Source organism: Prosthecobacter sp. (assembly GCF_046154365.1).
Lineage (GTDB): Bacteria > Verrucomicrobiota > Verrucomicrobiia > Verrucomicrobiales > Verrucomicrobiaceae > Prosthecobacter.
The window spans coordinates 1-57,229 of the sequence record NZ_JBJXFV010000239.1 but is presented as its reverse complement, the minus strand read 5'-3'; the positions used below and the strand labels follow the sequence as shown (position 1 = coordinate 57,229).

Below are 57,229 nucleotides of genomic sequence, written 5' to 3'. Positions count from 1 at the left end.
TCGTCCATGAGGTCACCAGCCCGCAGGCCTTCGGCATGCTGCGTGATTTGAACCTGAAAGTGGCCTATCCGCACCGCACCTTCGCCACCGTCGATCACATCGTCCCGACCGATAGCCAGGTCTCGCCGTTTTCCGATCCGCTCGCCGAGGCGATGATCCAGGAGCTCAACAAGAACGCCAAGGACTTCGGCATCACCTATTTCAGCCTCGCCAGCGGCAAGCAGGGCATCGTCCACGTCGTCGGACCTGAGCAAGGCATAACGCAGCCAGGCACCACGATTGCTTGTGGCGACAGCCACACCGCCACGCATGGCGCCTTCGGTGCGATCGCCCTTGGCATTGGCACCACGCAGGTGCGCGACATCCTCGCCACGCAGACCATGGCGCTGGGCAAGATGAAAGTCCGCCGCATCAACGTGGACGGCCAACTTCGCCCCGGCGTTTACTCGAAGGACGTCATCCTCCACATCATCCGCCTGCTCGGCGCGAACGGCGGCATCGGCTACGCTTACGAATACGGCGGCAGTTTGTTCGACGCCATGTCGATGGAAGAGCGCATGACCGTCTGCAACATGAGCATCGAGGGCGGTGCGCGCTGCGGTTACGTCAATCCCGACGAAAAGACCTTCGAATACCTCAAAGGCCGCCCCTACTCGCCGAAAGGCGATGCCTGGGAGACCACCGTCGCCCAATGGCGTGCCGTCGCCACCGACGCAGACGCCGTGTATGACGACATCGTGAACATCAAGGCCGAAGACGTGCCGCCGACCGTCACCTGGGGCACCAGCCCGGATCAGGCCATCGCCGTCACTGAAAACGTGCCGACTCCAGAAAGCGCCACCACCGAGCCTGCGCGCATCTCCATTCAGGACGCGCTCGATTACATGAAGCTGCCCGCCGGCCAGCCGATCAAGGGTACCAAGATCGACGTCGCCTTCATCGGCTCCTGCACCAACGGTCGTCTCAGCGACTTCCGCGAAGTGGCGAAGTTCATCAAAGGCCGCAAAGTCGCCGCTGGGGTCAAAGCCATAGCCGTTCCCGGCTCCCAGATCGTCGATGTCCTCGCGAAACAAGAAGGCCTCGACCAAATCTTCAACGACGCCGGTTTCGAATGGCGTGCCGCCGGTTGCTCCATGTGCCTCGCGATGAACCCCGACAAACTCATCGGCGACCAGCTCTGCGCCTCATCGAGCAATCGCAACTTCAAAGGCCGCCAAGGCAGCCCCACTGGCCGCACCATCCTCATGAGCCCCGTCATGGTCGCCGCCGCCGCCCTCACCGGCAGCATCGCCGATGCGCGCGAGGTGTTCACGATTGCGGGTTGAGTAATGCGGGCATTTCTGCCCGCAGTTTCGGCTATCTTTGTCGCCCGCCATCACCTGGTTCCCGCAGATGAAGAGTAAATACGAAATCATTCTCTACTGGAGCGAAGCCGACGAGGCGTTCGTGGCCGAAGTGCCCGAACTGCCCGGCTGCATGGCCGATGGCAGCACCTACGAGGTGGCGCTGAATAATGCATGTGTTGTGATCGACGAATGGATCGAAACCGCCCGTTCCCTCGGACGTGAGGTGCCGCAGCCGAAAGGCCGCCTCATCTTCGCTTGAGCGGTGGGAATTTAATGAATCCAAAGCCACAGATCAGTCGGATAGCATCCGTTCCGTGAAACCCGTGGCTCTCCTTCTGGCACTTTTCATCCTTTCGTTTCTGGCGCTGAACGCCTGGATGATGTCGCCCACGCGTTTGCAATGGCAGTTGCAGCTCGCCACGCTTGAGTTCGGCCACTGGCTGGCACTGCTGTCGCTCGTTTTGATACATCCGGCCATTCACAGTTCACGCTGGCTGGCGCTCCTGTTTCTGCTGCTGTCCTGCGCCTTCCTCGGTCCTGCTTTTCAGGCATCGCGCATCGCCAAAGCGCAAGGTCTGCCCTTTTCCTGGCTGCGCCTGTGGTTGCCGCTTCACACCCGCAAGTTTGAAGTCCATCACGAACGCCGCACCTACTGGCGGCAGGAAGATGAATCGCTCGACATCGTGATCTATCGCCCTGTCGGAGCCGACAAGCCGCTGCCCTGCCTGCTCATCGCCCACACCGGCGGCTGGGACAGCGGCGATCCCGGTGAATTCACCAGCGCGAACGCTGAACTCGCCTCCCACGGCTATGTGGTGTGCTCTTTTGGTTATCGTCTCGCGCCGAAACACAAGTGGCCCGCCCAATCCGAGGACACCCTTCGTGCTTTCGAGTGGATTCGCGATCACGCCGCCGAACTCGGCATCGACACGCATCGCATCGTCCTCATGGGTCGCTCTGCCGGTGCGCAGATCGCCGCCGCATGTGCTTACGGCAGGCCAGAGCTCGGCGCTTGTGGCTGCATCTCGGTTTATGGCACGCCAAACATGCATCTCGCGCGGGAGTGGGCGCTTCCTGACGATCTGTTGAAATCACTCACGCTCGTCCGCCAATACATGGGCGGCGATCCGCACGAAGCCCCCGACGCCTACCGCACCGCTTCCGCCACCGCATTCCTTGAGACACACAGCCTGCCCACGCTGCTCATCCACGGCACGCTCGACTCCCTCGTCGGCATCGGCCACAGCCGCCGCTTCACCGAATTGCGTTCGGGCCGTGATGATCATCACTTCCTCGAACTCCCCTGGGGCACGCACGGCACCGATTACTTTCCCTCCACACCCGGCGGCCAGCTTTCCATGGCCGCCATCCTTCGCTTCATGGAACGATTTGTTCACGGCTCTCCGTAATCGGAGGCATGAATCGACTTCTTAGCCTCGTCTTCTTCGCCATCACGGCTTCCGCCTTCGCCGGCGACCTCCAGCTCACCCTCCCTCCCGTCGTTTACGCCACGCCCGACATGCCGATGAGAATCTACCACGACAACATCGTCCTCACCGAGACGCCCGAGACCTATCGCTTCGAGTTCACCTGCAACGTGGCTGCGCTCGCCAGAGCGCGGATTACCCATGATTCACGCCACTGGTCGATCACTCCCGGCGATTCCGATGTCGGCGATCACCCGCTCGCCATCACCGTCAAAGACGCCAGCGGCAAAATTTTGGAGCAGGGCAAGACCACGCTGCACATCTCCCCGCGCAAATCCGCCTCCACCAAACCGCTGCGTCTGCTCATCATTGGCGACAGCCTCACGCACGCGACGGTTTACCCGAACGAGATCGCCCGCCTGCTCGCCACGCCCGGCAATCCCAAGTTCACGCTGCTCGGCACGCACCAACCCGCAGGCGCGCAGCCCGGCGTCGCGCATGAAGGCTACGGCGGCTGGGCCTGGGCCACCTTCCTCACCAAATTCACCCCCGAAACTCCCGGCGTCACCGCAGGACCGCTCGCCCGCAAAGCCACCAGCCCCTTCATCTTCCCCGTCAAAGATGGCAAAACCGGCGTCTTCGATCTGAACCGCTACTTCAAAGAGCATTGCGACAGCCAGCCGCCGGATGTCGTCACCTTCCTCCTCGGCATCAACGACTGCTTCGGCGCTGATCCCACCAAGCCCGACGCCAAGATCAACGAAGTCCTCGACAACGCCGACAAACTCCTCGCCGCCTTCCACAAAGCCGCCCCCAAGGCCATCCTCGCCGTTGGTTTGACCACACCGCCGAACTCGCGCCAGGAAGGCTTCACCGCCAACTACAAAGACAAATACCCGCGTTGGGGTTGGAAACGCATCCAGCACCGCATTGTCCAGCTCATGCTCAAGCGCCTCGCCAACCGCGAGCAGGAGGGCATCCATCTCGTCCCCACCGAACTCAACCTCGACCCCGTCGATGGCTACCCCAACAACAACGGCGTCCATCCTAACCCCGTCGGCTACGCCCAGATCGGCGCGAGCTTTTACTCGTGGATGAAGTCGAGGCTCTAACCCGCATTTCTCACACTCTCGTCGATTTCATGGCACAGCGTGTTCATGCGCTCGTTGTAGCTCGGTATTCCGATACCGAGTCGGCACCTTCGCGGAATCGGAATTCCGCGCTACACCGCCGCGGCACAAAATGCAAAGTGTGAGAAATGCGGGCTAAAGCGCTCTAAAGCCTTCTTGCCACCTGCGTTGCTCGAACCTCATCCAACAGCGCGTTCGACTCCTTCATGCAGAGTTCACAAAGAGCCTGAAACGCCTGCATAGGCTTCACATCGCCCTCCAGCGATTGATTTGGGCGCACCGAGCAGCTGGCAAGCTGCCAGGTCGCCAAAGCCTCAATGTAATCGAGTCTCCGCTCAGACGGAATGAAGATGGGGAGCAATCCCTTTTCGATCACGGGCAGATTCGCCAGCAGCCGCGCCATGCGGCCATTGCCGTCGGCATACGGATGGATGCGTACGAAAGTCGCGTGGCTCCACACATACGCATCCAGCGCTGACATACTCGTGTCTTGCCGACGCTGCTGAAAACCTGCCAACCAGTCCTGCATGAGCGCGGCCACCTGCTCCGGCATCGCGTAAGTGTCGTTGATGACCGTCTTGCCGCCCTGTTTCGCGAGCGTGGAGTTCGGCTCGCGCTTCCACGCGCCCACAGGCTTCAAATAGTCCACTTCCACGCTGGCTTGCACGGCTTGATGCAGTGCGTGCAGGTCTTCCGTCTGCAAGACACGCCCTTCATCCAGCCAGCCATACAGTAGATCCAGCGCTCGGCTATGGCCGACGACTTCGTTGTGATCTGCCAGCGGCTTTCCTGAAATAGTGAGGCCGTAACGCAGCACCCCAAACGTCTCGCCTTCCGTCAGCGTGTTTCCTTCCAGCGCCGTCGAGGTGTGCGTCCAGCGCACGCGGAGCTTTTCGAGGAAAGCCTCGCGCAAATCGGCATCCAGGGCGGTGAGTTCAGGAATGAAGCGGGAGAACACGACCGCGAGACTACGTCATGCCGCCACGCTCCGCAATGAAGCGAACGCCAGCGGAGCGCGGGCCTCAGCTCCCAGCACTCCGCTACTTTACCATGCTCCGCCGCCACCCATTCACGCCTTCGCGGAACAGTTCGTCCTTCAACTTCGTCCCCAAACCCGTGCCCGTCGGCAACTGCGCCTTGCCATTCGTGATGACAGGCAGCGTATCGACCAGCTTGTCGTAGAACGAGCGGATGTGCGCCCGCACCGTCTCCTGAAACACGACATTGGCCGATGAAGCCGCGAGATGCAGCCCGCTGAACAGTGTCAGCGGCCCCGTGCAGTCGTGAATCGTCGCAGGAACGTTGAAAGTCTGCGCCATGTCGATCACCCGACGCGTTTCGCTGATGCCGCCGTTCCAAGTGGGATCGACCATGCAGTAGTCGCAGGCCTGCGCTTGCAGCACGGCGAGGTATTCTTTGCGCCCGAGCAGCATCTCGCTCGCGGCGATGGGCAGACCGCTTCTGCGGCGAAAATCGGCCAGCGTGGCGGCGTTATCGACGCGCAGCACGTCTTCGAGCCACAGCGGCTTGATCTCACGCAACGCCTCCGCGATGCGTTCCGCCGCTGGAAGCTGGAAAAACGCGTGTCCTTCGATGGCGATGTCCATTTTCATGCCCACACGCTCGCGAATCTCGCGCAGCGGCTTCATGCCTTCTTCGACATCGGCCCATGAAATGTGCAAACCGCCATTGCGATGTGCCGCACGATCAAACGGCCACAGTTTCATCGCCGTGATGCCTTCGGCGAGCAGTTCCTCGGCAAGATCGCCCGCCGCGAAGTGCGAGGCCCAGTTGTCTTGCAACGGCCCCTTGCTGCCGATGTCGCCATAGCCCGGCCAGCCCGGATGACGTGGTGCTTCCGCAGCACCATTCAGCGCACCGTAACTCGGTCCGCCGCTTGTGTTATACACTGGAATCGCCTCCCTCACCGGACCACCGAGCAGCCGATACACCGGTTGCTTGCACGCCTGCCCAAGAATGTCCCACAACGCCAGATCAATGGCCGACAGCGCCCGCATCTCCGCACCTGGATGCCCAAACGGCGTGCAGCGCTCATACAGGAAGCGCCAGTGCGATTCGATTGCCAGCGCATCGGCTCCGAGCAGTCGTTCCGCCATCCAATCATGGATCAACGCCGCGATGGCATGCGGCGTGTAATACGTTTCGCCGCAGCCGATGAACCCGTCCTCCGTGTGAATGCGGACGAGCAACAGATTCGGCATGATGCCGGACGGGATGGCGGTTTCGATGGCGGTGATGCGTGACATGGAATTGGAAGAAACAACGCTCACACGGACGTAGTTTGCTCATGTCACTCCGAGGAATCCTCACCGTTGTTCTCTTCACCACCAGCGTCATCGCCGCTCCACCTGGAGCCACCCCGCTGTCGCCGCCAACACCACCCAAGTCTCTTGCACCACACGTTCCAGCCAACTGGAAGGTAGGTGTGGCCGTCGCCAAAGTGACGCCGCAGAAGATGCTTTTCATGGCGGGCTATGCGTCGCGCAAGACGCCTGCCGTGGGCAAGGTGCAGGACCTTTTTGCCAAGGCGCTGGCCTTGCAGGATGAGCAGGGGAACAAGCTGGTGTTTGTGACGCTCGATCTCATCGGCGTGCCGCAACTGCTGCGCCATGCGGTGGCTGAGCGTGCTGAAAAGGAGTTCAAGCTGCCGCAGGCCAATCTTGTCATGAACGCCTCGCATACGCACAGCGGGCCGTCGCTGCGCACGACGTCTTTGACCGAGAAAGACAAGGACAACCCGCAGGCCAAAGACTCCTGGGACTACACGCAGAAGCTGCAGGACGACATCGTCGGCATCATCGGCAAGGCGCTGGCGGATGTGCAACCGGCGCGGCTCACCTGGAACAAGGCGCGCTGCGGTTTCGCCATGAACCGTCGTCGTGATTACACGCTGCCGCCGGATCATCCCAATGCCAAAAAAGCGCCGAACCCCGACGGCCCCGTGGATCACGAAGTGCCCGCGCTGCGCGTCGAAGCGCCCGATGGCACGCTGCGGGCCACGCTGTTCGGCTATGCCTGCCACAACACCAGCCTCGGCTTCTACAACTTCTGCGGCGACTACGCCGGCTTCGCGCAGGAATACCTCCAAGAGCATCGCCCCGGCTTCACCGCGCTGTTCTTGATGGGATGCGGGGCCGATCAAAACCCGTATCCACGTCGCAGCGATGTCGTTCCCGGCATCACCGACCTCGAACTCTCCATGCAGCATGGCCGCTCGCTTTCCAATGCGGTCGAAATGGCGCTCACCGTCAATCCACGGCCCATCGCAGGCCCGATCCGTGCCGCGTATGAGGAGATCATCCTCGATTATGCCAAGCCGGGTCGCGAATCGCATCCTTATCCAGTGCAGGTCATCAAACTCGGCAACGACCTCACCTTCATCACGCTCGGCAGCGAGGTCGTGGTCGATTACTCGCTGCGCTTCAAACGCGAGTTCACCGGTGCGGCGGGTGTCTGGGTCGCCGGTTACTCGAACGATTACACCGGCTATGTCCCCAGCCTCCGCGTCCTCAAAGAAGGCGACTACGAAGCCGCCGCCGGCTGGGCCGACAGCGTCGAAGACCGCATCGCCTCCAAAGTCCACGAACTGCACAAGAAGCTCTCGAACTAATCATGAAAACAATCGCACTTTTTCTCGCTGTCACCCTGTCGGCTTTCGCCGCCGACACCCCGCTTGCTCTGACGCTTCAATCGCGCTCTCCATCAGGCAGGGCCACGCTCGTCAAAGAATCATGGCTCCCGTCACGCACGGCCATCATCGTGTGTGACATGTGGGACCTGCATCACTGCAAAAACGCCGTGACGCGTGAGGGCGAGATGGCTCCGCGCTTCAATGAGGTGCTCGAAAAAGCGCGCAAGGAAGGCGTGCTCATCATTCATGCACCCAGCTCATGCATGAAGCCCTACGAGGGCACTCCGGCACGGGAACGTGCAAAGTCCGCACCGCCTGCCGCTCGTCTGCCCGATCACATTGCCGACTGGTGCAAACAAATTCCTGCCGAGGAACTGGCCGTATATCCGCTCGATCAAAGCGACGGCGGCGAAGACGATGATCCCGCCGAGCACGCGAAGTGGGCCGTTGAATTAACCGCAAAGGGCCTCAATCCGAAAGCACCGTGGACCAAGCAGATCGACACGCTTCGCATCGATCAAGCCAAGGATGTCATCAGCGACAGCGGCGTGGAGATTTGGAACCTGCTGGAGTCGAAGAACATCGACAACGTCATCCTCATGGGCGTCCACACCAACATGTGCGTCTCCGGTCGTCCCTTCGGCCTGCGGCAGATGGCGAAGAACGGCAAGCACGTCGTCCTGATGCGCGACATGACGGACACCATGTACAATCCCGCACGCTGGCCTTTCGTCAGTCATGTGCGCGGCACCGATCTTTTCATCCAGCATGTCGAGAAGCGCATCTGCTCCACCATCACTTCGGAGCAACTCATCGGTGGCCAGCCCTTTGCGTTCAGCGATGCCACCGCAGGCAAAAAGCGCCTGCAAATCATCCTTCTCGGCGACAGCACCACCGAGGCGAGCATTCCCAAGAAGCTCGCGCCTGATGAACCGCAGATCGAGGACACGCTGCGCATCAAACTCGCCGCCGAGGCCGATTTGCCGCCCTGCGACGTCTATAATGAAGGCGTCAGCGGCGAATACATCCGCCGCCTGCTCGACACGCGCTATGACAAGGCCGTGAAGACCAAGCCGCCGGCCGACTACATCTTCATCCGCTACGGCCTCAACGACCAGTCGCGGATCAAGGACTTCAACACCGCGTTCCCGAAGGACTTCCATGAACTCCTCGAACGCCTGCGCAAAGATCATCCCAAGTCCATGCTCATTCCGATGACCGCCATCCCGTATGCGCTCGACAACCTGCATGCCGACATCAACGCGCTCATCAAACAGATCGCCACCGATGAGAAGCTCACGCTCTTAGACATCGCTCCGCGGTATCACGCCGAGTTGAAGAAGAACCCCGACGGGCTCAACTATCGCCGCTACTCGCTCGCCAAAATTCCCGAGAACCTCCGCGCCTTCGTCACACCTTACATCCAGCCAGGAACCGACCCAACCGTTGTCGTGCTCGACAACCGCCTCGACGGCATCTTCGGCCATCTCCCCGGCTGGACTGGCGACCGCCATCCAAACCTCGCCGGTTACAACGTCATCGCCGACGAGACTGCCAAGTGGCTCGCACCGGTGATTCGCGGAAAGTAGATTCGACTGGCAGTCGAATCCGGCTTCGATTGCCAATCGAAGCTACGTTCTTAACTTCACACGCACCCACTATGAACTCATCCTCACGCCGTTCGTTCATCCAATCCGGCATGGCCGGAATTCTCACCGCAGGTGTGGCGCCGCAGTTCATTCCAGCGCGTCTGCTGGGCGCGGACGCTCCGTCGAAGAAAATCACGCTTGGTTGCATCGGTGTGGGCAAGCATGGCTTTGGCGTGAACTTGCAATCCTTCCTGCAGGAGGACGACTGCCGCGTTATCGCCATCTGCGATGTTTTCAAGAGCCGCCGCCAGCGTGCGATTGATGTGGTGAACCAAAAGAACGGCGACACGGGTTGCGCGGACATTGCCGACTTCCGTGAGCTGCTAGCGAGGAAGGACATCGATGCGGCGGTCATCTCCACGCCGGATCACTGGCACATCCCCATGGCCACGATGGCGATCGAGGCCGGGAAGCATGTATTTTGCGAAAAGCCCACGCTCACCATCGCGGAAGGACGCGCGTTTGCCGATCTCGTGGCGAGGAAGAAGGCGGTGTTCGCCACCGGGCTCGAAGACCGCTCGCTCATCAAGTATCACAAGCTCTGCGAGGTCGTGCGGAACGGCGGCATCGGCAAAGTGCAGCACATCGTGATTTCGCTGCCGAAGAAGCCGGTGTTTCCAAAGGAGGCGACCGCAGCGGTGCCGGAAGAACTAAACTTCGATCTGTGGCTCGGCCCCGCGCCCAAGCGTGATTACTTCCCGAGTCTCACGAATGACCAGGTGTGGCGGCAAATTCGCGATTTCTCCGGCGGATCGCTCACCGACTGGGGCGCGCATCTCATCGACAGCGCGCAGGTCGCCATCGGCGCGGAGAACAGCAGCCCGGTGAAGGTGGAAGGGAAGGGGGAGATTCCGCCGGATTCGATCAACACTGTGCCGCAGACCTATCATCTGACCTACACGTATGAAAACGGTGCGGTGATGGAAGTCAGCGCCGACAAGCCGTCGATCCGCATCGAAGGCAGCGACGGCTGGGTGGCCGTTGAAGGTTGGGACGGCATGCTGCGGTCGAGTGACATGGAAATTTTCAAGCGTCCCATTGATTCCGTGACGAACAAAATCTGGCCGCGTCCGAAACGCGAGCATCCCAACTTCCTCGAAGCCATCCGCACCGGCAGCACGCCGACTTACAACGCTGAGGCGTTGCACAGCCTCAGCACGACGATGCACCTCGGCCTCATCGCGATGGAACTCGGCCGCCCGCTGCGCTGGGATCCGAAAGCTGAGTCTTTTGATGACGATCAAGCCAACGCGCTTCGCAGCCGAGTGAGTCGTGAGGACTGGAAGCGGGCGGGTTGATCCATGGAGGATGGCCGTCCCGGCTGTCAGTGGACTGGGGCGTCCCGCCTTATTCCCGATCAAAGGCGGGACGCCTCGATCCATTGACAGGCCAGAGGCTTATCCTCCGGGCCATCACTTCGTCCGCGTCTGGAACGTGCGTGAGTGCTTCTGCGACGGCACCTCAATCGTGTAGCTCTTTCCATCCGCGCTAACAACGCAGTGGATGTGATGGCCGGCGCAGCCTTCGGCAAGATCGCCGTGGTTGGCGATCATCGCTTTATCGGCGGTGTTCTCGTGATCGTCGCGGATGTTCTCATGCACTTGATACATCGCCTGGATCGTCGGCGTGGACTTGAGTGCATCCATCGCGGATTTGCTGGTGCCTTTCTTGGGGCCGTTGTTCATCACGGAAACTGTCGGCTGGAGGCTGCGGATGAGCATGGGATTGTTGCTCACGTCGAGGCCGTGATGGTTCACTTGGTAGAGATCGACGATGCCGACGAGATTGAAGGGCGAGACGATTTTCTCCTCGATGTTCCAGCTTAAATCACCGCCATCGAAGAAGCGGAAGCCGCCGAAGTTGAGCACGAGCACGACGCTGTTGGCGTTGTCGCTTGGATCGGGTGCTTTTGGCGGCACGGAGCCTTTGAGCGGGTTTTCCGGCTGATCGGGATACGGCGGGATGAACTGCTGATTCGCGCCGAGGCAGCGCAGTTGGAGCTTGGGGCTGCTGTCACTCTGCTTGAGCGGAATGACATCGCCTGCGGTCAGCGTGATACGTTTTTCCACCTTCGCATCGCGGTAGGGACGACTCATGAGTGTCCAGCGCATGTCCTGCGCTTTGCCGTCGGGGCTGCCATCGGTGATTCCCTTGTCATAAAGCGTGCCAATCGACATCAATGCGGCCAATTCGGCCAATCCACCGAAGTGATCGACATGGAAGTGTGTGATGATGACGTGATCGATGCGCTGCAGACCTGCGATCTCGGTGGCGACTTTTTTGATGCGCTGCGGATCACGCCCGCCCGGATTGCCGGTGTCGATGAGCACCGATTCGCCTTCCGGCGTCACGATGAGCGTCGAGCCGCCGCCTTCGGAATCGATCCAGTAGATGTCGAGAGTTTTGTCACGGGCGGCGACGGTAAGCGTGAGGGCGATTAGGGCAGTGAGGAAGCGTTTCATGCGTGTGTGGGCAAGAACGGCTGGCAGGCCTGCAATCCTTCGATTTATGGCGATGGTGACCACACCACGCGGTAAAATTTCTTCACAGGATCGGGACTGTTGTCGGTGTAGGTGCAGGCGGTGCCAAAGTTGAGCGTGGCGGTCGTGGCGTCGGTCCAGTTCGTGAGGTCAGTGGAGCACTGTACCTTTTGATACATGCCGCGCACGCCCGTCCAGGTGCAGGTGGCGCTGTTACTGCCGAGAATCATCGTTGGCGCGAGATTCTCACTCATGATGCTGCCGTTCCAGTATTTCTCCGCTAGTGCAAAGGCGCTCTGCCCGGCCTGCGAGCCGATGTGGCGACCGTGGAAGTCATCCTCACTCGGATGGATGCCGCCGTAACGTCGCGATTGGCCGGCTTGATCGGCGGCGTCGTAAAACGAGCACCATTGTAGATCGATGGCTTCGCTGGGGCCTTTGTCGATCTGCATCGAATTGGCAGCGAAGGTGTGGTGGTGGAAGCCGCCGGGAAAATATGGGCTGCCCGTGATCAAGCTCAGCACCTCCGCCGCCGCCCGGGAGAAGGTGCTGTGACCGCTGACGTAGCCGGGGAAGGCGGGTGTGTTGAAGGTTTTGCGCTGAAACGGCAGCCAGTCCTTTGCAAGCATCCACGTCACGTGGCTTTGATTTGTAGCGATGGAGGGCGCTGGCAGGTTGTTGTTGTGCTCACCGGGCCAGGAGAACACAGCGATTTGGCCGATGAAGTTCGTGCCGAGACTAGTGGTGCCAGTGTTGAGGTCGAAAATGTTGCGGTGCTTGCCGCCGACGGCAGCGGTGGCGGAGGTGATGACCTCGCAGACATCAGTCATAAGCGGCAAGCCTTCACTGTGATACGACTGGCCGCCGACAATCGATGACTGGCCTTTGCTGCCCATGTAGCGGATCATCGTGATCGGGCGCGGGCCGGAGTAGTAGCGCTTTAAAGCCCACGCGGCGCATGCTGCATCATGCGTGGCGGCAGAGAGTGCGAAATAAACCTTCACATCCCATTCGAGGTCGTTCACGACGGGGCCGGTGCCACGAATGCGCTTCACGGTGGCTGGATTGTCAGCCACTTGATTCGCTAGCACATGCCAGTGGCCGGGCGGCGTCTCAGAGTTCGGCCCGTCTGCCCAAAACTCTGCCAGCACGCGGGCGAAGTCACCCAACTTCACGTTATTGGCTGCGTAACTGCCACCAGCGACCGGATTGGTGGCGAAGCCGGTGCCTGCATCACTGCCGAGTGGGTTGTTGCCGATGGCACCTGGCGAGATGCTCACGAGTGTGTTGTCATTGAGTTGGCTGCTGGCGATGAGTACGCCCAGTGCCGCACTTTTGTAGGCCGCATCCGTCGCGCTGGGACTGCCCGTGACGCTGAGACGAGATGGACCGCCAAAAGGATCGAGCCAAGGCTTCACGGGATCACTGCGCGTGAGGCTGAATGGCACCGTGGCTAGGCTCTGTACTCCGATGAAGCTTTGTGATCCTCCAGGAATGGGGATGCCGTTTTGCGTGACGCTGGTGGCGAGATCCAGCGGTTGCCAGAGATTGGGGTTCGTGCCTGCCGGAATGCCGAAACCCAAGGGGCTATTCGACACAAAATTCGCGTTTGTGCCGAGGACACTGAGAGGCGCATTGATATTCGAATTCACGCTGGCGGTGTAGGCCTGCGGATAGCCTGTTTGGGAGAATCCGTCGCTGGTGGACCAGTTCAGCACCGCCTGACCGCAGCGCTTGCCGAGTTCAGTCGGCGTCGTGGCCGAACTCGTCGCAGATTGGCCCGTGCTGGTCGAGTAGCCGAGTGCGGTGAGCTTCGCGTCGAGATTTGCCAGGATTGTGGCCGAGTTGGTCCCTGTGGCAAAGCGTGAACGCAGCACACGATACGCCGCGTAGCTGATCGCCTCATGCCGCGCGGCCTCGATGTCACTTGGAAGCGGCGTGATCTTCTCATTTAGCAAATACCCGACCGTCGCACTGTCGTAGGCCGACCAAGCATTGTACATCGCCACGGCCGTGTGAAAGAGGTTCCGCGCATGCGCTGGCGGATTCGGCACATTCAGGCGGATCGCGGCCAAAAGCTGCTCATTCCATTCCCGTGCGGCGGAAAGCGCCAGTGTGGGCCTCGCAGCCGATAGCCAAGCCATGGCAAGAACAGTGATGAGAACGGCGGTGGATGATTTTGGCCTCATGTTTGGAGTGCTCTAGCCGGAAGCAGTCCGGCCAGTCTCCTATTCATTCACTGTTTGAAGGCCAGAGTTACGCCCGGACACCTTTTCACCCCCTCCTTTCTATACTTCGCAGCATCCAATTTTGTGAATAATGGTGCTGCGCATGTGTGGCATCGTATCTGATCAAACCATCTTCACCGTCCCGGCGGATTCACTTCCTTCACGGTGGCGCCGTGGGTGTCGCTGAGGATGAGGAGGGAGAGTTTTTCGACGTTGTTGAGTTCGGCGGGCTTGAGCATCTGGTAGTCGAGGCCGTTGGCGGGGGCTGCTTCATACGGCACCGGCTGTGGTGCAGCGTTTTCGGGCGCGTTGAGGCTGGCATAGTCGAAACGGCCGCGCAGGTCGGTGTAGCCGTCTTTGAAGAAGCGGACGGTGCCGTTGTTGAGGCGGGCATAGACCTTCACGTAGGCCTTCGGTAAAGGTTTGTCAGTGCTGCTGTCACGGGTTTCGAGGCGTCCGTAGTTTTCGGTGAGAGTGAGCTTGAGCGTGTTCGCGTGGTAGGCCTGCGTCTGACGTTTTCCGGCACCGATGATTTCGACGAGCACGTTCGCTTTGGTGAATTCGGCGGGCAGGGCGACATCGAGTGTGGTCTTGTCCTTCGGCAGGGCCTGTGTGGCAGTTTTGTTGGGCTTGATGATGCTGAAGCGGCCGGAATCCTGGCTCACAAACGGATTGCTGCTGAAACTGAACTCGGGGTCCATGAGGTAGTAGTTCAGCGTGACCTCAGGTAGGTTTTTCCAGCTCAGGGCGATGGTTTTGTTTTCGACTTTGAAGTCGAAGGTCGGCTCGGTGGCGGCGAGTTCGGTCTGCTGCTTCTCGCGGTCGGGTTTGTCGGTCTTTTTGGGTTGGGTGGCTTTGCCTTCGATTTCATCGAGCTGGCTCAAAACATCCGTGAAGAGCGTCTTCCACCTCGGCGGCAGGTCGGACTGGTCCGACTTGTCCGACCGGTCAGACAGCGAGAGCCGCCGCGAGGCGAGACCGCGTGCGTTGGCGAGATCGCCTTCATAAAAGGCGGCGTAGCATTGGAAGTAGTCGTGTTGGAGGCGTGTGGGCAGCTTCGTGGCATCCAGCGCCTTGAAGCGGGCTAGCGCCTCCTCGACACGGTCTTGCAGGAAGAGGAAGTAGGTCACGCTCATGCTGTCCATGGCATCGAGCTGCGGTTTGAAGGCGAGGATGCCGAGAAGCTGCGTGTATTCCTCCAGCACCGCCGGATTGGCGACGCGCCACTCGCTCCCGACCCGGTGAGCGCGTTGATTGACGAGCGGGGAGTATTCCAGGTGCTCGTAAGTGCGCAACTCGATGGGGTCGATGGTGAGGAGCTTGCTGGCGATGTAAGAGCCAACGTCCACTGAGGCGGGGCCGCACAACGACTTCAGGTATTCGCGGATTGCATGCGGGTCGTTGTGGAGGAACGCGTAGCTGAAGATGGCATCGTTCGCGACGTGATGCTGGTTCATGAAGCCGACGAGCTTCTGGTAGAAGTCGCCGCTCTTGCGGCAGCGCCACGCGATGCGCTCCAGGTTGAGTCCTTCGAGGTTGTTCTGGTCGAGGAAGCCGAACACCTCCGCATCGCTGCCGTATTGCGAGACATAATCCCACGAGGCCTTGTCCACCTCGGTGAGTTTGGCGACGGCGTTGAACTCAAACGGCTTCGCGGCGGCTGAACCGGTGGCGGTGGCGACATTCACCGGGAAGTGAGCAAACTTGAGTCCGGCCTTCGCGGGCACGAGCGGGAAGTAGAAGTGATACTCGAAGGTCTGTGTCGTGTACGGCTCCAGGCGCACTTGACGGCTGTTGGTGGCCTTGCTGCCGAGCACGGGCAGCGCGCCCTGCGGGATTTGCAGCAGCACCACGGCCTTCACCGGACTGCTGGTGGGATTGGTGACGACGATGTTCGCGCCATACGTCGCGCCGGTGAGGAACTCGGTGGTGACATATTTCTCGAACTTCTCGTTCCCTTCCTGCCGATAGCGGTCGCCCTGACGGAAGAAGCTCTGGGAGACGAGAAGCTGGCCCTGCGCGTTGTTTTGGGTCGCGGCGGGTTTGATCTCCTTGTGATACAAAATGACCGGCCCGCCCGCCGTGAAGGTGAACTGGCCGTTGTCGGCCTTCGTCGTGTGCTTCGCCGCTTCAAACGGCAGATCGAGCACCGCGAGTGCGAGCATCATCTCGGTGAAGTTGCTGCTGGCTTCAGCGACGTTCGATGAAACGAAGCCATTCTTTGAGCCTGCGGCAACCCACGCGGCATAATCACGCCAGAAGGCGTTCACGGTGACGAGTTCGGCGTTCTGCTCGGTGATGCGCAGCTTGTAATAATTGTTCTCCGCCCACTCTTTGGTGGAGCCGAGCTGGCGGAAGAAGGCGCGGACGAGTCCACGACCATTCATTGCGGCGTTTTTGCCGAAGTAGCCATAGGCGACGGTTCCGCCAGAGCTCGTGGTAGCACCAGAGTAAGCTAAGTTATCATATAAGGTCGCCACTTGACCCAAAGCCACTTCCCGCTCTGCGAGTTCTTCGAGTTCTTTGCGGTCTGCCATGCGATCCCCGTCGGAATCTGTTTTTAATTGAGGCATTGCCCGCAACTCATCCACCGTCATCGAGCGGCGCAGCATCTGCTTGTCAGCCGCTGCTCCGGGAGCGCCGCCCATACCCATGCCTTTGCCAAACCCGCCTCCGCCAGCGGCGAATGAATCCGCCATGACCGGAGCAGGTGCGGCGGCCCCCACCGGTGACATCGGCGGCGGTGGCGGCGCGGCGGCGGCCTGTTCTTTTGCTTTCTCCAAATCCCCAAGCGCACCTTTGTTTCCAAACTCCATCGCCCTGCCCCGCAGGGCAGTTTCAAAGAGATGATCGGCTTGCTCGGGATTCGGCGGAATCATTTCCCACAGCTCGCGCACATGCCGTGCGGCATTCGGCGCTTCGTTTTCGATGCGTTGGGCCAGCAGGATGCGCTCGACGATGTTGAGGCGGGCGTAGGCCCAGGGTTCGAGGTGCTTCTTGAGGTCGAGGCCGAGGAGGAACTCGTCCATGAAGGTCTTGTCCTTCTTGTTCGCGAGATAGGGTTTGATGATTTTGTCGAAGAAGGGCTTGTCCTTGCGGGAGAGGAAGAGGTTCAGCTCGTGGCAGGCGAATTCGCCGTATTTGGCGAGTTTCTCGTCGTCTTTGAGCTTCGGCCAGTTCAGCACGAAGGCGAACTCGGCGAGGTGGCCATCGCCGCTGAGCGTGGTGAAGAGGCTGTGGACGCCGCCGAGGGTGTCGTAGGTCTCGAGTTCGCTGGTGAGGATGTCGGCGAGGGTCAGTGCTTTGCCGGTGTCGAGCACGGTGATCTCTTTTTTCTGCGTGAAGGGCTTCACCGGATCGAGATTCCGAGCGAGGCGCTGGTCGGCGAACTTCGTCGGCACTTCCGGCAGCGTGAGCGTGCACCACGAGGCGTTGTGCAGGTCCTCCGCGTAGATTTGCACATGCTGACGGTCACCGAGCGCTTTGCGCTCGATGCGGACGATGCCGTCTTTGTCAGGAACGAGGTTGTAGATGACGGGGGCGGAGTCGGCGATGAAATCGAGGTTGGTGCCGCCTTGCGGACCAGCTTGGGCTTGTTTCTTCTTCGCGGGCATCGCTGTGGCGCTCGAAGTAGCGGCAGTGGCTCCTCCGCGTGTGCTGCTGGCACCTTCGCCCAGTTGTTGGGCAAGTTCATCGAGATCGGTGCTGCGAATTTCCCAGGGATTGAGCAGCAGGCCGGGGCGCGTGAGCATGTTGCCGGGGAAGAGCTTCGCGTAACGGCGTTCGAGGATGTAGCGGTATTCATCGCCGATCTCGCGACCAGCGGAGTAGAGGTTTGGATTTCTTGCGGGTGTTCCTGAAGCCGCACTGAAGCGGGTGAAGCCGCCAAGACCGCCGAAGATGCCGCTGCCGGGATCGAAACGCGATGCGGCGACGTGGACTCGCGCAAACGGGCTGCTGTGGGCGAGTTTGACGGTGATGAAGTCTTTGTCGTTCTCGACGCTGGCGATGTGCAGCGACGCATTGCCTTTGAGTTCGAGCTGGCGGTGCTTTCCAAGTGCCCAGCCGCCGATGGTGGTGCCTGCGGTGACTTTGATGGTGATGAGTTGGGCGCCGAGTTTGAGGGAGTAGTCTCCGGCCTTCAGGCCGTTCAATGTGATGAAGCCTCCCTCCGCTTTGATCGCTGCGGCGTGATCTGTGGTGAAGGTTCCCGCTGACTGTGAGAGGAGCGAGACGGACTGAAGTCCGGGAGTACTCTTCGGAATGCGGATCACTTCGCCTTCGATGGCGTGAATCGTGGTTGAGAGTGTGGTATCGGCGTCTTCGAGCGGCCAGAGCGTTTGTCGGCTATTCGGAATCTTGGCGGCGACGGATTCGATGCCTTCGAGTCTGCCGAGAGCGACGCGACCTTTGTCGTCGGTGCGCAGCGGGATGACTTGGGAGCGGTTGAAGTCGAGATGCTTGAAGGTAAAGAGAACTTGCTGGTCGGCGAAGGGCTCGCCGTTTTTGCCGAGGAGTTCGAAAACGCGGCTGCCATCGAAGGTGCTGAGGTGGCCGTCGTTGACGGCTTCGGTCTTGTCGATGCCGTTGAGGGTCCAGGTGTGGCTGGCGGTGAGGTCTTTCTTGGTGCCGCCAGCGCTGAGGACATCGACTTTGGCACTGAAGGCGACGGTGAGTGATGTGAGGCGCTCAGGAACGGTGAGCGTGTGCGTGAGAACGCTGCCAGCGCTGAGTTTGAGGTCTTTGACTTCGCGGGTGGTCGAGATGCCGTCGTGGGTGGTGCTGGTGATGGTGAGTTTCGGCTCGGTGAGCAGTTCGGGAGCGAGATGGGACTCGCCGAGCATCAATGCGGTGCGGACGGCGAGGGTGGCTTCGCGACGGGCGAGGAGTTGCTCGCGTTCGATGTGGAACTGCGCATCCAGGCGGTAGTCCTCGGCGTGGTGCGTGAACTGCGTGAGCGTGGCGAAGGTGCCGGCGGCATCGCCGATGATGAGGTTTTTCGTGCCGGGCTGATTGGTGAACGGAATGACGATGCGTCCGAGTTTTTCGTCCACAGTGGGCTTACGACCTTCAAACCAGGCGACGGCGTCTTTGACGGGTTTGTTGGCTTCGTCGAGCACGAGGATCAAATCGCCTGCGGGGCCGGTTTGTTGAATCGTGTGGTATTGGCCGGTGCGAATGAGGGCGCGGCTGCTGCGGCCACCGCCGATGAATTCGATGATCCAGGCTCCGCGTTTGCCTTTGAGGTCGGGGAATTGGAATTTCTGCCGCGTGCGGCCAAACGGGCCGCCGTCGAAGGCGTGCGTCTGCTCGCTGTTGGCGACGAGGCCGTCGAGGTTGAGGTCGGTGTTGAGCTGGCGCTGCTGCGTCTGGAAGAAATTGAGCGTGTTCAGCTCGAAGATTTTGACGATGAGCTTGGGCGTGTTTTTGACGATGACATCAAAGGCGATGTCGTCGCCAGGGAGGAACTGCGGAGCGTTGGTGGCGGGGAATTCGATGTCCACGCGGTCTTTGAGCTGCTGAAACTCGGTGGGCGTGATGAGCGCGGCCCAGCGCTCGGGATTGCCGATGCCATGGGTGATCAGCGCTTCGGCGAGGATGGGTTTGAGCCAGGTGTCGCGCACGAAGTCGGTCCAGGGAGCGAGGAGTTGCTGCGTGGTGGAGTCTGGCTTCGCGGTGGTGGCGAAGAGGTGGAGAAAATACTCGCGCACGAGTGCCTCATCGTTGCCGATGGGCGGGGAATGCAGCAGCGGCTCGCTGAGATCGACGTCGAGGTTGGACCAGAGGCCGGACTGAATGCGCTCAAGGTGGCGCGGATTGATGTAACCAAGCTGGCGCGGGAGTTTGAGGTAGTCGAGGAAGCGGGCGCGGTCATAGACGCCTTGTTTGCGGTCGTGATCGAGGCGGAGGTAGAGGATGCGGGATTTGAGGGTGTTGTGGGCGGGCGGGAGTTTTTGCGCGAAGGCCTGGACGCGGTCGAGCCACGCCACGCGCTCGGCGTCGTCGTATTCGAGGCTCACATCGGCGCTGGGGGCCAGTTTGCGGAGGTAGGTGTGAACGAAGGCCTGCTGGCTGAGCCAGTTGGGATAGGTTTGGAGCAGTTCGTCGAGTTGCGAAGGCAGCAGAGCGCGGTGGATGGGCAGTTCGCCGAAACTGCGCGAATTTTCGACCTGAAGGTCGGCGATGATGGCCGGAACGAGATTCGGCACGTCGGGGCGCTGGAGTTTTTGCAGCACGCTGCGGCGCTGATCGGGCGTGAGGGGCACCTGGTCGCGAATCAGCGCGGCAAGGGCGTCCTGGGTGAGCGATTGCAGGCTGCGGTCGTTGTTGAGCGCATCACGGAGGAAGACTTCGCGGGCGATTTTGGCTTGGTCGAGGCTGGTGGGGAGGTCGGGTTTTTGGTCGCGTACCTCCTGCTGGTGGTCGTGGCGGATGCCAAGGCGGTCGATGAGGTATTTGAGGGTGCCCTGCGGATCGCGCTCGTAGTTGATGATGGCCTCGCGGTTTTCGATGATGCGGCGCTGCTCGTTTTCATCGGGCATGCGCTTGCGCCACTGGTTGAGGAGGTCGTTGAGCTTTGCGGTGTCGCGGATGTTTTGGTAATGGAGGGCGTGGAAGAAGTAGTATTCCTCGGAGCCGGGAACGAGTTCCGTGAGCGCCTTTTCCCGGTCGGTGGCGAGGGCGAAGCGTTCGATGAAGCCGATTTCGTTTTCGGCGACTGCGGCAAGCGGAAGGAGGAGAGCAAAAGCGAGCGATTTCATGGCGGTTGGGGTGATGATGCGGCGAGCATCACGGTTGAGGCGAGCTTTTATTGTAAAGTGTCTGTCAATCAGGGACCAAGAGCGGGGGCAACAGGGCAAAAAAACGTTTGAAACAAGGGGGGCGGGAACTACTATCGCGGCCCTTACCCACCCAAGACCTCATGGCTGACGCTGCAAACAAATACGCCCAAAACGCCTCCGGAGCTTACTATGTCGATGACCAGTGCATCGACTGCGACCTGTGCCGTGAGACGGCCCCGGCCAATTTCAAGCGTGACGACGACGGCGGCCATTCCTTCCTCTACAAGCAGCCTGAAAGCGACGAGGAGCGTCATCTCTGCGAAGAAGCCCTCACCGGCTGCCCGGTGGAGGCGATTGGCCGCGACGGGGAGTAAGAACGCCAGGCAGCACTTCACCACCAGCGTGAGCTGATGGATGAGAGTGCATTTACGGTAGCGTGAGCCAGCGGGCGGTCACGACTTTGTCCAAATTCACGCACTGGTTCGACTGGGCATTTGGCGGGAAGGAAAGCTGCAGCAGGTAGCCTTTGAAACCGGTAGGACCGGTGGAGGCGAGGTCTGTTTCGAGCCAGCGTGCCAGTTCGGTGCCACGTTCGCAGTAGGCATAAACCGAACTCTCGCCGCTCTCTGAGGTCAGCTTCATGCAGAGGTATCTTTTAGAGTCGGAGAACTCAAAGTTGTAGTACTCAAACAGGCGCACGTAGGCCCGCAATGACACCGGTTTGGTGGGGCGCTTGGTGCGAAAGTCCTGAAAGGACATCTCGCCGTAGCCAGTGAGGCTTTCCCAGTCGAGCAGGAACTTCCCATCCGGGCCGCGCAGCAAAGCGACTTCCAGCGTGCCAGTGGGACGGCTGCTGGTGTAGCTGAAGTAGAGAATTTCAGTGCCATTGATCTGGTAGCGCGCCTTGCTGATCATGCCGCCGGGCACCGGGTCCACTGCACCCTGCGTTTCATAGAAGTCCTGCATCAAGGCGGCGACGCGGCTGGAATCGGCCACCAGCGGGATGCGATCCTTCCACGCTGCGTGCTTCCAATACTGATCCAGCAACGCCAGCGCCTGGACCACGTCGTCGCCGGTTTCCGCCAAGGGCAGTTCTTTGATTTTGGATTCTGCGGGGTGGCGTGCATCCTGAACGCTGGCGGAGGGCTGCAGAACCGCCTCATCGACCGAAATCTTGGGTAAAGCAGGTGCTGGCGTGACTTCTGTTTTGGCCGCGTCGATGGAAAGCCCCAGGTTTTCCAGTTCACGTACGCGCGAGTCGGCCTTTTCAGCCAGATCGATCAGGGTGTTGCGGCTGGCGACGCTCTCAAAATACCACTTCCACCCCACGAAGAGCGTCAGCACCAGGCAAACACACAAGGTGAAGCAAACACCCATGAAGGCGCGATGAGAACCGATGGAACCAGATGACATTGGCATATGTTGGCAGCGACTGAGAGCGCCCAGCATGGCGGGGAAACGTCTGATGCTCAAGCACTTGGTTGCTGCATCTGTGTCCCTGCCTACTGTTTTAGGCTCATGAATTACCCGGAAAAAGCCCGCCGCGTCATCCAGCTCGAAATTGACGAGCTTCAGCGGCTGCATGCCCGCATCGACGACAGCTTCTCCCGCGCCATCGAACTGCTCCTTCCGTGCGTGCACGGCCCTGGCAAGCTGATCGTCTGTGGCGTCGGCAAAAGCGGCAACATCGGCCGCAAGCTGGCCGCGACGCTCAACAGCACCGGGGCGACCACGGTCCTGCTCAATGTCGGCGACGCGCTGCACGGCGACCTCGGTGTCGTCGATCCAGGTGATCTGGCGATCATGCTCAGCTACAGCGGCGAAACTTCCGAAATCCTCGACCTGCTGCCGCATTTGAAGCGTTTCGGCATTCCGGTCATCGCCATTACCGGCGGCGTGCAGTCCACACTGGCAAGAAATGCCGATGTCGTGCTCGATGTGCATGTCACCCAGGAGGCCTGCCCACTGAATCTGGCCCCCACGTCCAGCACCACGACGATGCTGGTGCTGTGCGATGCTTTGGCGATGGCGCTGCTCGAAGCGCGCGGCTTCCAGGCCGAAGATTTTGCCAAGCTGCATCCCGGTGGCTCACTGGGCCGGGCGCTGCTCACGCGTGTCAGTGATGTGATGCGTCAGGGCGAACAGCTCGCGAGGATCACGCCGGAAACCACCGTGCGCGAGGCGCTACAAGCCATGACGCGCGCCCGCAGCGGTGCGGCGGTCGTGGCGAATGCCGACGGCACGCTCGCCGGCGTCTTCACGCACGGGGATTTCGTCCGCGCCTTCCAGCGCGACAACGCCACCGCCGACAAGCCCGTGCGCGACTTCATGACGCCGCACCCCGTCAGCATTCAGGCCGACAAACTGGCCGCTGAAGTCCTCGCCACGCTCGAGAAGAACCGTGTTGATGACATCGTCGTCGTCGATGCCGCAGGCAGGCCTGTTGGCATGGTCGATACGCAGGATCTCACGCGATTGCGGCTCGTTTGAGCTGCAAATCAGAAGTCCGTCACTTCGCGATAATGCCGCACGCGGTAGCCGCGTTTGCGCAGCAGTTCGATCAAACCCGTGTCCGAGGTGAAATGGCCGGTGCCCACGAGCACCATGGCTTTTTCGCCTTTTTTAAGCATTTGCTCCAGCGGGTCGATCCATGCCAGGTTTCGAGCGGTGAGAAACAGGTTCATCAGGTCCGGGAAACGCTCCGCTTCACGGAACAACATCTCACGCAAATCCTCCAGTTCGCCGCGTTTCCAGGCCAGGATCATCTTTTCAAACTCCTCCGCCACGGAACTGATTTCGCCCAGCGTTTGCTCCAGCAGTTCATTTTGCTGCTTGTCGGTCAAGGAAGCGAACAGCTGAATCTGAAACTCCACGGTTTCGAGTCCTTCGGCAGGCTTGCCATCCTTCTTCGCACGTTCCTCAAAGTGTGTATCGACGCCCTTGTCCGGCTTCGCTCCCAGCGCCGCGTATTCCATCGACGTGATCAGCAGCGCTACGAACCACGGACGGTAACGATTCATCGACGAAGCCTCCAAGTCGCGTTTTCCCGACCACTGCTTCACCTTTTCCCATGTTTCCTTGGTCACATGCGCCTCCAGCGAAGTGTCCGCCGAATACATGCCAAGTTGCGACATCCGGCTGGTCAGTTCCGGCCCTGATGCGGCTCCGGGGGGCAGCTCCAGCACCAGCTTGTTGGAAAACATGTAGGCCGCTTCGTAGGCCGGAGCCAGCGGGTAGTCTTTTTCGCGCAGGATGTGAATCGTGCCGCACAAATACAAGCGCCCGCCGTTTGGCGCATCCACCACCCACACGCTGCCATCGCCAGCGCCATCGGAGACAAAGGCCGCCGCTGCTGGCTTCTCGACAGGTTGCGCCACCGGCTTTTCCACCTCACGCTTGCACGCAGTCGCGCACACGACTAGTGCGAGAGCGAGAACAAGGCGGAGAATCAGCATCGGACGACTCAAACACGTGGCATGAGCGAGATGCAACCGTGTTCTCCACGGATGAATGCGGCGGAAATCGTGTTGCACCATGGCGAGTTGCGGGCTGATTGCCGCAGGTCATGGTCGCCAAACAAGACATTGAGGAATACTGCCAGCGGATCGCGCGTGAGTTCCGCCCGGAGAGAATCATTCTCTTCGGCTCCCATGCCTATGGCACGCCGGATGAAAATTCAGATGTCGATCTGATGGTGGTCATGCCCCGGCAGCCCGGCAGCCGCCAGGAGCAGGATATTCAGATCCGCCGCCGCGTGCAGGCGGACTTTCCGGTGGATTTGCTGGTGCGCGACCCGCTGGAGGTCGCGCAGCGGCTGCGTGAGAATGACACCTTTATGCAGGTGGTGACCCAGCATGGCCGCGTGATGTATGAAAACCGCCACGCTTGAATGGATCGCCAAGGGGGAGGAGGACTGGTCGGTGGCGCAGTCATTGGCACGCAGGCGCAGGAAGCCAGTGCATAACTCCGTTTGCTATCACTGCCAGCAGTGCGCGGAAAAATATCTCAAGGCCAGGCTGGAGGAGGCCGGCGTGCTGATCTTCAAAAGCCACGATCTGCCGCACCTGCTGACGCTCGTCATTCAATGTCATTAAGTTAAGGCACTTCTCATGATGTGTTCCCGCAGATTCAGATAACCCGCAGATTTTTTCCAGATCCCAATCTGCGGGTTTTCTGAATCTGCGGGAACGCCTTCTTAACTTAATGACATTGACTCGTCATTCCGCATGAGCCGCTATGGGCCGGCATGAGCCTGGCCTTGCTGAATCTCAATCAATACGCCGTGAAGTTCCGCTATCCCGGCCACGATGCTGACGACCAGCAGGCCAAAGATGCTCTCAAAGACTGCCGCGCCTTTCGCAAGATCGCACGGGCGGCTTTTGGCTTGTGAGGTTCAAGCCAGCACCGGCTTCACCACGCTGCCATGCACATCCGTCAGCCGGAACTGCCGCCCTTGGAAGCGGAAGGTGAAGCGTTCGTGGTCGATGCCGAGCAGGTGCAGCAGCGTGGCTTGGAAATCGTGAACGTGGACGCCGTCCTTGGCGACGTTGAAGCCGAACTCGTCGCTCTCGCCGTAGGTCATGCCGGGCTTCACGCCACCGCCGGCCATCCAGATCGTGAACACATACGGATGGTGATCGCGGCCCCACTGCTTCGTGTCCTCGATCTTGCCCTGCAAAAACGGCGTGCGGCCAAATTCACCGCCCCAGATGACCAGCGTGTCCTCCAGCAAGCCGCGTTGCTTCAAGTCCTTCACCAGCGCCGCGCTCGGCGCGTCGGTGTCGGTGGCTTGAATCTTGAGCTGCGTGTTCAGATTGCGATGCTGGTCCCAGCCCGCGTGCATGAGTTGCACAAATCGCACGCCGCGTTCGGCCAATCGCCGCGCCATGAGGCAGTTGTAGGCAAAACTGCCCTGCCGCATCACATCCGGGCCGTACATGTCGAGAATGTGCTTTGGCTCGTCGGAGAAGTCGGTCAGCTCCGGCACGCTCGTTTGCATCTTGTAGGACATCTCGTATTGCGCGATTCGCGTGGCGATCTCGGGATCGCCAAAGTCCTTCAGCTTCATTTCATTCAGTCCCGCGATGCCATCGAGGATTGTGCGCTTCACTTCGCGGCTCATGCCATCCGGGTTGCTCAAATACAGCACGGGATCGCCACTGCCGCGAAACTTCACGCCCTGATACTTCGACGGCAGAAAGCCGCTGCCCCAGTAGAAGTCATAGAAAATCTGGCCGCAGCTCGCTTCCTTGTCGCGCGAAGTCATCACCACAAACGCCGGCATGTCCTCCGCATCGCTACCCAGTCCATAGCTGAGCCACGAACCAATCGCCGGACGCCCTGCCTGCTCGCTGCCCGTCATGAAAAACGTGATCGCTGGCGCATGATTGACCTGCGTCGTGTGCAGCGACTTGATGAAGCACAGTTCATCCGCAATCGCCGCCGTGTGCGGCATGAAATCGCTCACCGTTGCGCCACTGTGGCCGTGGCGCGAAAAGTTTGAGATCTCACCGAGCACCGGCCGCGCCGTCTGCCCGCCCGTCATCGTGCTGAAGCGCTTCCCTGCCGCGATGCTGTCGGGAATCTGTGTGCCATGCATCTTTTTCAGCATCGGCTTGTGATCAAACAGATCCACATGCGACGGCGCCCCGTTTTGCAGCAGGTAGATCACCCGTTTTGCCTTCGGTGCGAAGTGCGGCAGCGCAGGAGCCATCGCATCCGCCATCTGCCCCGCAAAACCCTCCCGCGTCAGCAGCGAACCCAGCGCCGCACCACCAAGACCCAGCGCCGTCCTGCCAAACAGGGAACGGCGGGTCAGATGGAGACGATTGGCTTCGAGTGGGTGCATGCGTTGATCTCTACGAGTGACAAAGCCAAGCCTTTCCTTCATCATGGTCGCTCCACGCCATGAAACAACTGCTGTTCATCCTCTTCACTGCAACTCTGCCCGCCGCCGAGCCCATCACGCTCAAACTCTGGCCCGAAGGCGCTCCGGGTCAGATGCTGCCGCATTCCAAGGCCACGGAAGACTTCATCCGCACCAAGGCTGGCAAAAGCACGATCACTGACATCACCAATCCGACGATTGAGGTGTATCGCCCAGAAAAACCCAACGGCACCAGCGTCATCGTCGCTCCCGGCGGCGGTTATGTCTTCCTTTCCGCCGTTCACGAAGGCACGCAGGTCTGCGAGTGGCTCAACACGATCGGCGTCACCGGCATCCTGCTCAAATATCGCACGCCAACTCGCGACGAAACCGCGCCGCATGAAAAGCCCGTCGAAGATGCGGCCAAGGCCATCGCACTCGTCCGCGAGCATGCCAAGGAATGGAATCTCGACCCAAATCGTGTTGGTCTGCTCGGTTTCAGCGCGGGTGGAAATCTGCTCGCGCACATTGCCTGTGATCGCGCCACGAAAACGGAGTTGCCGAATTTCGGCGTCATGATCTACGGCGGCGGCTTTGTGGACTTCAAGGAGCCGACGAAGCTCAAAGACGGCTTCACCGTGCCTGGCGACGCACCGCCGATGTTCATCGCCTGCGCCCACGATGACGGCCAGAACCCCGTCGCCTCCACGCTGCTCCACCTCGAATACAAGAAGCACAACATTCCCGCCGAACTCCACCTCTTTACCAAGGGCGGTCACGGATTCGGCATGCGCGACAACAAACAGCCCATCAACGCTTGGCCGCAGCGCTGCGCGGAGTGGATGGGAGCAATGGGATGGCTGGCCAAATAGTCTCGTGGCGTGCAAGACAGCGATGCTGTCGCCTTGGTTGGATCACACGAAGCCGCTGTTTCTGTCCTTGCCCTGCCGGATGCTTTTCGTCATCATCACCACATGACTCGGACCCTTCTCGCCATCGGTGCGCACTATGATGACTGTCCTTTCGGCATTCCAGGGACGCTGCTGCGTGCGGTGCAGAAGCATCAGCGGGTGGTGATCCTGAGTTTGATCGGGGATTACACGAACTGGCCGCCGGTGAAGGGCAGGGAACAGGGCCTGCTCGAGCTGTCGAAGCAACTGGCCGCCGAACGCGGCATCGAGATGCGCTTCCTGCCGTGGAAGAGCCTGGGTTTTGAGCCGTCGCTGGAAACGAAGCGTGCGGTGGCCGAAGTCGTGGCGGACGTGAAGCCAGACACCGCCTTCATGCTGTGGCCGCGTGACCGCCATCCCGATCACGAGGCGGCGAGTGCCATCTGCCATGCGGCGCTGTATCAACCGGCGCGGCTGTTGGGACGCGACGAGGTGAAATCGCCCTCGCGGGTCTATTGGTATGACAACGGCCCGGGCCACACGATCGGCTTCGAGCCGGACACGTACGTGGATGTGTCCGCTGAATGGCCTGCCGCCAGCGAGTGGCTGGGCAGGCTGATGGCTTATGTGAAAAACGTCCCCTACGATCCCGCGAAGAATGATGCGGCGATGGACACGAAGACCGTGCTGGCCCGCTATCGCGGCCTGGCCTGCGGGGCGAAGTATGCCGAGGCGATCAAAAGTGTGCGTCCGGTGGTGAATGCGGAGCTTTGAATCTGCATCTCGTCTTCAACGAGATGGTACCCCCGGTAGGATTCGAACCTACGACCAATTGATTAAGAGTCAACTGCTCTACCAACTGAGCTACGGAGGCGTGTTTGAATCATCAAACGGCGTTGGAGGGCGCGAGTAATAGTCGTCTCTGCGGCCGGTGCAAGCGCGTTCTTGGGCTCAGTGGGAAACTTTCAAATGCTGGAGCAGGAACTGCACGGCATCGGGCTTGGGATCGGCGGGATCCTGGGCCACCACGCAGAGAACCTCGTCGGTGGCGCATTCCTTCTGAATCGCCCGTGCATGATGGATGCAGTGCAGCCATTCGCCCCGGTTGGTGGGCGCGGGAACGACCTGCGGATTGTTCAGGAACAGCGGCGGATCGTCCTTGGTGATCCAGGCGAGCATGTCGCACTCCTTGAGCACAGCCTTGCCTTTCTCCGTAGTGAAGTCGGCGATGGATGAAAGGCGGTAAAACATGGCGGCCTCGACTTCGCTGGTGCGGAACTCGGGTTTGGCCGGACCGAGGAAGGATTCCCAGCGTGTCACGTCATACGTGGCCTGAGTGGAGTTGCACACGGCACAGGTGAGGCGGGTGGACTCGCGCAGCACCGGGTCTTCGGACTTCGGATCGGCCAGATCATCGTGTGTGGCGAGCCAGAGCGAGGTGCCGGCACCGGCGGAGCCGCCCATGGAGGCGAAGCGGGTCTTGTCGAGCTTCCACTCGCCGGAATTCGCGCGCAGGAACTGCACGGCGCGGGCGCACTCGCGCAGGATGTCCTGAACCGGCATGGCGTCGAGGAAGGGATAGTTTAGCGCTGCGCAGGACACGCCGCTGGCGAGCAGTTCGCGTGTCTGGCCGCTGCTGCTCCAGGAGTTTTTGTCGCCGCCACGAAAGCCGCCGCCGTGGATCAAAAACACCACGGGCGTGGGCTGTTCGGACTTCGCCAGATAAAGATCGAGCCGGTTGCGCTCATGCGGCCCGTAAGCCACATCCGCGGCATCGGGCTTCAAAGCATTCGCTGCCGGTTTGGCGTCGCCAGAGGGTTTCTTCCGCATCTTCGCCAGGAAGGCGCGGCCTTCTTCCATGCTGAGGATGCCGTCCTTGTTCGTGTCCGCTTCGGGATAGCGCTTCAAGCCTTCACGCAGCATCTCGTTGTTTTCCGAGGTGACCTGGGCGTGGAGTGCGGAGGCGAGGAGCAGGGCAGGCAGAAGCGCGCGTTTCATGACCGCGCATGACACCAGCTTTGGCCGTGAGTGTCCAGCCAGATTTGACGTGGTCTCACGCCTGACGACACGCTTTGATCGTGTTCGCCATGAGCATCGCGATGGTCATCGGCCCGACACCGCCGGGAACGGGTGTGATGGCGCGGCATTTCGGCGCGACTTCGTCGAAGGCGACATCGCCGACGAGTTTGTAGCCTTTCGCGCTGCTGGGGTCATCCACGCGGTTGATGCCGACGTCGATGACAACGGCACCTTCCTTGACGTGTTCAGCCTTGATGAAATGCGGGCGGCCAATCGCGGCGATGATGATGTCCGCAGTGCGAGTGATCGCGGCGAGGTCACGGGTGCGGGAATGCGTGACAGTCACCGTGGCGTCGCCGCCTTTGCCCTTCACCATGAGCAGAAGTGCCATCGGTTTGCCGACGATCATGCTGCGACCGACGATGACGGCATGCGCGCCGCTCGTTTCGATGCCCGCATCAATCAGCAGACGCTGACAACCCAGCGGCGTGCAGGGCACGAAGCCTGTGGGGTCTTCGAGGGCGAGCTTGGCGACGTTCACGGGATGGAAGCCATCCACATCCTTCGCCGGATCAATCGCTCGCACGATGGCGGCCTCGTCGATGTGCTTCGGTGGCGGGCTTTGCACCAGAATGCCGTGAATCGCAGGATCGTTGTTCAGGGCACGGACATGCGAGAGCAGTTCATCCTGCGTCGTCGTGGCCGGAAGCTCGAGTTTGACCGAGTGCAGGCCCAGATCGCGGCATTTTTTGTCCTTGGAGCGCACGTAGGCGCGGGAGGCAGGATCATCACCGATCAAGACGACGGCGAGGCCGGGTTTACGCCCCTGCACAGCGAGTTCCGCGATGTCGCGGCGGCATTCTTCGAGGACTTTTTCGGCAACGGCGGTTCCAGAGATGAGGGTCATGCGCTCTTGTTGGCGCAGGGCGGACGGCATTTCAAGCCGCCAGCATCTTCCGCGTGCCGCCTTGGGCGAGCATGGCGGCGAGTTCCGGCATGTAGCGGGTGATCTCGTGGGAGAGCATCGAGAGGCGCGTCTCAGACTTCCAGTTACCCTTGAGGCTGCGGTCGGTGTCAGTCATTTCGACCTCCACGAGAGTGGAGAAGACGGTGGAGTCGGCTTGAAGATCGAGTTGCAGAGTCATGATGAGAGGGAAGGTTGATCCGGCGTCAGAAGAACGAGCTGGCCGTCCTTCAGAGTCCATTTGCGTCTGTCCAAAGCACCCGTGTTCAACATGGAATCGATCCCATTGCTCAAGAGCATCCGCGCCGCCTCGGCGGGGCTGCTGCCGAACGTGCCCTTTAGGGTCATGTCTTCGAGGTACTGCTTGATCTGCGGGGTGATCGCGATCGTCAGCGTAAGTGAGTCGAAGGTGTTTGAGGGGCGGGCCATCCAATTATAACCGGGTAATAACGGCATTTTAATTCCAACCTGACCCGATGGTCAAGGTTGGTTTCGATTTATTTGGGGTTTTTACCCCATAAAAACCCCTGATTTATTTAAGTTTTATTAAACATCTGGCTGTTGGCGATGGAAACTGTCGCCGAGGCACGTTCCAAACGGCCCAATCCTATGAAACGACTCCTCCCGCTCTCCATCACCGCCGTGGCCCTGCTGGGTGCTGCATTTTTCAATCTTCAGGCCCAAGAAGGCGGCTGGCAGAACTGGTTTGCCGATGGTTCGCTGCAGGGCGGCCAGATCATCAGCGGCAAGGCCACCTACAAAGTCGAGAACGGCGTGCTGACAGGCACCACGGTCGAGGGCAGCCCGAATACCTTCCTTGCCATCGGTCCGTTCAAGGACTTTGAACTCGAGTTTGAGGTGAACGTGGATGATGCGTTGAACTCCGGCGTGCAGGTGCGCAGTCACATCGCCAAAGAAGGCGATCCGGTTCCCGAGGGGGCCAAAGGCAAGCTGCCTGCCGGGCGTCTCTACGGTCCGCAGTGCGAGATCGCGATCGATGGCTCCGCTGGCAATTTTTACGATGAGGCCCGTCGCGGCACCTGGTGGAGCATTCTCACCAAGACCGAGGCGGTGCGCACCGATGCAGCGAAAGCCGCCTTCAAAAAGGGCGAGTGGAACCATTACCGCATCGTGGTGAAGGGCGATCACTACCAGAGCTTCGTGAACGGAGTGCCCACGGCGGATTTCACCCAGCCCGGCGATCCCGAAGGCTACATCGGCTTCCAGGTGCATGGCATCAAGACCGGCACCGGTCCCTACAGCGTGCGCTGGCGCAATGTGAAGTTCCGCGAGACGAAGTAACCGAGCACGAGAATCAGTGCCGACGAGGCCATCACCGCCTGCCAGCGCCGCCACCACGGCAGCCAGTGGACGGCGATGGCCTTTGATCTGTCGCCCGCGAGCAGCAGCATCCACTTCGGTGGCGCGTCGGGGTTGGTTTGATCGCGCGTCCAGAGCAGCACGTCGTGCAACTTGCCTTTCGTCATCTCGAAGACAATCTCGGGCGATTCGCTACGCCAGCGCCACGCAGCGGTGATCAAGGTGTGGGGTTGGGCCTCTGTGTCGGCGGGCAGATACGCAGCGGGCGCGAATTCCGCCCAGTTGTCGTGTTGCGTGATGTTGACGTCTGAGAGTGCCGCCAATGGCACAAGCGATTCGTTGCGCCTCAACCGCACAGGATCAATCAACGCCTCCTTCGCGATGGCCTCATCCGCGATGAGCGGATTGCCACCGTAATCGGCGGTGACTTCCAGCAGCACCTCGGCATCCGGCAGCAGCGTGAGCTTCGCGCTCAAAAACTCCGCCCCATGCCCGAAAACACACAGGGGGGCGGCAAGAATGACGAATGAAGATATCCGAATGACGAAGGAGCGGATCGACTGGGTCATCGGCAATTCGTCATTCGGAAATTCGGGTTTCGTCATTTCTTGAGGTTCCACCTCAACACACGGCCCCACTTGTTCCACTCGGTTTCGAGGATGTTGCCGTCGTTGTCGAAGGTGATGCCGTGCGGGCTCGTCACAACGCCCTGCTGCCAGTCTTTGGGTTCAATGCCAGGTGTGTTGGTTGGCTTGGGGCTCGTGCCGAGATCGGCGACGCGTTTGTTGTCCTTGTCCCAGACGCTGACGTTTCCGGCGATTTCGGCCACGCACATCAGGTCGCCATGGAAGCTGGCGGAGGAGGGATTGCGCATCTCGGTGGCGATCTCGCCGATGAAGGTGCCATCGAGCTGGGTGTGCAGCATGCGCTTGTGGCCGCGGTCGCAGATCATGACGCGTGCGGGTTCAAAGCGGCGGTCGATGAAGATCTTGTGCGCGTTGGCGAGCTTGAGCGGCTCGCCAGGACCGCCGAAGACGCTCTTGAACTTGCCTTCGGCACTGAACACGAAGATGAAGCTCTGGCCGTAGCCATCGACGACATAGATGTCACCGTTTGGTGCCACATCGCAGTTGGTCAGCTTGAGGCCTTTGCCAACTTTGTCGGCGGGGAATTCGCTGGTCGGGATGGTCATGACGACGGTGCCGTCGAGGTTATATTTGACGACCTTTTGCTCGCCGAGCACGGCGGCGTACAGGTGCTCGCCATCGCCGTATTTGCGGATCACGAAGCCGTGGAGCGTGGGTGGCAGCGGCAGCGCTTTGATGAACTTGCCGTCCTTGCCATAGACTTGGATGCCAGCGTTGGCTTCTTGAACGCTCACGTAGATGTTGCCAGCGGAGTCCACGGCGATCTCGCCGTGGCCGTTGCCGATGGTTTCCTTGCCGGGGGGCGGGGTGATGAAGTTCGGGGCGAATTCATAGGCGACTTCGGCAGCGGCGCTGCCGGCGAGGGCCATGACGGACAGGAGGGAGAGGATGCGGTTGTTCATCAGGCCGATTCAAACGGACTGACGGGGCGGCGTCAATCGCGCAGGTGTGATTTTCACTGGATGATCCTGTCATACAGCCGGAAACTTCCCGCCACACATCGTGTTCCCATCTTCCGCCCATGAAAAAAGTTCTCTTCATTCTCCTCGGCAGCGCTGCGCTGGCTGGTTCCGTCATCGGCCTGCGGGCGCAGGCGCAGCTCACGGAATTTGATGAGAAATTCAAGGCCTTCGACAAAAACAGCGACGGCATCATCAGCGGCGACGAGATGAATGGTGCCAGTTACCTCCCACAGCTCGATTTGAACAAGGATGGCAAGCTCCTGCGTGAAGAAGCGCTGCAAGCGGTGCGAAAAGCCAAAAATCTCATCGGTGAAGGAGCGGACACGGGTGCTCTGTTCAAGCGCCTCGATAAAAATGCCGATGGCAAGCTCACCGAGGACGAACTCAACAACAAACGCTGGTTCACCGGGCTCGACACGGACAAAGACGGCAGCGTGATGCTCGATGAAGCCACGAAGGCACTCGCTAGTCTGCGCAAACGTGATGCTGGCGGCAGCAATGCTCCTGCCAGCCCGATCACGCCGGCGAATGAAGATCCCTCGTTCAAAGATGCACCGCAATTCCTCAAAGGCAGCGAGCATGGTGTGGGCCGCATGGTGGCGGACATCGCGTTGAAGACGTTGGATGGCAAAGAAATCAAGCTCAGTGCCGCTGTGGGCAAAAACGGCCTCGTACTGGTGATGTTCAGCGCCAGTTGCCCGATCAGCGGCAAGCTGGCACCGGAGATGGCGCGACTGGAAAAGGATTTGAAGGAGCAGGGCGTGGGCATGCTGCTGGTGAATGCGCCGCCGGGGCAGAAGAACGAGGAGATCACGAAATTCATCAGTAACCATCAACTGACCTCGAAGGTGGTTAGCGATGCCGACGCCAAGTTGTCGCAGGCCTTGAGTGCCACGACGACCACAGAAGTCTTCCTGCTCGATGCGGCACGAACGCTCGTTTATCGCGGTGCCTTGAATGATCAATACGGCCTCGGCTACTCGAAGGAGCAGCCTGCGCATCATTACTTGCGCGATGCCGTGGCCGCGATGCTGCGCGGTGAACCTGCTGAAATCGCCGCCACCAGTGCTCCAGGTTGTACGCTTGATTTACCAACGCAGAAAACCGTCGCGAGCACAAACGTCACCTATCATCGCGACATCGCCCGCATCCTGCAGGCGAACTGCGTGGAATGCCATCACAGCGGCGGCGTGGGGCCATTTGCGCTCGATTCGTATGACGCGGTCATCGAGCATGCAGGCATGATTCGCAAGCAGGTGGAGCGCGGCGCGATGCCGCCGTGGTTCGCCGCAGCGCTCGAAGGCCAGATGCACTCGCCATGGTCGAATGATCGTGCGTTGTCGGAGCGTGATCGTGCCGATTTACTCGCCTGGCTGGCCTCAGATCGTCCGACAGGCGATGTGGCCGACGCACCGAAGCCGCGCCAGTTCCCCAGTGAATGGAGTATTGGCAAGCCGGATGCCATCATCGCTGCGGCGCGGCCGGTCTCGATCAAGGCCGAAGGTACGATGCCCTACCAGCATGTGACGGTAGTCACGGACTTCTCCGAGGACCGCTGGGTGCGCGGCTACGAAATCCTGCCCACGGAGCGGCAGGTGGTGCATCACGTCATCGTCACCGTCTTTGAAAAAGGCCGCAAGGTGCGCGGTGGCGGCGAGGAGGGTAGCGAAGGCTACTGGGCCGCTTATGTGCCTGGAAACACGAAGCAGATCTATCCCGAAGGCTTTGCCCGCAAGCTGCCAGCTGGTGCCACGGTGAGCTTCCAGATTCACTACACGCCGAATGGCAAGGTCGTGCAGGACACGATGCGCATGGGCCTGCTCTTTGCCAAGGAGCCGCCGAAATACGTCGTCCACACCACGGCTCTGCCGAATGCGCGCCTCAACATCCCCGCTGGAGCTGCGAACCACGTCGAGACCGCGCAGCGCAAACTGCCCATCGACATGAACGTGATGGCCTGGATGGCGCACATGCATGTGCGTGGCAAGGCCTTCAAGTTCGAGGCCACCTTTCCCGATGGAAAGACCGAAACGCTGCTCGACATCCCGCGCTACGATTTCAACTGGCAGCTCCGTTACGACTACGCCATGCCGCACTTTCTCCCACGCGGCACGGTGGTGAAGATCACCGCCGTGTATGACAACAGCACCGGCAATCCAGCGAATCCTGATCCGACCAAGAACGTGCGCTGGGGCCAGCAGACCTTCGATGAAATGATGATCGGCTACGTCGAGCACTACACGCCGCTGAATGCGGTCGTTGCGGGCGGGGAGTGATCGTTATTTAGGCTTGCTCGCGTACTCCAGTTCAACATCAAGTTTTTTGCGTTCTTCAATCATGGAGGCAGCTTGTCGCTCAAGCTGGGATGCCTTCGATAGTTCTTCATTGGCATTTTCGGTGTGGCGGGTGCTGGGTTGCCCTCGTTCTTTGGCGCTTGCAGCCAGTGCCTGATGGTTTTGTGCGGAAGCACGATATTGCTCCACGGATTTGGTGTACGTCACAATGCGAGAATCGAGTTCGGCCATCCTCAGCTTGATCGCCTTGACCTTGGTATCATCCATGGATGGTTTTGCAGGAGCTTCAACGATTGGAGCGGAAGAGGCGGTTGCAGTCGCTTTGGGTTTTGTATTGGCGTCATTGGCAGATGGCTTGGCCAAAAAGCTGGTCTGCGCCGCAATCAACATGGGAGCAAGTGCCTCAGGCCCAAGATCATATTTTTCCTTTAAGTCCGCAGGGAGTAATTCCAGCGTAACTGTGCCAATGCCGTCTGAGTGGATCAAGGAAATGCCGGATTCCTCCACTTTGCGAACTTTGGCACCGCGCAGAACCTTGCCGTTGGCCAAGGTGATGTCTCCCAGTTCAGAGCCGGACGCATCATTGCGCATTTTCTCCACGGAGGTCTTCATTGAAGTGACGACATATTTCAAATCACCGTCAACCGTGCGGTAGCGCTTGTCGAGAATGTCCTTGGCTTTGAGCAGTTCTTCATTTTTACCCATGGCATCACGCATTTTTTGACCGGCTTTCTCAATATCCGTCCATACCTTCCTTCTAAGAAAGAGGACTTCATGCATGCCGGCGAGTTTGGATTTTGATTCCAGCAATGCTGCATTGGCCAAATCTACCGACGAAAAGTAGTGGGCGCTGTAACCAATTCCGATTAGGAGGCTGATGATGAAAATGAAAACCCAGGCTTTTGATTCTTCGAACATACAAGGTGGTGGTTTGGGTTAACGAGCGAATTTGGCCTTATAGGAATCCAGTCTCGGGCGCATTTTTTTCAAAGCATCTTCGCCATCGGAACATTTTTTGCTGATGTAGGCCAGTTCCTGTTCGAGGCTGGCATTTTTTTTCATCCAGTCGGCATGAAAGCGCTCCAGGTTAATAAGTGCGGATTCGGGATTGGCACCAAAAGTGAAAATTTTGGCATCGAGTGCTTGTAGATCGTCATTGCCTTGTTTGATCGCCGCTTCCACGTCGGCTCGTTCCTTCAGCAATAAATCATGTTTTTCGCAGGAGCTAGCCAATAGCAAGCCTGCCAATCCGGTGATAATAAGAAGATGTTTCATGTGCATGCGCTTAGTAGCAGAACATGGGCCGATAAAACAGGCAAGCACAAATTCCTATGGCAAAGATTTTGTGCGCAAAAAATTCTTTGAATGTGCGGATCATCATCCCGCTGCTAGCATCGCGGCGTGATCGCGATTGCAACGGCCAGTCAGAAAGGGGGCGTGGGGAAAACCACGTTGTGCATCAACCTCGCCTATTCATTGGCGCGGCGGGGCTGGCGTGTGCTGCTGATCGACACCGACCCGCAGGGCGGCGTGGGGCTGTCATTGGCGAAGAGCACGAAGGCGCGGGAGGGATTTCATGAGTTTCTCATCCGTGGCGGCGATTTGAACAAGATCGTGGTGCCGACGCGGCTGCCGGAGCTGGAGATTGTGCCCGCTGGCCAGTATGACGCCTGCGCGAGGCAGGGCTGGTCGGTGCATGAGGTGCCGGGACGGCTGGCAGACCTGCTGCGCAGCGCGGAGTTGCGTGGGGTTGATGTGGTGCTGATGGACACGGCGGCCGGAATGAACGGCACGACGGAGGCGGTGGTGAAGGCGTGCGATTTTGTGGTGCTGCCGCAGCAGGCGGAGCCGCTGGCGATCCGCAGCGTGCCACATCTGCTGGAGACGCTGGCACGCTTCCGTGCGGAAGGCGCGGGCGTGCGCGTGGCGGGCATTTTGCTGACGATGGTGATGCGCGAGCAGGAGATGAGCCTCAAGGTCGCACGTGAACTGCGCGAGATGCTGCCGGCAAACCTGATGTTTCAGCAAAGCATCCCGCGGTTGCCATCCTTTCTCGAAGCGAGTGCGCTGGGCGTGCCGGTGGCGCTTACAAAACGCAATCCGCCGCCGGAGGCGCTGATTTTTGACCAGATCGCCGCCGAACTCGAGCAGCGCACGGGTTTGTCGAAGCAACGTGAAAAGGAGCATGACCATGCAAGTCTCCTGGATTGATGCAGACCGGATCAAGACGCTGGTGGCGCAGATTGTGCCGCAGGAGCCGAGTGAGGATGGAGTACCGCAGGCGGTGGAAATCGAAACGGTGCCGGATGCTGTCTCCATGTCTGCCGTTGAATCATGGGGCACCGCCATGGACTGGATGGAGCCGGTCACAGCGCCGGTGCCTGCCACAGAAGCGATGAAGACGGAGCCTGCCGAGGCACAGCAAACGCAGAAAGAGCTGGAGGAGCCGACGGAAATGCTGGCCGAATCCCGGGAGGATGAAGCGGAAGGCGATGGTGAGCATGGCATGCCGCTGCATAATCCTGCCGCAGCACTGCCGCTGAGCCGGATTCGCGACAAACTGCGTGCCATCCGTCAGCGGGCGACGGCGGCGGGCATTCTGACGCGTGTGAGTGATGCTGTCGTGCCTTCGCCTGAGCCGGTTGCAGAGAGCGAGGTGGCGGCGGCGGTGTCAGATGCTGTGGAAGCACCGGCCAATGAGCCGATGGAAACACCGGCAGTGCTTGAGTCCGTGGTGTCGTTGCCGCAAACACCGGCCATCGAGATTCCACAAGGTTCGCGTGATCAGCGTCTGGCGGCGTTTGCCGACTGGGCGCGTCTGGTGCTGCATGAGGATGGCGGTCATATGCTGGTGATGAGTGATGAAGGCGAGGTCTTGTGGGGTGGCGAGGCCAAAGCAGGTCTGGTGCTCTCCACCATGATGGCGTGGGGTGCGGCGATCCGTGCGAGCGCAAGTTCCGCCGGTGAAGCACCGCCGGTCATCCGCCAGCCGCTGGCATCCGGGAACGTGCTCACGGTGATTCCGTGTGAGACGGACAACGGCGTGATTCATGCCGCCGTGACCGCTCCTGCAGGGTTGAGTGATGAACTGGCGCTGGTGTTGCGCCGAGCGTTGTGTGCCGCTACGGCTTGAGGAGCACCAGTTCGTTGATACCCCAGAAATTAGTTGAACTTCCGTTTTGTGTGATGCGCAAAAAGCGGACTTTTTGAGGAGCTTTAAAAAGGATTTCGGTCAGCGTGCCGCCACTGCCCTCTGCGAGTGTGGAATTCCAATTCGTGCCATCGGAAGAGGATTCGACTTTGTAGTTGCGTGGAAAATCACCGTTGCTTCCTTGGCTGTCGAGTGCCAGGCCCGCGATACTGGTTTCAGAAGGTAGTTCAATAGTGAACCACATGCCTGCTTTCATGGGTTCTGCGGTGGTCCATCGACTGCCGGTATTGCCATCGACCGCCTTTGAGCAATCCTCTTTTTTGTGACTGGCGCTCAACTTCCAAGTATTTCGCGGTTCGATCCATTCCAGCTTGGTTTTGAGGCGTTGTTTGAGCGGTGATGGCCCGGAGTTTTGAAAGTAGTAATCACGCAGGCGGCTGTCGATGAGTTGCCACTGGTCAGGCTTCAAGGCTGCGGAATACACGAAGAATTCAGCGAGGTAACCGCTGAACTGGTCCTGTGGGCCGACATTTGCCCCTTTGCTGTCCTTCACGCGGCCGATCTCCAGTTTGTCCAGGGGCGTATTGGGGGCTGTGGCTTTGCCACCAGAGGAGGTGAAGGTTTTGCCATCCGCATCACGCGCACGGAGTTCGACAGCACCTGTAGTTGCATTCCAAGTGATGAAGGCGAGGCATGGAAGCGTGCCGTTCACACTGCTGGAGGTCAGGCTTGGGCCGCTGCCGCTGTTTTTTACTTCAGCGACCAGGTTTTTTTTGTCATCGATGCGCAGCGATACGGAGGAACCCTCATTGTTGCCGAGGGTGAACAGACGTGCGGGCAGGCGTGTTGCTTCAGCCTGAAAAGCGGTGACGATGGTGAGTCCTTTGTCACCGCCAGTGACGTTGCTGCTGCCAAAGGGCAGATTTTGTTTTTCCTTGCCTGGACTGTCGAGTTCCAAGGCACAGGGCTTGCCACTGCGTGGCCGGAAATCGAGCACCACGCGTCCTGCTTTTGGAGATCCTCCTTTGGCGGCCTCGGGCCAGTTGGTGCGTTTGGGTGCGTAATCCTGGCTGTTTTCAAAGCTGCGCAGAATGTTGTCGCCACCACGTTCGGAGAGGTCACGCCATTCGAGCACGGCCTCGTTGTTGTTGGCCGGGGCCAGTTTGCCGTCGCTGCCTTTGCGATTGGTCAGGATGCCGGTGTTGCCGACATAAAAAAGTGCGATGCCTCGGTCTGCCGGCGGATACGAACGGTCCTGCGGGAGCTGGAAGCTGACCTTGGGCGGATCGCTGGAAATGCCCATGCCGGACAGGATGCCGGTGCCGCCGCCCTTCTTTTTTGCATCACCGCCGAAGAAGAAACAGCCGCCGATGCCCAGCACGATCGCGCCACCTCCAATGAGGGCGATTTGTTTGATCAGCGCGGGAGTCAATTTGCCTATGGCAGGTGCTGCCGGGGAGGCAGAGATGCTCGAAGTCTTGCGTCCCACCGCTGTGGTGCGCCCCGTTCCAGGCCGCCGTGGCGCAGGGGCCAGATGCGAGGTGATGGCGGCGACTTCGCTGACGGGCGGCGTTTCTGGAATGACCTCGAGCACCGGCTCGGCATAAGCGGGTGCAGGCGGTGCTTCCGCCGGCGGATAATATCCGGTCAGCGGCGCAGTGCCGGTGCCCGGCGGTATGTACATCGGCTGCGGTGGCGGCATGTACACTGGCGGCGGCGCGTACATGCCCATCCACGGGCCATAGGGCACCATCGTGGGCATTTTCTCCCACGCACGGAATTCCTCAATGGCCTGCTGTGCATTGGCAGGACGGTCATCCGGCTTCTGTGCCATGAGCCGTGCACACCACGCACCCAGCCACTGCGGCACATGCGGTGCGATGACATGCAGCGGAGTGACGTCATGATCAATGTGCTTGTCGATGACCTGCGCCATCGACTCGCCATCGAAGGCCTTTTTGCCTGACAGCGCCTCATAAAAGACACAGCCCAGTGAATAGAGGTCGGTACGTTCATCCACCGGCTCACGCGTGAGCTGTTCCGGGGCCATGTAATAAATGGAACCCATGACGGTGCCTTCCTGATCCTCCGTCTGTTTGCGTGCCCGCAGGCCGGCGCGAGCAAGGCCAAAGTCGATGATCTTCGACTGCATGCGGCCGCCGGGCAGACGCTCGACCTTGATGTTCTCCGGCTTGATGTCGCGATGCAGAATGTGATGCTGATGCGCGGCGAGCAGGCCTTCGAGACATTGCGAGGCCAGCTCCTTGAAATCATCGTAAGGCAAGGGGCCGCGGCTCACCACATCAGCCAGGTCATCGCCTTGCAGCAGTTCCATCACCATGAACAGGCCTTCGTCATCGCTCGCCACATCGAAAATGGTCACGATGTTCGGGTTGCGCAGGGAGGCGAGCGCATCGGCCTCACGCCGCAGTTCGGAGGCGATGTTTTTGTCCGCGTCGGCCTCGTTGGCGGTCAAGAGCCGCTTCACGGCGACCCAGCGCTTCAACTGGCTGTCATAGGCGCGGAAGACGGCGCCAACGCCGCCCATGCCGAGCTTTTCATAGATTTTGTATCGTTCCGCCATCCGGGTGTTGAGCGCTGAAAATGAACCAACGGAAGCAAAGCCCATGAGCAACCCCTTTGGCAAGCGCGATATTCCACGAAAACACCTTTCATCGCGTCATCTGCTCCCCCTTTGACAAATCAAAGCGTCGCGACACACTGCCACCCCGCCGCCCCGGCGGGGTCGAATTCAAACCCGCACCGCATCTTGAAAAGCGTACTCTTTGTCTGCACTGGCAACACCTGCCGCAGCCCGATGGCCGAGGCGTTGTTTCGTGATCTTGTCAAAAATCGGGCCGACTACCAGGTCGCCAGCGCCGGTGTCGCCGCCGCACCCGGCATGCCGGCCAGCAAGCACACGGCGGCGTTGATGAAGGAGCGCGGCCTCGATCTCGCCAATTTTCAGAGCCGCATGCTCGAACGTGCCGATCTTGATCGCGCCACGCATGTTTTTGCGATGTCATCACATCATCTCGCCGCCATCGCGGACGAATTCCCCGAGCATGCGGACAAAGTCTATCTCGTCTCCGAATTCACCGCCGAGGATGCGTTGCGCGGCAGGGATGTGAGCGACCCCTTCGGCCAGGGCCGCACGGCCTATGACGAGACGTTGCGCAGTTTGGAACAAATGCTGCCCAGTCTGCTGGCCTACATCGACAAAACCTGGAAAGAGCCCGAACCCAACTCATGAGCAACACCGCACTGCCACACCAACTCGCCATCGCCTCCGACCACGGTGGCCTCGCCCTCAAGAACGCCGTCGTGGCGCATTTGCAGGCGAAAGGATATGCGGTGGAGGATCTCGGCACGCATGACGGAGCCTCGGTGGATTACCCGGACTTCGCGGAACTCGTCAGCGAACGTGTGCTCGACGGTCGTGCCGAATGCGGCATCCTCGTTTGCACCACCGGCATCGGCATGAGCATCGCCGCGAACCGCCACGCGGGTATCCAGGCCAGCCTCGTCAGTGATCCAGCCACCGCGGCCATCACGCGTGAGCACAACGCCTCCAACATTCTCTGCCTCGCCGGCAAAACCACCCCTGAAGCCACCGCCTTGGCGATCGTCGATACTTGGCTATCGACGCCCTTCGCCGGTGGCCGCCATGGTCGCAGAGTCGATAAAATGAACACCCAAGCCCACCCCCTCAGCATCCTCGCCTCCTCCGATCCCGCCGTCGCCCAGATCATCCAGGGTGAGCAGCATCGCCAGCAGGACCACATCGAACTCATCGCCAGCGAAAACTTCACCTCCCGCGCCGTCATGGCTGCCCAAGGAAGCTGCCTCACCAACAAATACGCCGAAGGTTATCCCGGTAAACGCTGGTACGGTGGCTGTGAAGAGGTCGATAAAGTCGAGCAACTCGCCATCGACCGCGCCTGCGAGCTTTTTGGTGCCAAATACGCCAACGTGCAGCCCCATTCCGGCTCCCAAGCCAATGCCGCCGTCTATTTCAGCGTGTTGCAGCCCGGCGACAAAGTCCTCGGCATGAACCTCGCCCACGGCGGCCATCTCACCCACGGCAACCCCGCGAACTTCAGCGGCCGCTTGTACCAGTTCTGCCAATACGGCGTCAGCCAGACCGACGAACGCATCAACTACGACGAACTCGCCGAAGTCGCCCTGCGTGAGAAACCGAAGATGATCACCGCCGGCGCCAGCGCCTACCCACGCATCATCGACTTCAAAAAGATGAGCGAGATCGCCAAAAGCGTCGGCGCGTATCTCTTCGTCGATATGGCCCACATCGCCGGCCTCGTCGCCGGTGGAGCCCATCCTTCCCCGATGGAGCACGCCGACTTCGTCACCACCACCACGCACAAAAGCCTGCGCGGCCCGCGTGGCGGCATGATCCTCACCAACCACGAAGACCTCTTCAAAAAGATCCAAAGCCAAGTCTTCCCCGGCGTGCAAGGCGGCCCGCTCATGCACGTCATCGCCGCCAAAGCCGTCTGCCTCGGCGAATGCCTCAAACCCGACTTCAAAGACTACACCGCCCAAGTCGTCAAAAACGCCCAGGCCCTCGCCGCCGCGCTCGCCGCCCTCGGCTACCGCATCGTCAGCGGCGGCACCGACAATCACCTCATGCTCGTCGATCTCCGCCCCAAAGGCCTCAACGGCAAAATCGCCAGCGAGACCCTCGACAAAGCCGCCATCACCGTGAACAAAAACGGCATCCCCTTCGACACCGAAAAGATTACCCTCGGCGGCGGCATCCGCGTCGGCACCCCCGCCGTCACGACTCGTGGCATGAAAGAAGCCGAAATGACCCAAATCGCCGCCTGGATCGACCGTGCGCTCACGAATCGCGAAAACGACGCCGTGCTGGCGGAAATTCGCAAAGAGGTCAGCGCGGCTAATCAGCGGTTTCCGTTGCCGTGATCCGTTCGGAGTCCCGCCTTCAGGCGGAAGATCGATCCGTTGGTTTCGCGTGCGCTTTTCCGGCTAAAGCCAGGACTCCGAACTCTCGCTTGCCGAGTCCTGGCCGGAATGGCACAATCGCTGCATGAACCACGCCGAACCCGTCCTACAACCTGTCGATTGGAAAAAGGAAGCCGAGATGATGCGGCGTGACACGGCCAATGTGCTGAAGGACCGAAAAACTGCGCGGGCATTTCTGCGCAAAGTCGGGGTGGACTTGAAGACAGGCAGACTCATTCGCCCCTGAGCAGCATGAACTCCCGCTCCCTGGTCATTGGTTACCACGGTTGTGATTTGAAGCTGGCAAAGCGACTGGCCGCAGGCGGAATAAATCTGGCACCAAGCCGGAATCTTTATGACTGGCTCGGGAATGGGCAATACATCTGGGAATACAGCCTTGAGCGGGGTTGGCAGTGGGCGCTTGAAGCTGCCAAAGATGGCCGAATCAAGACGCCTGCGGTGGTCGGCATCGTAGTGGACTTGGGTAACTGCCTTGATTTGGTCGATGCCGAGGCCCTGCAAATCGTGCGTGATGCCTACCAGAGGTATCAGCAGCTTTGCCAACTGTCCGGCTCGAACGAAGAGAGAAATAGAGGCCCCGGGTTTCGTGCTCGTTATTTGGACTGCATGGTCTTTGAAACTCTCCATGCATGGCGGCAGGAGCAAGGGCTGCCACCCTTCGACACTGTGCGCGGCTTCTTTGTCGAAGGCTCCGAGTTGTATCCCGGCGCGGGGTTGCGGGATCGGGATCACATCCAGATTTGCGTGCGGAACCCGCAGTGCATCAAGGGCTATTTCCTGCCGAAAAATTGATTCCGAAACTCTGAACTCCCCAAAAACCATGGCCTCACTTTTCTCCTCCATCTGCGGCACCTGTGGCCGGAACTATCAGTCGTTGATGTTGCGCGCAGCAAAGGCGGGCGGACCACTGGCGGGTGTGGTGGGGATGGCGTCGGACTTTGGCACGCCGGTGGGGGATTTCGTGCCCTGGCTCGTGCTCGGGTCGGCGGTGCTGACGTTGCTCGCCGGTGTGATGTGGTTTGGCGGGCGGCAGCGGCAGCTCCGGCGGGCGCTGGCAGACGGCAAGCTCACGCAGGAGGAGATTGAGCAGGCGACAGAGCACAATCCATGGAGCGTGGGCTTTGCCTTCGGCATCGTTTCGACAGTGGTGCTGGGGTTGTTCCTGGGCGCGCAGCAACTGGTGGCGAAGGAGGGCAAGGGCGTGCTCGCGACGCTGGTGCCGGCGCTGGAACAGATGCAGCAGTCGCTGTTCAAGATCGAACAAGACGTGGCGGAAGTGAAGACGACGACGGGGCGCATCGAAACGAAGACCGATCAGGTGCTCACGAAGCTGGAGGACCTGAGCGCGGCGTTCGAACATGCCGGGAAGAACGGTGTGATCATCGCCAATCCAGCCACGCCGGCGGAGCATTACCACAATGCGCGGCTGTATGAGTTGAAGAGCGATTTCGCCAGCGCCCGCAAAAGTTACAACGCCTATCTCGCCAGCGGCGTCGAGTTCATCGACCCCTATCTGGCCTACACTGACATGCTGAAAGTGCAGGACGGCCTGGAAGGGGCGCGTGAGGTCGTGGCGGCCATGCGGAAGAACAACACGAGCACGAGTTTGGAGATCGCGGCGGCGCTGCTGCTGCCGAAGGAGCAGCGCATCGCCGCGTTGAAGCAAGGCGTCGAAAAACACGCGGATTTCGCCCCGGCGGTGCATCTGCTGAGCCGCGAGTTTTCAGCGGAAAAGCTGGGCGAGCAGACTTTGGCCGACAAACGCGAGGAAAAGGCGCTGCTGGAGCAATTTCGCGCACTGGACGGCGCTGGGAAGTTCCAGCGCTTCGTCATGGACAAGAAACAAGCGAAGGCGTGGCTCGATGATGCGGAATCACGCCTCGCCAAGCTCACCGCAATGCCTGCGGCGGTGCTGGAAAATCCCGTGACGCTTTCAGCGAATCAATCAAACCAGGGCTGGATGCTCACGCTGGGCTTCACCGACTACAAAATCAAAAATGTGGAGTACAAGCTCGATGGCGCAGGCGAGTTCAAGTCCACCGGCTTTGCCAACATGACCAATCCACAGACCGGCCTGCCGATGCCGTCGCAGACGATCATGGTCGCCACGCTCGCGCCGGGCGAGCACACGCTCGAAGTGCGCTACACCGACATGACGGACAAGCTGAATGGCCCCTTCGTTTTGAAGCTGAACACCGCCGAGGCCGCGCTCAAGGCCGGCAAGTCGATGCTCGACATGACAGCCACCTCCTGGCTGAGCATTCAGCAGGGGAATGTCTATTTCACCGGTGTCCTTACGCATCGCGGCATCCTCAAATCCATCCGCTACTCGTTCGACAGCGAGAAACTCGACCAGGAGTTCCCTTTTTCGCCGCCGAAGCCTGGTGAAGGCCCGTACCAGGTCGGTGATGGCCTGCCTTACCTCAAAGCGCCGGACGGATTGAAGTTCGTGGCGCTGCAACTGACCTTCATCGACGGCACACAGTCGGAGGTGAAGACGTATCCGGCACCGTGAGGTATGGTTGATGGTTGAGAGTCGATAGTTGATGGTCTGAGAGGCTCGGATGCTATCAACAATCAACCATGCACCATCAACTCCCCGACGGCTTCCAATCACCGGCCTTTGCCTCACGAATGTCTAACAGCGCGATGCCGGGACGCGTGAATTCGATGCGGCGCTGACGGTAAAGGGCACCGAGGGCCTGCTTGAAGGCTTTTTTGCTCGCTTCAAAGGTGTTGCGGATGATTTCCGGCGGGCTGTCGTCATCGAAGGGCAGCCTGCCGCCGCTGTTCTTCAACGCTTCGAGAATCCGGTCCGTCAGCGATGCGACACGCTGATAACCAGATGCATCAAGGCTGAGGTCGATCTTGCCGCTGGGATGCACCATGCTGACGAAACCATTGAGCTTTTGCCCGATTTGCAACGGTGCGCCGATATTCGTGTGATACAGCAGTCCCAGATGCGTGCCTTCGACGATGGCGTTGTAGCCCAGCGGCGTGCGGCTGGTGATGAGCAGTGAGACTGGCTGCGCCGGCTTGAACGGCGGGCGGGCATGGCTCAGATGCCGGTTCAAGCGCGTCGTGGCGATGATGCGGTCCGTTTTGGGATCGAGCATCACATAAGCGACCACTTTGTCGCCGACCCAGACCTGCTCCGCCTGCTCACGAAACGGCAGTAGCAGATCCTTCAGCAGCCCCCAGTTCAGGAAGGCCCCGATGTTGCGGTTCACGCTCACCACTTCCAGCGTCGCAAATTCTCCCACGGTGGCCAGCGGTTGCTCCGTCGTCGCTACGAGCCGGTCCTCGGAATCACGATACACAAACACTTCCAGCGCATCACCGAGGCTCGTGCCCTTTGGGATATAACGATTGGGCATCAGGATCTCGCCATGCTCCCCGCCATCCAGATAAATGCCGTGCGCCGTGCTGTGAAGCACGGTGAGAGAGTTGCGTTTGCCGATCTGTGCCATGAGGCGCAGACTAGACGAGTCACTGTAGCAATCCAGCAGTTGCTTCCGCTTCGGCTGACCTCTGTAAAAATGCTCGCTCGCCGTTGGTCTTGTGATCTAGAGTCGTCAAGCCTGCATGATGACCCCTGACGCCTCCCGCGAACTCACTGCGCCCGCCGATTATGACGCCACTGTGCGCATAGACATGCGTGCACTGCTGCCAGCAGGTCTGGAGCAGCCGGACGATATGCTCGGGCGCTACAAGCTCATCGAGCCGCTCGGTGAAGGTGGCTTCGGCACTGTCTGGCGGGCGGAGCAGAGCGAGCCGATCCGGCGTGAGGTGGCGCTCAAACTTATCAAGGCAGGCATGGACTCGCGCGAGATCATCGCCCGCTTTGAGGCCGAGCGGCAGGCGCTCGCCTTGATGGATCACCCGAACATCGCCGCCGTACTCGATGCCGGCACCACCGATAGCGGGCGACCCTTTTTCGCGATGGAGTTGGTGAAGGGCGTACCCATCACTGAGTACTGCGACGCGCACCAGTTCACCATCCGCCAGCGGCTGGAGCTCTTCATTCCCGTGTGCCGTGCCGTGCAGCATGCACATCAGAAGGCCATCCTGCATCGCGATTTGAAACCGTCGAACATCCTCGTCATGGACGTGGATGGCAAACCCGTGCCCAAGGTCATCGACTTCGGCATTGCCAAAGCACTCGGCACCTCGCCGGAGGCGGCCTTGCAGGTCAGCCTGCTGCAAACGCAGGCCGGTGTGGTCATCGGCACGCCGCAGTACATGAGTCCCGAGCAAGCCGGAGCCACGCAGGATCTGGATACGCGCAGCGACATCTACACACTCGGCGTCATCCTGTTTGAACTGCTCACCGGCGACACGCCGCTCGCGCGCGAGTCGCTACGCAAGGCCGCGCTGGATGAAGTGCTGCGGCTGGTGCGTGAGGCAGAGCCCAAGCGCCCCAGCAGCCGCCTGACGCGGGTCACAGACGCGGTCACACAGACCTGCACGGCCCGACAAACCGAACCGGCGAAGCTCACACGTTCGCTGCGTGGCGATCTCGACTGGATCACGCTCAAGGCATTGGAGAAAGAGCGTGAGCGCCGCTATGGCAGCGCCGCCGCCTTCGCCGAGGATCTGGAGCGGCATCTCAACAACGAACCTGTCGAGGCTGGTCCACCCAGCGCGTTGTATCGCTTTCGCAAACTGGTGCAGCGCAACCGCTTGGCCGTGGGATCAGCCGCTGCGATGCTAGTGCTGTTGCTGGCCGGCATCGCGGTCAGCACTTGGCAGGCAGTACGCGCCACACGGGCGGAAAGAACGGTGCGCGAAGAACGGGACAAACAAGACACACTACTCTGGACGGCGAGTCGGGGGGATCACGAGGCGGCGCAGCGTGCCACGAAAGAACGACGCCACGCGGAAAGCCTGGCATTGCTTGAACGGGCGCTGAGTTACCGGCCGGAAAACAAGTTGGCGCTGGCCTTCAGCGCGACCCAGGCGCTCACCAGCCAGGGCGGACAGTTTTGGCGCACGCGGGCGATCACTCCCCTGTCGCGCTTCCCCACCTGCCATGGGTTCAGCCCGGATGGACGTTTTATTGGTGTTGGAACCTTTGACGGTCGCACTTTGATCATCCGGCCCGATTCAGGCGAGGTGCTTTGCGAGGCCCACACGGGTGGCGCGGCTGTGAACTCAGTCGCCTTCAGTCCTGATGGTGGGCGTTTTGCTGTGTCGAGCAATGACGGTACTGTGCGTGTGGTCGAACTGCCCTCAGGACGCGAGGTGCGGAAGACGATGATCGGTGGTCGGGTTACACGGGTGCTTTTCAGTCCAGATGGCCGCTGGCTGACTTGCGGAGGCCAGGATCAAAAGGTCCACGTCATGGATGCCGCGACAGGCGAAACGATCTGGTCCAGCACCTTCGGCGGCCTTGTGCTTGCGTTGCAGTTCAGCGCGGATGGCACTTTGCTTGCGGCTGCCGGGGAGCATGAGAGCGTGTGTGTGTTTGATGCACGGGACGGGCGGGAGATCTGTCGCTCGCCGGTGTCAAAGTCAGCGGCCTCGCTCGTCTTCAATCTGGACGGGCGTTCATGCATCGTGGGTGGGCAAGATGGATTGTTGCGCCAGTTTGCTACAAGCACAGGTATGGAGGAATGGCAGGCCAAGTTTGACCACCGGATCAATCAGGTCGTTTGCTCGCCTGACGGTCGGCTGGTGGCCGCTGCAAGCTGGGACCGCACCGCGCGTGTGTTTGACGTCGCTTCTGGAAAGCTCGTTTGGAGTTTCCGGCTCGATGAAATGGCCGACACGGTCAGCTTCAGTCCCGATGCCCGCTGGCTGGCCACTGGCAGCCGAGACCGGCTGGTCCGCCTGTTTGACCTCGAGACAGGTCAGGAAATCGATCGCATCCGTTCGCTGCATTGGCCGTTCAGCGTCAGTTTCAGTCCCGATGGCCGCTGGTTGAGCTTTGCTGATTATATGCCCTCCGACCCGGACATAAATTGCAACATCCGCATTCTAGAGTCGGCTTCACGGCTAGAGTCCCATCGCCTTGAGGTGCCTGAGATCAATCCTCAGTTCACCTTCAGCGCCGACAGGCATCGGGCTGGTGTCTTCAGTTTCTACAACAACCAGCCTGGCGTGGAAGCGCGGGTGCTGGATCTGGCTGGCGAGCGGGAGCTCCTGCGCTATAAACCTGCTGCAGGCGTCACTGCGATGGCGCTCAGTCCTGATGGCGGCACTCTGGCGCTTGGCGGTGCGGACGGGATCACGCTAATGGTGGACGTGGATGCAGGCAAGGTTCGGACTCAATTCACAAGCGCAGGAGCTGTGCGCAGCCTGGTATTTGGTCACGATGGCAGGCTGCTAGCCGTCGGTGGTGATGGTCCCGAAGTGCGCTTGGCGGATTTGAGCACCGGGAAAGAAATCATTTGGAAGCGCCCCAAAGGCACGCTGTACAAGATGGTCCTGGGGGACTATTCAAAGCGCTTGTTGGTGTTCCAGGATGCAAAGGTTTTTCACATTGAGACACAGTCAGGTCACGAGATCGCGACCTCGGCCGCCTTCAACGCGACCATGTGCTTTGCAGCAACACCAACTGGGAGTAGGATGGCATTCGGATCGTTCACCGGGGCCAAGGTTTACATGAGCGAGATGGATGGACAGAAACCGCGCGAAATGTTCGCTTTCGACTCTGGATTGAAAACGCTGAAATCCTATGCACCCGGCTTTCCCACCGCTGCTTGTTTTAGCGCGGACAAGCAATGGCTGCTGGCCGCCGCCACTGATGGCACGGTGCGTGGCAGGAAGGTAGATTCAGATGGTGAACTGCTCATTTGCCAACTCCTGGAGCATGTCTGGGCCTTTCACCTGAGCATGGACGGTCGTTCGGTGGCGGTTGGCGGTTTCGATGGCGTGTTGCGGGATCTGGACTGGGCATGGTTCACGCCTGCAGGGGAGTTTTCGGCTCCTGTATGGGCCGCATTGTTGCGTTTCACGGCAGGCATGAGTTTTGACGCCGGTGGCCGGCCGGTCCTAGTCTCAGCCGCCAGGATGGAAGCAGATGGCCGGGCAGTGCGGCAATTTGCGTTGGCCGCACCAATAGCAGAGCATGCGTGGCAGCATCAGATTCTGCGCTGGTCGTGCATGCCGCCTGATGAGCGGAGCACTTCGCCATGGACCGAGGAGCCGGTGCGCGTGGCAGTTGGCCGTTGGCTCATGCAGGCGCATTCAGATTCGGCAACCATCACAGAATGCGCCAATCAAGCGCCATGGCATCCGCTGGGGCCGCTGTCGTTGGCACGTTTATTCTTGCGAAAGCCTACCGGGCCACCGGTCCCGCCTCCTCCCTTCGAGCGAGTGGCTTTCCTGGCAAAACTGACGCTCAAACGGCTTCGCGACGCCGATGAGAGGCTCTATGGCCGCGACACGTTGGCCGAGTATGCTGCCTGGGCCGCGAAGATCCTGCACGAGGAATTCAAACTCGATGACGAGGCTGCGGAGGCGCTTTCTTTCGCCATGGAACGTGCGGTGAAGGAGAAGCAGGCATTGTTGCTGAAGTTGCGGGATCAGATTAGCGGCAGCCCTCCATAGGGACGTGGCGGATCAACTCACTTCACCTTCACCACGACCATCTTCTCTGCATCGCGGGCATACAGCAGGCCGTTGGCGAAGGCGTCGTGGCTGCGGTGGCCGGCACGGGTGATTTGGCTGCGGTTCAGGAGGTCAAACTTGCTGGGAGAGGCTTTGAAAACCAAAAGTTCTCCAGATTCAGCGTGCAGCAGCAGTTTGTCGCCGACGGCGATCAAGGTGCCGCCCTGGATGCGATCTGGGGCCTCCCAGGCGACTTTTCCATCGGCCACGGCGATGCAGCGCAGCGTCATGCCGCTTTCCTGGCGGCCATGCAGGCCATAGACGTGACCGTCGTGATAAACGGGCGTGGTGTAGTGGCAGTCGAGCACGTCAGACTTTTTCCACACATTCTCCAGCTTGCGCGTGGCCTTGTTCCATTGCCACAGGGCCGCGCCGACATCGTAGGCGGCGGAGAGCAGCAGTTTGCCATCACCACACGGCACGGGGGCGGCAGCATTGACGGAGGCGTCGATCTCGGCGCGGAAGAATTCATCGGCCAGCACGTTGCCATCGCTCACTTGAGTCAAAACGATGCCGCGTCGGGTGAAGAAGGCGCTCACGCCGGTGTCTTCGGGGATCAACACGGGCGAGGCATAGCCCGCTTCATGATCGGTGGCCTGCCAGAGGAGTTTTCCCGTCGCGACATCGAGCGCGATGATGCCTGCGCCAGATTTGCCACCGACGTTGAGCAGCACTTTGCCAGCGGCGACGAGCGGCGAACACGCACGGCCGAAGTAACCTTGTGGCGATTCGAGTTCGGCGACGGTGTCGTAGCTCCAGAGCAGCTTGCCCGACTCAAAATCGAGCGCCTGCACGATGCCTTCCGGCCCATGCGTGATGACTTTGCCCTCGGCGATGCAGGGCACGGCACGCGGGCCGTTGTCCATGCCGAAGCTGTCGCGGTAGCTGGTCTTGTAGCTGTGTTTCCAGAGCGGTTTGCCATCGGCGGCAGCGAGCGCCTCGGTGGTCATGTCATCGTCTTGGCGGTGAAACACAATCACCCGACCTTGGCTGAGGACCGGGCCAGCGTGACCGCTGCCGAGCTTGCGATTCCAGAGGAGTTCAGGTTCGGTGCTGCCGGTGATCGCCGCTTCATCTTGTGCGGTGCTGTTGCGTTGCGGGCCGAGGTATTGCGGCCAGTCACCAGCATGAAGCTGAGTGAATGCGCAGAGGATGAAGAGAAGCGGGCGCATGGGAATGATGAGGAGCGGGTTAACTGGAAACCGGAGTTGAGGGTGAATGATGGATCGTTGTTGGCCTGATCAGCCTCAGGCTATCAACCATCAACTCCCAACCATCAACCGCTGTCACCAACGAGCGAGAGGTTGGGATCCACATCCGCCTCCAGCGGCGAGATGTGGCCGAGGTTGAAGCGTTGCACGGCGGCGAAGGCGATCATGCCGGCATTGTCGGTGCAAAGCTCGGGCCGTGCGAGCAGCAGTTGCAGCACTTCTTTCTCACAGCGTGCGGTGAGCGCCGCGCGCAGGCCGCGATTGCAGCTCACGCCACCGCTGACGGTGACGAGCGTCTCGCCGCACTGTTTTGCCGCGAGCACGAGTTTTTCTACGAGCACTTCGATGATCGCCGCCTGCACGCTGGCGCAGACATCGGCGATGACTTGCTCACTGTTCAAATCGAGTTTCGGCAGTTCATAGAGCACGGCAGTCTTCAGACCGCTGAAACTGAACTCCAGGCTGCGGCCATCGAGAAAGCTGCGCGGAAACGTGAAGGCGGTCGGATCACCGCGCTGGGCGAGTTGGTCGATCTCCGGGCCGCCAGGGTAGGGGAGACCGATCATCTTGGCCACTTTGTCGAAGGCCTCGCCTGCCGCGTCATCACGCGTGCGGCCGAGTAATTCGTAGCGGCCCACGTCACGCACCCGCACCAGCATCGTGTGGCCGCCGCTGACGATGAGGGCCACGCAGGGCCGCACCGGACCGTGGTCGTTCATGAACGGCGAGAGCAGATGTCCTTCCATGTGATTGACGGCGATGAATGGTTTGGTTTCCGCAATGGCGAGCGCCTTGGCCATTGAGGTGCCGATGAGCAGCGAACTGACCAGGCCGGGACCGCTGGTGGCGGCAAAGGCGGCCATGTCTGCCAGCGTGCGGCCTGCATCTGCCAGCACCTGTTCGACCAACGGGCGCACATGCAGGATGTGATTGCGCGAGGCCACCTCCGGCACCACGCCGCCATACTGGCGATGGATTTCGATCTGCGAGGCGATGCGGCTGGCGATCAGCCTGCCATCCAGCGTGCAGAGCGCGGCGGCGGTCTCATCGCAGGAAGATTCGAGTGCGAGCAGGCAAGACTGGTCGCTGGATGCTAGATGCTGGATGCTGGACATCGAGTGCTGAGGAGATGCTGCCATCCAGGATCAAGCATCCAGTATCCAGCATCTAGTAAAAAAGAAGCCGCCGTCCCCCGGTTGGGTGGAGAACGGCGGCGTGGGTCTGATTCCTGTCAGATTAGTGCTTGTGTCCGTCCTTGCAGCACGAGGCTGGTTTGGAGTCACACGTCACACCTGCCTTGTTGCTGGCGCAGGATGCGAAAAGCATCGAGAACGCAGCGAGCAGAACAGTGGCAATTCGGATCATGAAATGATCTGAGGTAAGGATGGTAATCAGCCGCTTGTGGCGGCGGATTGCTTACTTGCCGGTCATCACCGGCGCTGGAGGCGGCGGCGGAGGGGTCTGCTGGCAGGAGCTAAGGACGGCGGCGGACGCGATGAGGGTGAGGATAGCGATTTTCATGTGTGTTTGTGTGTTAACTAGTTTAGCTAAACTTCCCATCCACCAGACTCCTGGCAGCGGGATTTTTGAGATTAACGACAACTTCTGTTTTTGCAAACAACCAAATGCATTCTCTGCGAAAACGCATAAGAGAGGCCCTGACGATGGAAAGGTTGGGATAGCCAGAATGTCAGGCATTCTGGCCACCAGCTCAGCCAAACGGCCCGCTGTCGCCCAGCCCGTAGGCATTACCGATGATTTCACCGTCATCCTCCTCGAACAAAATGCGCAGCGGTCGGCAGCACACCTCGCGGTCGTAGTCCACATCGCATGGAATCTCGCTGAACGAGGGCGCAGGCACGTCGAACTCCTGAAAACAACTCGGGCAGGTGACGGTGGTGGTATGCATGGTTGATGTGAAACGCATCATGGCGGTTTGTGCGCGCATCTTTTTCGTTGGAGCAGCCCAGTTGCAACGCAACTGAACTACTTTAAGCCCGCCAGATACGCGATCACATCCGCCGCTTCCTGCTGCGTCATCGTTTGCAGCAGGCCTTCCGGCATCACGGAGGCTGGCAGCGGCTTGTCCGACTTCACGGTCGTGAGCGGATAGCTCTCTGTCGTGCCGGTGATGAGCTTGAGCTTCAGCGCTTGATCGTTGCGCTCGATCACGAAGCCGGTTTGCACGCGTCCATCCTTCAATTCGACGCTGTGGGCCAGATACGTGGGCTGAATGACGGCGGAAGGCTTCATGAGGCTCTCGAGAATCTGCTCGCGACTCAAACGTGTGCCGACCTGCGTCAAATCCGGCCCAAAATCACGACCGATGCCTTGGATGATGTGGCAGGCGAGGCAGGTGGCGAGTTTGCCGGTCATGCTGATGAGTTCGGCCCCGCGTTTGGCATCGCCCTTCATGGCGAGGAGCTTCTTTGTGTCGATATTCATGCCGAGGGTCTTCACGCGTTGCTCCAGCGGGCGGAAGCGCTCGAAGACGGCGGTAATGTCTTGGTTGGGAGTGTTCAGTAGAGCGGGATCGAGTTTGAGTTCGTTGCGAGCGATGGCATTCGCGATCAGCAAGGCGTCGCCGGGTGTTTGAGCGGTGGCGGGAGCTTTGGACGACTGTCCAGCCGCAATCCAATCCCAGAGCAGCCGGAATCCATGTGGATCGACTACGCGGGCACCGATCATCGGCATGTGAGCTGGTCCCATGCGGGCGATGCGTGAAACGAGCACGCTGTGTTCCGGTTTACCGGGAGCGATGACCCGTGCATCGGCAAGGCCGAGTTCGCCGCGCAACGGCTTTTCATTCATCAGCATCGTCTCCGTCGTTGGCAAATCGGCGTTCACCATGAGTGCAACGCTGCCACCACCGTGGCGGCGATGGCAGTGGGCGCAGTTGGCGTGGAGCCAGGAGCGGGCGCGAAGTTCGAGGTCGGCTTTGGCATCATGACTCGACACAAGATGATTCTTGAGCCGATCCATGAACGCAGCATCGAGCACTTCAGCGGGTTGTTTGCCACCGATGCTGACGAGTTGATCCGGCTGGAAGCCGAGAGCGAAGCCGCTCCAGTTGTTGTGGCAGCGGGCGCACTCGGCTCGGGCGTGAATGCGCCAGGGTTGCTTCTGGATGGTGAGTTCTTCGCCGTCGTTGGCGACGAGTTCGGCATCGGTGCCTTGGTCGTTCCAGCGGTAGGAATAGCCGTTCCAGGTTTCGCCGTCGAAATGGAGCACTTGGGTTTCGATGCGTTGCTTCAAGCTGATGGTGCGGGCCAAAACAGACTCGGCGGGCCATTCGACTTTGTAGTTTCGTTTGTCCGCCGGACCGCTGACAGTTGTTTTGATGCTTTGTCCTTCGGGCAGGGCCACAAAGCGCGTCGCGGTGGCACCGTCCTGCCACATGGGTTCGGCGATCTCGAAGGGCAGCACGCCTGCGGCGGGAGTTTGCTTGGCGGTGTCGGTGAAGAGGCCGGTGTCGCTGAGTTTGCGTGGGAACTGGCTGGGCTTGCCGACAGCGGGATTGTTGGCGAGGCGGTAGATGGGCGTGTCTTTCTGCCAGTCCATCCAATAAAGCTCACCGTCATCGCTGAGGCCGAAGGTGACGATCTTGTGTGGCGTGTCGGCGATTTCTTCGCGGCGGGTGACTTGTTTGCCGTCATGCCAGAGCGCCCAGATTTTGCCGGTTTCGTAGTCGCCGTAGATGTAGGCGTCACGCAGTTCGGGGAAGCGTGTGCCGTGATACACATAGCCGCCGGTGATGCTCGCGGCTTCCGTATGCGGATGCGCAGCGACGGGCGGGATGATGGGTTCAGGGCGTTGCGTTTCGGGTTTGATCGGCTGGCTGGCCTCCATGGCGCTCCAGCTGTGATTGCCGCCGCGCTGCACGAGATGAATCATCTCCCACTGCTCCCAGCCGACATCGCCGCACCACAATCGGCCCTTGGCATCGAAGCTGATCTTCCACGGATTGCGAAAGCCGAAGGCCCAGATCTCAGGCATGGCCTTGGGTGTTTGCAAAAACGGATTGTCCGGCGGAATGCGATACGCTTTGCCGTTTTCTGCGTGATCCACGTCGATGCGCAGGATGGAGGAGAGCAGATCGCTCACATCCTGTCCCGTGTTGAGTGGATCGGGCGGGGAAGGCACCTCGGCGTCGCCGGTGGAGATGTAGAGCATGCCGTCGGGCCCGAATTGCAGCGAAGCGCCGTTGTGACCGCCACTGTGCCATGTCAGCAGCACGGTTTCCGATTTCGGATCGAGTACCGGCGGCTCCTGCTGCGTGAGTTTGAAGCGCGAGAGCTTCGTGCCATCCAGAACCTTGTCGCCATAGGCGTAGGTGATGAAGACGAGGCCGTTCTCCTGCCACTGCGGGTGAAACGCGATGCCGTAGGCATACTGCAATGGCGCATGATCGGGCTTGAGGTCGATGAGCAGGTCTTTCGCTGCCGCATCGGGTGAGTCTTTGAAGCTCCAAATCTTGCCATCCTTCTCCACGGCCACGAATCGATGCGCGCCCGGCACTGCGATCATTTCAAGCGCGTTGTTCAGCGGGATCTGCGTGAAGACCTGCTCCGCGATGTAGGGCTTCGGCGCTTC

At 60.1% G+C, this 57,229-nt stretch carries 46 protein-coding genes and 1 tRNA gene (1 of these 47 cut by a window edge); 24 read left to right on the top strand and 23 right to left on the bottom strand.

The annotated features are described in order from the left end of the window. The 4 genes from leuC to ACKVY0_RS30180 all read left to right on the top strand — a co-directional run. On the top strand, nt 1-1,325 hold the 3' portion of the coding sequence (leuC, locus tag ACKVY0_RS30195; protein ID WP_409218608.1) for a 3-isopropylmalate dehydratase large subunit. Its footprint begins 91 nt before the window's first position; the window shows 1,325 of its 1,416 coding nt (coding positions 92-1,416); the start codon falls outside the window, past its left edge; its stop codon occupies nt 1,323-1,325. Nucleotides 1,326-1,392: 67 nt separating this feature from the next. Continuing rightward, nucleotides 1,393-1,605 (top strand): type II toxin-antitoxin system HicB family antitoxin, encoded by a 213-nt coding sequence (locus tag ACKVY0_RS30190; RefSeq protein WP_409218612.1) that lies wholly within the window; start codon nt 1,393-1,395, stop codon nt 1,603-1,605. A gap of 64 nt (nt 1,606-1,669) precedes the next feature. Then, nucleotides 1,670-2,755, top strand: a complete 1,086-nt coding sequence (locus ACKVY0_RS30185) for an alpha/beta hydrolase (protein WP_409218607.1) — start codon at nt 1,670-1,672, stop codon at nt 2,753-2,755. 8 nt (nt 2,756-2,763) lie between these two features. Then, nucleotides 2,764-3,885 carry an SGNH/GDSL hydrolase family protein gene (locus tag ACKVY0_RS30180; RefSeq protein ID WP_409218606.1) on the top strand — a complete coding sequence of 374 codons (1,122 nt, stop codon included), beginning with the start codon at nt 2,764-2,766 and terminating at the stop codon, nt 3,883-3,885. 163 nt (nt 3,886-4,048) lie between these two features. Here the strand turns inward: ACKVY0_RS30180 and ACKVY0_RS30175 are convergent, their stop codons facing one another. Then, the gene (locus tag ACKVY0_RS30175; protein ID WP_409218605.1) at nt 4,049-4,861 is read right to left on the bottom strand and encodes a Fic family protein; all 813 of its coding nucleotides are present in this window, start codon (nt 4,859-4,861) and stop codon (nt 4,049-4,051) included. A gap of 82 nt (nt 4,862-4,943) precedes the next feature. Continuing rightward, entirely contained in the window at nt 4,944-6,194 is a 1,251-nt protein-coding gene (locus ACKVY0_RS30170) for a mandelate racemase/muconate lactonizing enzyme family protein (protein WP_409218604.1), read from the bottom strand. 17 nt (nt 6,195-6,211) lie between these two features. On the opposite strand from ACKVY0_RS30170, the gene ACKVY0_RS30165 reads away from it, so the two are divergent. From ACKVY0_RS30165 to ACKVY0_RS30155, 3 genes are all read left to right on the top strand, one after another. Next, nucleotides 6,212-7,534: a neutral/alkaline non-lysosomal ceramidase N-terminal domain-containing protein gene (locus ACKVY0_RS30165; protein ID WP_409218603.1), complete on the top strand. Its 1,323-nt coding sequence runs from the start codon at nt 6,212-6,214 to the stop codon at nt 7,532-7,534. A 2-nt stretch (nt 7,535-7,536) separates the two neighbouring features. Further along, nucleotides 7,537-9,144 (top strand): SGNH/GDSL hydrolase family protein, encoded by a 1,608-nt coding sequence (locus ACKVY0_RS30160; RefSeq protein WP_409218602.1) that lies wholly within the window; start codon nt 7,537-7,539, stop codon nt 9,142-9,144. 71 nt (nt 9,145-9,215) lie between these two features. After that, on the top strand, nt 9,216-10,502 hold the full coding sequence (locus ACKVY0_RS30155; RefSeq protein ID WP_409218601.1) for a Gfo/Idh/MocA family protein: 1,287 nt from the start codon (nt 9,216-9,218) through the stop codon (nt 10,500-10,502). A 114-nt stretch (nt 10,503-10,616) separates the two neighbouring features. On the opposite strand, the gene ACKVY0_RS30150 is transcribed toward ACKVY0_RS30155, so the two are convergent. The 3 genes from ACKVY0_RS30150 to ACKVY0_RS30140 form a co-directional block, all read right to left on the bottom strand. Further along, nucleotides 10,617-11,666: a ComEC/Rec2 family competence protein gene (locus tag ACKVY0_RS30150; protein ID WP_409218600.1), complete on the bottom strand. Its 1,050-nt coding sequence runs from the start codon at nt 11,664-11,666 to the stop codon at nt 10,617-10,619. A 44-nt stretch (nt 11,667-11,710) separates the two neighbouring features. Beyond that, nucleotides 11,711-13,873: a vanadium-dependent haloperoxidase gene (locus tag ACKVY0_RS30145; protein WP_409218599.1), complete on the bottom strand. Its 2,163-nt coding sequence runs from the start codon at nt 13,871-13,873 to the stop codon at nt 11,711-11,713. A 173-nt stretch (nt 13,874-14,046) separates the two neighbouring features. After that, a complete protein-coding gene (locus tag ACKVY0_RS30140) occupies nt 14,047-20,673 on the bottom strand; it encodes a hypothetical protein (RefSeq protein ID WP_409218598.1) in 6,627 nt (2,208 codons plus the stop codon). 161 nt (nt 20,674-20,834) lie between these two features. Between ACKVY0_RS30140 and ACKVY0_RS30135 the strand changes: the two genes are divergently transcribed. Continuing rightward, complete coding sequence (locus ACKVY0_RS30135) at nt 20,835-21,068, top strand: ferredoxin (RefSeq protein ID WP_409218597.1); 234 nt, start codon at nt 20,835-20,837, stop codon at nt 21,066-21,068. 52 nt (nt 21,069-21,120) lie between these two features. On the opposite strand, the gene ACKVY0_RS30130 is transcribed toward ACKVY0_RS30135, so the two are convergent. Then, nucleotides 21,121-22,071: a hypothetical protein gene (locus ACKVY0_RS30130; RefSeq protein ID WP_409218596.1), complete on the bottom strand. Its 951-nt coding sequence runs from the start codon at nt 22,069-22,071 to the stop codon at nt 21,121-21,123. A gap of 141 nt (nt 22,072-22,212) precedes the next feature. Here ACKVY0_RS30130 and ACKVY0_RS30125 point away from each other — a divergent pair, with 141 nt between their 5' ends. Continuing rightward, nucleotides 22,213-23,184: an SIS domain-containing protein gene (locus tag ACKVY0_RS30125; protein ID WP_409218595.1), complete on the top strand. Its 972-nt coding sequence runs from the start codon at nt 22,213-22,215 to the stop codon at nt 23,182-23,184. 8 nt (nt 23,185-23,192) lie between these two features. Here ACKVY0_RS30125 and ACKVY0_RS30120 read toward each other — a convergent pair whose 3' ends face one another. After that, the gene (locus ACKVY0_RS30120; RefSeq protein WP_409218594.1) at nt 23,193-24,149 is read right to left on the bottom strand and encodes a TraB/GumN family protein; all 957 of its coding nucleotides are present in this window, start codon (nt 24,147-24,149) and stop codon (nt 23,193-23,195) included. Between the two features lie 110 nt (nt 24,150-24,259). Here ACKVY0_RS30120 and ACKVY0_RS30115 point away from each other — a divergent pair, with 110 nt between their 5' ends. The 3 genes from ACKVY0_RS30115 (at nt 24,260) to ACKVY0_RS30105 (ending at nt 25,084) form a co-directional block, all read left to right on the top strand. Beyond that, the gene (locus tag ACKVY0_RS30115) at nt 24,260-24,583 is read left to right on the top strand and encodes a nucleotidyltransferase domain-containing protein (protein ID WP_409218593.1); all 324 of its coding nucleotides are present in this window, start codon (nt 24,260-24,262) and stop codon (nt 24,581-24,583) included. Next, nucleotides 24,564-24,788 (top strand): HEPN domain-containing protein, encoded by a 225-nt coding sequence (locus ACKVY0_RS30110; protein WP_409218592.1) that lies wholly within the window; start codon nt 24,564-24,566, stop codon nt 24,786-24,788. Before ACKVY0_RS30115 ends, ACKVY0_RS30110 begins: the two co-directional genes overlap by 20 nt. A gap of 152 nt (nt 24,789-24,940) precedes the next feature. Next, the gene (locus ACKVY0_RS30105; RefSeq protein ID WP_409218591.1) at nt 24,941-25,084 is read left to right on the top strand and encodes a hypothetical protein; all 144 of its coding nucleotides are present in this window, start codon (nt 24,941-24,943) and stop codon (nt 25,082-25,084) included. Between the two features lie 3 nt (nt 25,085-25,087). Here the strand turns inward: ACKVY0_RS30105 and ACKVY0_RS30100 are convergent, their stop codons facing one another. Then, nucleotides 25,088-26,542 carry a DUF1501 domain-containing protein gene (locus tag ACKVY0_RS30100; RefSeq protein WP_409218590.1) on the bottom strand — a complete coding sequence of 485 codons (1,455 nt, stop codon included), beginning with the start codon at nt 26,540-26,542 and terminating at the stop codon, nt 25,088-25,090. A 59-nt stretch (nt 26,543-26,601) separates the two neighbouring features. Here ACKVY0_RS30100 and ACKVY0_RS30095 point away from each other — a divergent pair, with 59 nt between their 5' ends. Both ACKVY0_RS30095 and ACKVY0_RS30090 read left to right on the top strand, forming a co-directional pair. Further along, the gene (locus ACKVY0_RS30095; RefSeq protein WP_409218589.1) at nt 26,602-27,432 is read left to right on the top strand and encodes an alpha/beta hydrolase; all 831 of its coding nucleotides are present in this window, start codon (nt 26,602-26,604) and stop codon (nt 27,430-27,432) included. Nucleotides 27,433-27,534: 102 nt separating this feature from the next. Continuing rightward, nucleotides 27,535-28,224 (top strand): PIG-L deacetylase family protein, encoded by a 690-nt coding sequence (locus ACKVY0_RS30090; RefSeq protein ID WP_409218588.1) that lies wholly within the window; start codon nt 27,535-27,537, stop codon nt 28,222-28,224. Nucleotides 28,225-28,248: 24 nt separating this feature from the next. Here the strand turns inward: ACKVY0_RS30090 and ACKVY0_RS30085 are convergent. The 5 genes from ACKVY0_RS30085 to ACKVY0_RS30065 all read right to left on the bottom strand — a co-directional run bounded on the left by ACKVY0_RS30085 (nt 28,249) and on the right by ACKVY0_RS30065 (nt 30,862). Further along, nucleotides 28,249-28,324, bottom strand: a tRNA-Lys gene (locus ACKVY0_RS30085). 77 nt (nt 28,325-28,401) lie between these two features. Continuing rightward, complete coding sequence (locus tag ACKVY0_RS30080) at nt 28,402-29,448, bottom strand: hypothetical protein (protein WP_409218587.1); 1,047 nt, start codon at nt 29,446-29,448, stop codon at nt 28,402-28,404. 55 nt (nt 29,449-29,503) lie between these two features. Continuing rightward, on the bottom strand, nt 29,504-30,376 hold the full coding sequence (locus ACKVY0_RS30075) for a bifunctional 5,10-methylenetetrahydrofolate dehydrogenase/5,10-methenyltetrahydrofolate cyclohydrolase (RefSeq protein ID WP_409218586.1): 873 nt from the start codon (nt 30,374-30,376) through the stop codon (nt 29,504-29,506). 31 nt (nt 30,377-30,407) lie between these two features. After that, nucleotides 30,408-30,614, bottom strand: a complete 207-nt coding sequence (locus ACKVY0_RS30070) for a hypothetical protein (RefSeq protein ID WP_409218585.1) — start codon at nt 30,612-30,614, stop codon at nt 30,408-30,410. Beyond that, nucleotides 30,611-30,862, bottom strand: a complete 252-nt coding sequence (locus ACKVY0_RS30065; RefSeq protein ID WP_409218584.1) for a hypothetical protein — start codon at nt 30,860-30,862, stop codon at nt 30,611-30,613. The genes ACKVY0_RS30070 and ACKVY0_RS30065 overlap by 4 nt, the downstream gene beginning before the upstream one ends. Before the next feature lie 180 nt (nt 30,863-31,042). Here ACKVY0_RS30065 and ACKVY0_RS30060 point away from each other — a divergent pair, with 180 nt between their 5' ends. Further along, nucleotides 31,043-31,735, top strand: a complete 693-nt coding sequence (locus ACKVY0_RS30060; RefSeq protein ID WP_409218583.1) for a DUF1080 domain-containing protein — start codon at nt 31,043-31,045, stop codon at nt 31,733-31,735. On the opposite strand, the gene ACKVY0_RS30055 is transcribed toward ACKVY0_RS30060, so the two are convergent. Both ACKVY0_RS30055 and ACKVY0_RS30050 read right to left on the bottom strand, forming a co-directional pair. After that, nucleotides 31,690-32,358 carry a hypothetical protein gene (locus ACKVY0_RS30055; protein WP_409218582.1) on the bottom strand — a complete coding sequence of 223 codons (669 nt, stop codon included), beginning with the start codon at nt 32,356-32,358 and terminating at the stop codon, nt 31,690-31,692. The two genes, ACKVY0_RS30060 and ACKVY0_RS30055, sit on opposite strands and share 46 nt — an antisense overlap. After that, the gene (locus ACKVY0_RS30050; protein ID WP_409218581.1) at nt 32,355-33,302 is read right to left on the bottom strand and encodes a 6-bladed beta-propeller; all 948 of its coding nucleotides are present in this window, start codon (nt 33,300-33,302) and stop codon (nt 32,355-32,357) included. Before ACKVY0_RS30050 ends, ACKVY0_RS30055 begins: the two co-directional genes overlap by 4 nt. A gap of 119 nt (nt 33,303-33,421) precedes the next feature. Between ACKVY0_RS30050 and ACKVY0_RS30045 the strand changes: the two genes are divergently transcribed. After that, a complete protein-coding gene (locus tag ACKVY0_RS30045) occupies nt 33,422-35,638 on the top strand; it encodes a redoxin domain-containing protein (protein WP_409218580.1) in 2,217 nt (738 codons plus the stop codon). 3 nt (nt 35,639-35,641) lie between these two features. Here ACKVY0_RS30045 and ACKVY0_RS30040 read toward each other — a convergent pair whose 3' ends face one another. Beyond that, nucleotides 35,642-36,574: a hypothetical protein gene (locus tag ACKVY0_RS30040; protein WP_409218579.1), complete on the bottom strand. Its 933-nt coding sequence runs from the start codon at nt 36,572-36,574 to the stop codon at nt 35,642-35,644. A gap of 18 nt (nt 36,575-36,592) precedes the next feature. Beyond that, a complete protein-coding gene (locus tag ACKVY0_RS30035; protein ID WP_409218578.1) occupies nt 36,593-36,931 on the bottom strand; it encodes a hypothetical protein in 339 nt (112 codons plus the stop codon). A gap of 126 nt (nt 36,932-37,057) precedes the next feature. Here ACKVY0_RS30035 and ACKVY0_RS30030 point away from each other — a divergent pair, with 126 nt between their 5' ends. Then, complete coding sequence (locus ACKVY0_RS30030; protein WP_409218577.1) at nt 37,058-37,867, top strand: ParA family protein; 810 nt, start codon at nt 37,058-37,060, stop codon at nt 37,865-37,867. Further along, entirely contained in the window at nt 37,848-38,789 is a 942-nt protein-coding gene (locus ACKVY0_RS30025) for a hypothetical protein (protein ID WP_409218576.1), read from the top strand. Before ACKVY0_RS30030 ends, ACKVY0_RS30025 begins: the two co-directional genes overlap by 20 nt. Here the strand turns inward: ACKVY0_RS30025 and ACKVY0_RS30020 are convergent. Next, nucleotides 38,779-41,391, bottom strand: coding sequence for a protein kinase domain-containing protein (locus ACKVY0_RS30020; protein WP_409218575.1), 2,613 nt, complete (start codon nt 41,389-41,391; stop codon nt 38,779-38,781). The two genes, ACKVY0_RS30025 and ACKVY0_RS30020, sit on opposite strands and share 11 nt — an antisense overlap. Nucleotides 41,392-41,577: 186 nt before the next feature. On the opposite strand from ACKVY0_RS30020, the gene ACKVY0_RS30015 reads away from it, so the two are divergent. The 5 genes from ACKVY0_RS30015 to ACKVY0_RS29995 all read left to right on the top strand — a co-directional run bounded on the left by ACKVY0_RS30015 (nt 41,578) and on the right by ACKVY0_RS29995 (nt 46,326). Continuing rightward, a complete protein-coding gene (locus ACKVY0_RS30015) occupies nt 41,578-42,060 on the top strand; it encodes a low molecular weight protein arginine phosphatase (protein WP_409218574.1) in 483 nt (160 codons plus the stop codon). Then, nucleotides 42,057-43,751 (top strand): ribose 5-phosphate isomerase B, encoded by a 1,695-nt coding sequence (rpiB, locus tag ACKVY0_RS30010; protein WP_409218573.1) that lies wholly within the window; start codon nt 42,057-42,059, stop codon nt 43,749-43,751. Before ACKVY0_RS30015 ends, rpiB begins: the two co-directional genes overlap by 4 nt. 124 nt (nt 43,752-43,875) lie before the next feature. Beyond that, a complete protein-coding gene (locus tag ACKVY0_RS30005; RefSeq protein WP_409218572.1) occupies nt 43,876-44,037 on the top strand; it encodes a hypothetical protein in 162 nt (53 codons plus the stop codon). Nucleotides 44,038-44,042: 5 nt separating this feature from the next. Next, nucleotides 44,043-44,603 (top strand): hypothetical protein, encoded by a 561-nt coding sequence (locus tag ACKVY0_RS30000; RefSeq protein WP_409218571.1) that lies wholly within the window; start codon nt 44,043-44,045, stop codon nt 44,601-44,603. 28 nt (nt 44,604-44,631) lie between these two features. Beyond that, nucleotides 44,632-46,326: a hypothetical protein gene (locus ACKVY0_RS29995; RefSeq protein ID WP_409218570.1), complete on the top strand. Its 1,695-nt coding sequence runs from the start codon at nt 44,632-44,634 to the stop codon at nt 46,324-46,326. Between the two features lie 76 nt (nt 46,327-46,402). Here the strand turns inward: ACKVY0_RS29995 and ACKVY0_RS29990 are convergent, their stop codons facing one another. Continuing rightward, entirely contained in the window at nt 46,403-47,281 is an 879-nt protein-coding gene (locus ACKVY0_RS29990) for a S1 RNA-binding domain-containing protein (protein ID WP_409218569.1), read from the bottom strand. Between the two features lie 115 nt (nt 47,282-47,396). On the opposite strand from ACKVY0_RS29990, the gene ACKVY0_RS29985 reads away from it, so the two are divergent. Further along, a complete protein-coding gene (locus tag ACKVY0_RS29985) occupies nt 47,397-51,365 on the top strand; it encodes a protein kinase domain-containing protein (protein WP_409218568.1) in 3,969 nt (1,322 codons plus the stop codon). Between the two features lie 17 nt (nt 51,366-51,382). Here ACKVY0_RS29985 and ACKVY0_RS29980 read toward each other — a convergent pair whose 3' ends face one another. From ACKVY0_RS29980 to ACKVY0_RS29965, 4 genes are all read right to left on the bottom strand, one after another. Next, nucleotides 51,383-52,597, bottom strand: a complete 1,215-nt coding sequence (locus ACKVY0_RS29980) for a PQQ-binding-like beta-propeller repeat protein (protein WP_409218567.1) — start codon at nt 52,595-52,597, stop codon at nt 51,383-51,385. 104 nt (nt 52,598-52,701) lie between these two features. Continuing rightward, complete coding sequence (gene tsaD, locus ACKVY0_RS29975) at nt 52,702-53,775, bottom strand: tRNA (adenosine(37)-N6)-threonylcarbamoyltransferase complex transferase subunit TsaD (protein ID WP_409218566.1); 1,074 nt, start codon at nt 53,773-53,775, stop codon at nt 52,702-52,704. Nucleotides 53,776-54,347: 572 nt separating this feature from the next. After that, nucleotides 54,348-54,545, bottom strand: a complete 198-nt coding sequence (locus ACKVY0_RS29970; RefSeq protein WP_409218565.1) for a hypothetical protein — start codon at nt 54,543-54,545, stop codon at nt 54,348-54,350. Between the two features lie 77 nt (nt 54,546-54,622). After that, a partial coding sequence (locus ACKVY0_RS29965) for a PQQ-dependent sugar dehydrogenase (protein WP_409218564.1) occupies nt 54,623-57,229 on the bottom strand: 2,607 nt, incomplete at its 5' end.

Excerpts from the sequence above, each read along its gene's own strand:
- ACKVY0_RS30145 (WP_409218599.1), bottom strand. The coding sequence starts at position 13,873 with ATGAGGCCAAAATCATCCACCGCCGTTCTCATCACTGTTCTTGCCATG.
- ACKVY0_RS30005 (WP_409218572.1), top strand. The coding sequence starts at position 43,876 with ATGAACCACGCCGAACCCGTCCTACAACCTGTCGATTGGAAAAAGGAA.
- ACKVY0_RS30125 (WP_409218595.1), top strand. The coding sequence starts at position 22,213 with ATGAATTACCCGGAAAAAGCCCGCCGCGTCATCCAGCTCGAAATTGAC.
- ACKVY0_RS30000 (WP_409218571.1), top strand. The coding sequence starts at position 44,043 with ATGAACTCCCGCTCCCTGGTCATTGGTTACCACGGTTGTGATTTGAAG.
- ACKVY0_RS30160 (WP_409218602.1), top strand. The coding sequence starts at position 7,537 with ATGAAAACAATCGCACTTTTTCTCGCTGTCACCCTGTCGGCTTTCGCC.
- ACKVY0_RS30155 (WP_409218601.1), top strand. The coding sequence starts at position 9,216 with ATGAACTCATCCTCACGCCGTTCGTTCATCCAATCCGGCATGGCCGGA.
- ACKVY0_RS29970 (WP_409218565.1), bottom strand. The coding sequence starts at position 54,545 with ATGCATACCACCACCGTCACCTGCCCGAGTTGTTTTCAGGAGTTCGAC.
- ACKVY0_RS30035 (WP_409218578.1), bottom strand. The coding sequence starts at position 36,931 with ATGAAACATCTTCTTATTATCACCGGATTGGCAGGCTTGCTATTGGCT.
- tsaD (WP_409218566.1), bottom strand. The coding sequence starts at position 53,775 with ATGGCAGCATCTCCTCAGCACTCGATGTCCAGCATCCAGCATCTAGCA.
- ACKVY0_RS30065 (WP_409218584.1), bottom strand. The coding sequence starts at position 30,862 with ATGGCCCGCCCCTCAAACACCTTCGACTCACTTACGCTGACGATCGCG.
- ACKVY0_RS30105 (WP_409218591.1), top strand. The coding sequence starts at position 24,941 with ATGAGCCTGGCCTTGCTGAATCTCAATCAATACGCCGTGAAGTTCCGC.
- ACKVY0_RS29980 (WP_409218567.1), bottom strand. The coding sequence starts at position 52,597 with ATGCGCCCGCTTCTCTTCATCCTCTGCGCATTCACTCAGCTTCATGCT.
- ACKVY0_RS29990 (WP_409218569.1), bottom strand. The coding sequence starts at position 47,281 with ATGGCACAGATCGGCAAACGCAACTCTCTCACCGTGCTTCACAGCACG.
- ACKVY0_RS30080 (WP_409218587.1), bottom strand. The coding sequence starts at position 29,448 with ATGAAACGCGCGCTTCTGCCTGCCCTGCTCCTCGCCTCCGCACTCCAC.
- rpiB (WP_409218573.1), top strand. The coding sequence starts at position 42,057 with ATGAGCAACACCGCACTGCCACACCAACTCGCCATCGCCTCCGACCAC.
- ACKVY0_RS30020 (WP_409218575.1), bottom strand. The coding sequence starts at position 41,391 with ATGGCGGAACGATACAAAATCTATGAAAAGCTCGGCATGGGCGGCGTT.
- ACKVY0_RS30110 (WP_409218592.1), top strand. The coding sequence starts at position 24,564 with ATGAAAACCGCCACGCTTGAATGGATCGCCAAGGGGGAGGAGGACTGG.
- ACKVY0_RS30180 (WP_409218606.1), top strand. The coding sequence starts at position 2,764 with ATGAATCGACTTCTTAGCCTCGTCTTCTTCGCCATCACGGCTTCCGCC.
- ACKVY0_RS30095 (WP_409218589.1), top strand. The coding sequence starts at position 26,602 with ATGAAACAACTGCTGTTCATCCTCTTCACTGCAACTCTGCCCGCCGCC.
- ACKVY0_RS30060 (WP_409218583.1), top strand. The coding sequence starts at position 31,043 with ATGAAACGACTCCTCCCGCTCTCCATCACCGCCGTGGCCCTGCTGGGT.
- ACKVY0_RS30050 (WP_409218581.1), bottom strand. The coding sequence starts at position 33,302 with ATGAACAACCGCATCCTCTCCCTCCTGTCCGTCATGGCCCTCGCCGGC.
- ACKVY0_RS30140 (WP_409218598.1), bottom strand. The coding sequence starts at position 20,673 with ATGAAATCGCTCGCTTTTGCTCTCCTCCTTCCGCTTGCCGCAGTCGCC.
- ACKVY0_RS30055 (WP_409218582.1), bottom strand. The coding sequence starts at position 32,358 with ATGACGAAACCCGAATTTCCGAATGACGAATTGCCGATGACCCAGTCG.
- ACKVY0_RS30120 (WP_409218594.1), bottom strand. The coding sequence starts at position 24,149 with ATGCTGATTCTCCGCCTTGTTCTCGCTCTCGCACTAGTCGTGTGCGCG.
- ACKVY0_RS30075 (WP_409218586.1), bottom strand. The coding sequence starts at position 30,376 with ATGACCCTCATCTCTGGAACCGCCGTTGCCGAAAAAGTCCTCGAAGAA.
- ACKVY0_RS30040 (WP_409218579.1), bottom strand. The coding sequence starts at position 36,574 with ATGTTCGAAGAATCAAAAGCCTGGGTTTTCATTTTCATCATCAGCCTC.
- ACKVY0_RS30135 (WP_409218597.1), top strand. The coding sequence starts at position 20,835 with ATGGCTGACGCTGCAAACAAATACGCCCAAAACGCCTCCGGAGCTTAC.
- ACKVY0_RS29985 (WP_409218568.1), top strand. The coding sequence starts at position 47,397 with ATGATGACCCCTGACGCCTCCCGCGAACTCACTGCGCCCGCCGATTAT.
- ACKVY0_RS30025 (WP_409218576.1), top strand. The coding sequence starts at position 37,848 with ATGCAAGTCTCCTGGATTGATGCAGACCGGATCAAGACGCTGGTGGCG.
- ACKVY0_RS30100 (WP_409218590.1), bottom strand. The coding sequence starts at position 26,542 with ATGCACCCACTCGAAGCCAATCGTCTCCATCTGACCCGCCGTTCCCTG.
- ACKVY0_RS30115 (WP_409218593.1), top strand. The coding sequence starts at position 24,260 with ATGGTCGCCAAACAAGACATTGAGGAATACTGCCAGCGGATCGCGCGT.
- ACKVY0_RS30090 (WP_409218588.1), top strand. The coding sequence starts at position 27,535 with ATGACTCGGACCCTTCTCGCCATCGGTGCGCACTATGATGACTGTCCT.
- ACKVY0_RS30130 (WP_409218596.1), bottom strand. The coding sequence starts at position 22,071 with ATGGGTGTTTGCTTCACCTTGTGTGTTTGCCTGGTGCTGACGCTCTTC.
- ACKVY0_RS30070 (WP_409218585.1), bottom strand. The coding sequence starts at position 30,614 with ATGACTCTGCAACTCGATCTTCAAGCCGACTCCACCGTCTTCTCCACT.
- ACKVY0_RS30165 (WP_409218603.1), top strand. The coding sequence starts at position 6,212 with ATGTCACTCCGAGGAATCCTCACCGTTGTTCTCTTCACCACCAGCGTC.
- ACKVY0_RS30045 (WP_409218580.1), top strand. The coding sequence starts at position 33,422 with ATGAAAAAAGTTCTCTTCATTCTCCTCGGCAGCGCTGCGCTGGCTGGT.
- ACKVY0_RS30150 (WP_409218600.1), bottom strand. The coding sequence starts at position 11,666 with ATGAAACGCTTCCTCACTGCCCTAATCGCCCTCACGCTTACCGTCGCC.
- ACKVY0_RS30190 (WP_409218612.1), top strand. The coding sequence starts at position 1,393 with ATGAAGAGTAAATACGAAATCATTCTCTACTGGAGCGAAGCCGACGAG.
- ACKVY0_RS29995 (WP_409218570.1), top strand. The coding sequence starts at position 44,632 with ATGGCCTCACTTTTCTCCTCCATCTGCGGCACCTGTGGCCGGAACTAT.